The 57535-nt window shown below is 60.0% G+C and carries 50 protein-coding genes, 1 pseudogene and 1 riboswitch (1 of these 52 cut by a window edge); of the genes and pseudogenes, 28 read left to right on the top strand and 23 right to left on the bottom strand.

The window, feature by feature from the left end; translation table 11 throughout:
- Positions 1–1126: the 5' portion of a multidrug effflux MFS transporter gene (locus tag ACE3NW_RS06815; protein WP_374281732.1), read on the bottom strand. The gene continues 146 nt to the left of window position 1, outside the view; 1126 of the gene's 1272 nt are visible here — the first part of the coding sequence; the start codon lies at positions 1124–1126; its stop codon lies beyond the left edge, outside the window.
- Between the two features lie 129 nt (positions 1127–1255).
- On the opposite strand from ACE3NW_RS06815, the gene ACE3NW_RS06810 reads away from it, so the two are divergent.
- The 6 genes from ACE3NW_RS06810 to ACE3NW_RS06785 all read left to right on the top strand — a co-directional run bounded on the left by ACE3NW_RS06810 (position 1256) and on the right by ACE3NW_RS06785 (position 7760).
- Positions 1256–3619, top strand: coding sequence for a UvrD-helicase domain-containing protein (locus ACE3NW_RS06810; RefSeq protein ID WP_374281730.1), 2364 nt, complete (start codon positions 1256–1258; stop codon positions 3617–3619).
- Position 3620: 1 nt separating this feature from the next.
- Positions 3621–4685 carry a thiamine-phosphate kinase gene (thiL, locus tag ACE3NW_RS06805; protein ID WP_374281728.1) on the top strand — a complete coding sequence of 355 codons (1065 nt, stop codon included), beginning with the start codon at positions 3621–3623 and terminating at the stop codon, positions 4683–4685.
- A 1-nt stretch (position 4686) separates the two neighbouring features.
- Positions 4687–5580 carry a glycosyltransferase family 2 protein gene (locus tag ACE3NW_RS06800; RefSeq protein WP_374281726.1) on the top strand — a complete coding sequence of 298 codons (894 nt, stop codon included), beginning with the start codon at positions 4687–4689 and terminating at the stop codon, positions 5578–5580.
- A 12-nt stretch (positions 5581–5592) separates the two neighbouring features.
- Positions 5593–6225 carry a class II aldolase/adducin family protein gene (locus ACE3NW_RS06795; protein ID WP_374281724.1) on the top strand — a complete coding sequence of 211 codons (633 nt, stop codon included), beginning with the start codon at positions 5593–5595 and terminating at the stop codon, positions 6223–6225.
- Positions 6226–6355: 130 nt separating this feature from the next.
- Positions 6356–7147 (top strand): DUF4198 domain-containing protein, encoded by a 792-nt coding sequence (locus ACE3NW_RS06790; RefSeq protein WP_374281722.1) that lies wholly within the window; start codon positions 6356–6358, stop codon positions 7145–7147.
- Between the two features lie 106 nt (positions 7148–7253).
- Positions 7254–7760 (top strand): hypothetical protein, encoded by a 507-nt coding sequence (locus ACE3NW_RS06785; protein ID WP_374281719.1) that lies wholly within the window; start codon positions 7254–7256, stop codon positions 7758–7760.
- Positions 7761–7837: 77 nt separating this feature from the next.
- Here ACE3NW_RS06785 and serS read toward each other — a convergent pair whose 3' ends face one another.
- Complete coding sequence (gene serS / locus ACE3NW_RS06780; RefSeq protein WP_374281717.1) at positions 7838–9112, bottom strand: serine--tRNA ligase; 1275 nt, start codon at positions 9110–9112, stop codon at positions 7838–7840.
- Positions 9113–9386: 274 nt separating this feature from the next.
- On the opposite strand from serS, the gene ACE3NW_RS06775 reads away from it, so the two are divergent.
- From ACE3NW_RS06775 to ACE3NW_RS06760, 4 genes are all read left to right on the top strand, one after another.
- On the top strand, positions 9387–9971 hold the full coding sequence (locus ACE3NW_RS06775) for a hypothetical protein (RefSeq protein ID WP_374281715.1): 585 nt from the start codon (positions 9387–9389) through the stop codon (positions 9969–9971).
- 13 nt (positions 9972–9984) lie between these two features.
- Positions 9985–11472, top strand: coding sequence for a tetratricopeptide repeat protein (locus ACE3NW_RS06770; protein WP_374281713.1), 1488 nt, complete (start codon positions 9985–9987; stop codon positions 11470–11472).
- Entirely contained in the window at positions 11469–11813 is a 345-nt protein-coding gene (locus ACE3NW_RS06765; protein ID WP_374281711.1) for a hypothetical protein, read from the top strand. Before ACE3NW_RS06770 ends, ACE3NW_RS06765 begins: the two co-directional genes overlap by 4 nt.
- Before the next feature lie 402 nt (positions 11814–12215).
- Positions 12216–13484, top strand: coding sequence for a diguanylate cyclase (locus ACE3NW_RS06760; protein ID WP_374281709.1), 1269 nt, complete (start codon positions 12216–12218; stop codon positions 13482–13484).
- A gap of 165 nt (positions 13485–13649) precedes the next feature.
- Here the strand turns inward: ACE3NW_RS06760 and ACE3NW_RS06755 are convergent, their stop codons facing one another.
- The 5 genes from ACE3NW_RS06755 to ACE3NW_RS06735 form a co-directional block, all read right to left on the bottom strand.
- On the bottom strand, positions 13650–14141 hold the full coding sequence (locus ACE3NW_RS06755) for a hypothetical protein (protein WP_374281707.1): 492 nt from the start codon (positions 14139–14141) through the stop codon (positions 13650–13652).
- A gap of 134 nt (positions 14142–14275) precedes the next feature.
- Positions 14276–15376 carry a signal peptide peptidase SppA gene (gene sppA, locus ACE3NW_RS06750; RefSeq protein ID WP_374281705.1) on the bottom strand — a complete coding sequence of 367 codons (1101 nt, stop codon included), beginning with the start codon at positions 15374–15376 and terminating at the stop codon, positions 14276–14278.
- A 44-nt stretch (positions 15377–15420) separates the two neighbouring features.
- The gene (locus tag ACE3NW_RS06745; protein WP_374281703.1) at positions 15421–16677 is read right to left on the bottom strand and encodes a glycosyltransferase family 2 protein; all 1257 of its coding nucleotides are present in this window, start codon (positions 16675–16677) and stop codon (positions 15421–15423) included.
- 73 nt (positions 16678–16750) lie between these two features.
- Positions 16751–18430 (bottom strand): AMP-binding protein, encoded by a 1680-nt coding sequence (locus ACE3NW_RS06740; RefSeq protein WP_374281701.1) that lies wholly within the window; start codon positions 18428–18430, stop codon positions 16751–16753.
- A gap of 77 nt (positions 18431–18507) precedes the next feature.
- Positions 18508–19077, bottom strand: a complete 570-nt coding sequence (locus ACE3NW_RS06735; protein ID WP_374281699.1) for a helix-turn-helix domain-containing protein — start codon at positions 19075–19077, stop codon at positions 18508–18510.
- A gap of 175 nt (positions 19078–19252) precedes the next feature.
- Between ACE3NW_RS06735 and ACE3NW_RS06730 the strand changes: the two genes are divergently transcribed.
- Positions 19253–21769: a carbamoyltransferase HypF gene (locus ACE3NW_RS06730; RefSeq protein WP_374281697.1), complete on the top strand. Its 2517-nt coding sequence runs from the start codon at positions 19253–19255 to the stop codon at positions 21767–21769.
- Between the two features lie 60 nt (positions 21770–21829).
- Here the strand turns inward: ACE3NW_RS06730 and ACE3NW_RS06725 are convergent, their stop codons facing one another.
- Entirely contained in the window at positions 21830–23224 is a 1395-nt protein-coding gene (locus ACE3NW_RS06725) for an RsmB/NOP family class I SAM-dependent RNA methyltransferase (protein WP_374281695.1), read from the bottom strand.
- Positions 23225–23446: 222 nt separating this feature from the next.
- On the opposite strand from ACE3NW_RS06725, the gene ACE3NW_RS06720 reads away from it, so the two are divergent.
- From ACE3NW_RS06720 to ACE3NW_RS06705, 4 genes are all read left to right on the top strand, one after another.
- Positions 23447–25126 (top strand): FG-GAP repeat domain-containing protein, encoded by a 1680-nt coding sequence (locus ACE3NW_RS06720; protein WP_374281693.1) that lies wholly within the window; start codon positions 23447–23449, stop codon positions 25124–25126.
- 508 nt (positions 25127–25634) lie between these two features.
- Positions 25635–26921: a phosphoribosylamine--glycine ligase gene (purD, locus tag ACE3NW_RS06715; protein ID WP_374281691.1), complete on the top strand. Its 1287-nt coding sequence runs from the start codon at positions 25635–25637 to the stop codon at positions 26919–26921.
- A gap of 57 nt (positions 26922–26978) precedes the next feature.
- Entirely contained in the window at positions 26979–27476 is a 498-nt protein-coding gene (gene purE / locus ACE3NW_RS06710) for a 5-(carboxyamino)imidazole ribonucleotide mutase (RefSeq protein ID WP_374281689.1), read from the top strand.
- A 317-nt stretch (positions 27477–27793) separates the two neighbouring features.
- The gene (locus tag ACE3NW_RS06705; protein ID WP_374281687.1) at positions 27794–29137 is read left to right on the top strand and encodes an anaerobic C4-dicarboxylate transporter; all 1344 of its coding nucleotides are present in this window, start codon (positions 27794–27796) and stop codon (positions 29135–29137) included.
- Between the two features lie 90 nt (positions 29138–29227).
- Here ACE3NW_RS06705 and ACE3NW_RS06700 read toward each other — a convergent pair whose 3' ends face one another.
- From ACE3NW_RS06700 to ACE3NW_RS06670, 7 genes are all read right to left on the bottom strand, one after another.
- Complete coding sequence (locus tag ACE3NW_RS06700) at positions 29228–30802, bottom strand: histidine kinase N-terminal 7TM domain-containing protein (protein ID WP_374281685.1); 1575 nt, start codon at positions 30800–30802, stop codon at positions 29228–29230.
- A gap of 246 nt (positions 30803–31048) precedes the next feature.
- Entirely contained in the window at positions 31049–32257 is a 1209-nt protein-coding gene (locus ACE3NW_RS06695) for a saccharopine dehydrogenase family protein (protein WP_374281683.1), read from the bottom strand.
- Positions 32258–32318: 61 nt separating this feature from the next.
- Positions 32319–32480 carry a hypothetical protein gene (locus tag ACE3NW_RS06690; protein WP_374281681.1) on the bottom strand — a complete coding sequence of 54 codons (162 nt, stop codon included), beginning with the start codon at positions 32478–32480 and terminating at the stop codon, positions 32319–32321.
- A 1-nt stretch (position 32481) separates the two neighbouring features.
- The gene (locus tag ACE3NW_RS06685) at positions 32482–33852 is read right to left on the bottom strand and encodes a histone deacetylase (RefSeq protein WP_374281679.1); all 1371 of its coding nucleotides are present in this window, start codon (positions 33850–33852) and stop codon (positions 32482–32484) included.
- Entirely contained in the window at positions 33845–34186 is a 342-nt protein-coding gene (locus ACE3NW_RS06680) for a hypothetical protein (protein WP_374281677.1), read from the bottom strand. Before ACE3NW_RS06680 ends, ACE3NW_RS06685 begins: the two co-directional genes overlap by 8 nt.
- A gap of 131 nt (positions 34187–34317) precedes the next feature.
- Positions 34318–34971: a dTMP kinase gene (gene tmk, locus ACE3NW_RS06675; RefSeq protein WP_374281675.1), complete on the bottom strand. Its 654-nt coding sequence runs from the start codon at positions 34969–34971 to the stop codon at positions 34318–34320.
- Positions 34947–35978, bottom strand: a complete 1032-nt coding sequence (locus ACE3NW_RS06670) for a 3'-5' exoribonuclease YhaM family protein (RefSeq protein WP_374281673.1) — start codon at positions 35976–35978, stop codon at positions 34947–34949. The genes tmk and ACE3NW_RS06670 overlap by 25 nt, the downstream gene beginning before the upstream one ends.
- A 154-nt stretch (positions 35979–36132) precedes the next feature.
- On the opposite strand from ACE3NW_RS06670, the gene surE reads away from it, so the two are divergent.
- From surE to gap, 3 genes are all read left to right on the top strand, one after another.
- Entirely contained in the window at positions 36133–36894 is a 762-nt protein-coding gene (gene surE, locus ACE3NW_RS06665) for a 5'/3'-nucleotidase SurE (RefSeq protein WP_374281671.1), read from the top strand.
- A gap of 282 nt (positions 36895–37176) precedes the next feature.
- Positions 37177–38103, top strand: coding sequence for a class II fructose-1,6-bisphosphate aldolase (gene fba / locus ACE3NW_RS06660; protein WP_374281669.1), 927 nt, complete (start codon positions 37177–37179; stop codon positions 38101–38103).
- 26 nt (positions 38104–38129) lie between these two features.
- Positions 38130–39131 carry a type I glyceraldehyde-3-phosphate dehydrogenase gene (gene gap, locus ACE3NW_RS06655; RefSeq protein ID WP_374281667.1) on the top strand — a complete coding sequence of 334 codons (1002 nt, stop codon included), beginning with the start codon at positions 38130–38132 and terminating at the stop codon, positions 39129–39131.
- Positions 39132–39147: 16 nt separating this feature from the next.
- On the opposite strand, the gene ACE3NW_RS06650 is transcribed toward gap, so the two are convergent.
- Positions 39148–39342: a hypothetical protein gene (locus ACE3NW_RS06650; RefSeq protein WP_374281665.1), complete on the bottom strand. Its 195-nt coding sequence runs from the start codon at positions 39340–39342 to the stop codon at positions 39148–39150.
- A gap of 270 nt (positions 39343–39612) precedes the next feature.
- Between ACE3NW_RS06650 and ACE3NW_RS06645 the strand changes: the two genes are divergently transcribed.
- Both ACE3NW_RS06645 and ACE3NW_RS06640 read left to right on the top strand, forming a co-directional pair.
- A complete protein-coding gene (locus ACE3NW_RS06645; protein ID WP_374281663.1) occupies positions 39613–40515 on the top strand; it encodes a flagellin in 903 nt (300 codons plus the stop codon).
- A 685-nt stretch (positions 40516–41200) separates the two neighbouring features.
- Positions 41201–42118 carry a flagellin gene (locus tag ACE3NW_RS06640; RefSeq protein ID WP_374281661.1) on the top strand — a complete coding sequence of 306 codons (918 nt, stop codon included), beginning with the start codon at positions 41201–41203 and terminating at the stop codon, positions 42116–42118.
- A gap of 102 nt (positions 42119–42220) precedes the next feature.
- Here ACE3NW_RS06640 and rimO read toward each other — a convergent pair whose 3' ends face one another.
- Entirely contained in the window at positions 42221–43546 is a 1326-nt protein-coding gene (rimO, locus tag ACE3NW_RS06635) for a 30S ribosomal protein S12 methylthiotransferase RimO (RefSeq protein WP_374281657.1), read from the bottom strand.
- A 177-nt stretch (positions 43547–43723) separates the two neighbouring features.
- On the opposite strand from rimO, the gene ACE3NW_RS06630 reads away from it, so the two are divergent.
- Entirely contained in the window at positions 43724–45823 is a 2100-nt protein-coding gene (locus ACE3NW_RS06630) for a putative bifunctional diguanylate cyclase/phosphodiesterase (protein ID WP_374281655.1), read from the top strand.
- Between the two features lie 9 nt (positions 45824–45832).
- Positions 45833–45964, top strand: coding sequence for a hypothetical protein (locus tag ACE3NW_RS06625; protein ID WP_374281653.1), 132 nt, complete (start codon positions 45833–45835; stop codon positions 45962–45964).
- 159 nt (positions 45965–46123) lie between these two features.
- Here ACE3NW_RS06625 and ACE3NW_RS06620 read toward each other — a convergent pair whose 3' ends face one another.
- Positions 46124–46693 carry a hypothetical protein gene (locus ACE3NW_RS06620; protein ID WP_374281651.1) on the bottom strand — a complete coding sequence of 190 codons (570 nt, stop codon included), beginning with the start codon at positions 46691–46693 and terminating at the stop codon, positions 46124–46126.
- Positions 46694–46845: 152 nt separating this feature from the next.
- On the opposite strand from ACE3NW_RS06620, the gene panC reads away from it, so the two are divergent.
- The 6 genes from panC (at position 46846) to ACE3NW_RS06590 (ending at position 53569) form a co-directional block, all read left to right on the top strand.
- Positions 46846–47694: a pantoate--beta-alanine ligase gene (gene panC / locus ACE3NW_RS06615; protein ID WP_374281649.1), complete on the top strand. Its 849-nt coding sequence runs from the start codon at positions 46846–46848 to the stop codon at positions 47692–47694.
- 39 nt (positions 47695–47733) lie between these two features.
- Positions 47734–48906: a methionine adenosyltransferase gene (gene metK / locus ACE3NW_RS06610; RefSeq protein WP_374281647.1), complete on the top strand. Its 1173-nt coding sequence runs from the start codon at positions 47734–47736 to the stop codon at positions 48904–48906.
- 249 nt (positions 48907–49155) lie between these two features.
- On the top strand, positions 49156–50253 hold the full coding sequence (aroC, locus tag ACE3NW_RS06605; protein WP_374281645.1) for a chorismate synthase: 1098 nt from the start codon (positions 49156–49158) through the stop codon (positions 50251–50253).
- On the top strand, positions 50250–50561 hold the full coding sequence (locus tag ACE3NW_RS06600) for a helix-hairpin-helix domain-containing protein (RefSeq protein ID WP_374281643.1): 312 nt from the start codon (positions 50250–50252) through the stop codon (positions 50559–50561). Before aroC ends, ACE3NW_RS06600 begins: the two co-directional genes overlap by 4 nt.
- On the top strand, positions 50558–52798 hold the full coding sequence (locus ACE3NW_RS06595) for an ATP-dependent RecD-like DNA helicase (RefSeq protein ID WP_374281641.1): 2241 nt from the start codon (positions 50558–50560) through the stop codon (positions 52796–52798). The genes ACE3NW_RS06600 and ACE3NW_RS06595 overlap by 4 nt, the downstream gene beginning before the upstream one ends.
- Positions 52799–52936: 138 nt before the next feature.
- A complete protein-coding gene (locus ACE3NW_RS06590) occupies positions 52937–53569 on the top strand; it encodes a CatA-like O-acetyltransferase (protein ID WP_374281639.1) in 633 nt (210 codons plus the stop codon).
- Positions 53570–53825: 256 nt separating this feature from the next.
- On the opposite strand, the gene ribB is transcribed toward ACE3NW_RS06590, so the two are convergent.
- The 5 genes and pseudogenes from ribB to ACE3NW_RS06565 form a co-directional block, all read right to left on the bottom strand.
- Positions 53826–54497 (bottom strand): 3,4-dihydroxy-2-butanone-4-phosphate synthase, encoded by a 672-nt coding sequence (gene ribB / locus ACE3NW_RS06585; protein ID WP_374281637.1) that lies wholly within the window; start codon positions 54495–54497, stop codon positions 53826–53828.
- Positions 54498–54612: 115 nt separating this feature from the next.
- Positions 54613–54761, bottom strand: a riboswitch (FMN riboswitch).
- Between the two features lie 73 nt (positions 54762–54834).
- Positions 54835–55416 carry an AmmeMemoRadiSam system protein A gene (amrA, locus tag ACE3NW_RS06580; RefSeq protein ID WP_374281635.1) on the bottom strand — a complete coding sequence of 194 codons (582 nt, stop codon included), beginning with the start codon at positions 55414–55416 and terminating at the stop codon, positions 54835–54837.
- Positions 55417–55895: 479 nt separating this feature from the next.
- Entirely contained in the window at positions 55896–56132 is a 237-nt protein-coding gene (locus ACE3NW_RS06575; RefSeq protein ID WP_374281633.1) for a dissimilatory sulfite reductase D family protein, read from the bottom strand.
- 57 nt (positions 56133–56189) lie between these two features.
- Positions 56190–57335, bottom strand: a complete 1146-nt coding sequence (dsrB, locus tag ACE3NW_RS06570) for a dissimilatory-type sulfite reductase subunit beta (RefSeq protein WP_374281631.1) — start codon at positions 57333–57335, stop codon at positions 56190–56192.
- 18 nt (positions 57336–57353) lie between these two features.
- Positions 57354–57535, bottom strand: a pseudogene (locus ACE3NW_RS06565) (sulfite reductase, dissimilatory-type subunit alpha); the annotation flags it as partial.

Genomic DNA, 57535 nt, shown 5'->3' with positions numbered 1-57535 from the left:
CCACCAGTGGCGAGGTAAGCGCGCCAAAGATAAACACCGACACCCCCAGTATGCCCGATGCCGTGCCCGCACCCACATTCTGCGCACTGATGCCCAGGGTAAAGCTGGTGGGCAGGGTCATGCCCTGTAGGGCAATCATGAAAAACAGGGCCACAAGCAGGGGCAGGGGCGAGGCAGGCGTGACCACTGTTACGGCCAGTACCCCCAGACAGGCTACGGCACGCAGGGTATTGCCGATGCGCAGCAGGCGGGCCTCGCCAAGGCGGCGGGCATTGCGTGCCGTGCCAAAGGCAAAAAACATGAGGCTCAGGGCATTGCAGCCAAAAATGAGGCTGTAGTGCTTGGGCGAAAGGCCGTACATGCCCTGCAACACAAAGGGCGAGGCGGCCACGTAGCCAAAAAAACCGCCCATGGTAAAGCCCTGCACTCCCACGTAACACATAAAGGGCTTTTGCCGCAGCAGCGTCCCCATGGCAGTCCACGAGGAGCGCAGGCCGCCGTCACGGCGCATGCCCTGGGGCAGTGTTTCTGGCAGGCCAAAAACACTGAGCACAATCAGCAGCACGCCAAAACCCGTCAAAAAATAGAATATGGCGGGCCACCCGGCCAGCGAAGCCAGCCAGCCGCCCAGCATGGGCCCGGTGATGGGCGCTATGCCGTTGACGACCATGAGCAGGCTCATGAAATTGGTCAGCTCTGCCCCGCGAAACAGATCGCAGGCCATGGCGCGGGCCAGCACAATGCCACCCGCCCCGCCAAGCCCCTGGGCAAAACGCAGGGCAATAAAGCTGTTGCCCGTTTTGGCCGCAGCACAGCAAAGTGAGGCCAGTGTAAAAAATACCAGGGCCACAAACAGGGGCTTGCGCCGCCCGGTAGAGTCGGAAAGCGGCCCCACAAAAAGCTGCCCCAAAGCCATGCCCAGCAGGCAGGCAGTGATGGTCAGCTGTGTGGTTGCGGTTGAAATGGAAAGATCCGCTGCCAGTGCAGGCAGGCTTGGCAGATAGGTATCGGTACACAGGGGGCCAAAGGCTGCCATCAGGCCCAGCAACAGGGCCAGAAACAGCCTGCGGCGGCGCGGCAGCCGTGAGCCAGCCCCCAAAATATAATCATTTTCTGTAATATGCATGCGTGTCCTTTGTGATCTGCACGGGTCTGGGCTGGGCTGATATTCCTAACCAGCGGGCACAAAGTCAAGGCCGGGGAATGCCCCCGCGCGGCTCTGGTATGCGCTGCCGCCTTATGCTACCGTGTACCCATGATTGATTACGCTCAAGCCCTCAACGAAGCCCAATACGAGGCAGCCACCTGCGGTGACGGCCCGGTGCTGGTGGTAGCTGGCGCAGGCAGCGGCAAAACCCGCACCATTGTCTACCGCCTGGCATGGCTGGCAGAACACGGCGTGGAACCAGATTCCATGCTTTTGCTCACCTTTACCCGCAAGGCAGCGCAGGAAATGCTGCACCGCGCGGGGCTGCTGCTCAATCAGGGGCTGGCGGGCGTGCAGGGCGGCACATTCCACGCCTTTGGCTTTGGGGCTCTGCGCCGCTGGAAACCCGCGTGGCTTGGCGACAGGCCCTTTACGGTCATGGATTCCGCCGACATCAACGAGGCGGTCAAGCACTGCAAGGATCAGCTCAAACTGGGCAAGGGCGACAGGTCTTTTCCCAAAACGCAGAGCATTGTGGGCCTGCTGAGCAAGGCCCGCAACAAGGAACTGCCTCTGGACGAAGTGCTGCGGCGCGAGGCCTTTCATCTGCTGCCCCATGCCGACGGGCTTGCCCGTCTGGGCGAGGCCTATACTGCCTACCGGCAGGAAAAAGGCCTGCTGGACTACGACGACCTGCTCTTTGAACTTGAGAACCTGCTGCGCCACAACGAACTGGCGGCCTCCTCGCTGCGGCAACGCTTCAGCCACATTCTTGTGGACGAATATCAGGACACAAACCTGGTGCAGGCGCGCATTGTACGCCTGCTGGCAGGGCCGGAACAGGGCCCCCCCGGCAATGTCATGGCCGTGGGCGACGAAGCCCAGTCCATCTACGCCTTTCGCGGGGCCAATGTTCGCAATATTCTCGATTTTCCCACGCTGTTTCCCGGTGCGCGGGTGGTGCGGCTTGAAGAAAACTACCGCTCCACCAAACCCGTGCTTGACGTGGCCAACAATCTGCTGGCCAACGCTGCGGAATCGTTTCGCAAAAACCTGTTTACACGCAAGCAGGGCGGCGACCCGGTGCGGCTGGTTACGCCCCTCAGCGACATGAGCCAGGCCAAGCTGGTGGTGCGCAGGGTGGAAGAACTGCTGACAAGCCATCTGCCGCACGAAATCGCGGTGCTGTTCCGCGCGGGCTTCCATTCGTACAACCTTGAAATGGCGCTCAACCAGGCGGGCATTGCCTTTCGCAAGTACGGCGGGCTGCGCTATACAGAGGCAGCCCACGTCAAGGATGTGATCGCCTACGCGCGCCTGCTGCTCAATCCTCTGGATCTGCCCGCCTTTGGCCGTGTGGCAGCCCAGCACAGCGGCATTGGCCCCAAGACTGTGGAAAAACTCTATGCCGTGGCCCGCAGCGGCGACCCCAAATCCACAGAAAAAGCCTTTGCCAAGTATCCGGGTTTTCTGGAAGACATGCGCTTTGTGGATGATCTGCGCACCCGGCCCGTGCCGCCCTCGGCAACCCTTGCTGCCGTGCTTGAGCACTACCGCCCGCGCCTTGAGGCCCTTTACCCCGAAGACTGGCCCCGCCGCCAGCAGGGACTGGAAGAAATCATCCAGATGGCCTCTGGCTACACCGAGCTGGATCTTTTTGTGGCCGATCTGGCACTTGAAGCGCCGGAAGAAGACGAGGCCGACAGCAACGAGGGCAAGATCACCCTCTCCACCGTGCATTCGGCCAAGGGGCTGGAATGGAACGCGGTTCTGGTCATTGATCTGGTGGAAGACCGCTTTCCTTCGCGGCATGCACTGTCGCGGCCAGAAGATTTTGAAGAGGAACGCCGCCTCATGTACGTGGCCTGCACGCGGGCCCGCCAGTGCCTCGACCTCTACGCCCCGGCCTCGCTCTACAACAGGGCAGAGCGCGGCACGCAGCACGTGAGCCAAAGCCCCTTTGTGCGCGAGCTTGCGCCGGGTATGGTTGAGGAATGGGTGGAAGGTTTTGGCGGCACGCTTTCGCGCCGCAGCGCCGGCGGTATTGGCTTTGGCCGCAAAACGGCCATGGCCGGGGCTGGCAACACAACGCCCGCACCGGGATTTTCCGGCGGCTTGCTGCCACGCCCGTTGCGCCCGCCTGTGCCGACAGCCTACGACGACTGCCAGCTGCCGCCGGACGACGCACCCGCAAGGACCGCCCGCGCGGCTGGCCTTGCCACAGACCGGCCCGCAGACAGGCCCACAGACAGGCCCGCAGACCACCCCGCAGGCAGGCCCACAGACAGGCCTACAAATCAGGCCGCAAAGCCGCAGGCCACCGCAAACGAAGGCGAACTGTGCTATTGCCGTCACCGTATATTCGGGCGCGGCAAGATCATACGCCATCTGCCGCCAGACAAGGTGCAGGTGAACTTTCCCGGTTTCGGCCTCAAGATCATTCTGAGCGAATATCTGATTCTGGAGAGCTAACATGGCCACGCCCCACGCTTCAGCCCCCCAGGGCGCACTTTCTGAAGACAGCATACTGGCTTGTCTGGGCAGGCATTTTCCGCAGACCGGGCCATCGCTGCTGCTGGGCCGTGGTGACGACTGCGCCGTGCTCAAGGGTACGCGCCCGCTGGCGGTCAGCAGCGACATGTTTCTGGAGGACGTACACTTTCGCCGCTCGTACTTTACCCCCGCAGAAACGGGCTACAAGGCCCTGGCTGTCAATGTGAGCGACCTTGCAGCCTGCGGCGCGCGTCCTGTCGGCTTTACCCTGTGCCTGGGCCTGCCGCGCTGGGTGGACACCGCATGGCTTGATGCCTTTTTTTCCGGCATGGCAGGCCTTGCCGCCGGGCACAACATGGTGCTGGCCGGGGGCGACCTTTCCAGCTGCGAGCGGCTGCATATTTCTGTAACCGTGTGGGGCGAACCGGCAGACCCCGGCAATTTCCTGACCCGTGGCGGCAGCATGCCGGGCGACGTGCTCTTTGTGGTGGGGCGGCTTGGCCTCGCCCGTGTGGGCCTGAGCATGCTGGAAGCCCAGGGCCGCGCCGCCATTGAAGACTGGCCTGCGGCCTGCGCCGCCCATCTGCACCCCGAACCACAGGTGGATGCGGGGCTCATGCTGGCACGAGCGGGTTTTAACGCACGGCCCCCGGCGCTGATGGATGTTTCAGACGGTGTCATGCGCGATCTGCCCCGCCTGCTGGGCCTCACCGGCGAGCTGAGCGCGGGCGGAGCCTCCGGGCGCGGCACACTGGGAGCAGAGATTTTGCTGGCCCGTGGCCAGTTGCACCCGGAAGTGGTGCGCCATGCCGAAATTCAGGGCAAAAATCCTGTTCACGAGGCCCTGCTGGGCGGCGAGGACTATGCCCTGCTGGGCACGTGCGCGCCAGACATGCTGCCCCCCCTGCACGCGGCCATTCCGGGGCTTACGAGCATTGGCGTTGTCACTGCGGGCGGCGGCCTTGTGTGCAACAACGAACCTCTGGACAGGCTCGCGTCCTTGCGGGGCTTTGACCATTTTGACAGCAGCCCGCAGGGGGCCTGACGTGCGCGCGCACATTGGCGTAGTTACCTGGAACAGGCTTGAGCTTACGCAGCTCTGCCTTGCCAGCCTGCTGCAAAAAACCCCGCCGGGCTATGGCCTGAGCATTGTGGACAACGGCAGCACAGACGGCACGCAGATATATTTACAGGATCTGGCCCGCGCCCATCCGCACGTGCGGCTGCACCTTTTGCGGCGCAACATGGGCGTGGCTGTGGCCGCAAACCTCGCCTGGGACGATGCCGCCGGGGCGGATTTTTACGTCAAGCTCGACAACGACGTGGAAGTGCTCGACCCGCAGTGGCTCAACCGCCTCATGCACATGCTGACCGACAATCCCCGGCTGGGCATGGCGGGCTACAGGCTTTTCTCCAGGCATGAGGGTACGCCCATTGTGCTGGCCGACGACTCCACCGCTCTTGCTGTGCCCTGCTGCAACGGCGCCTGTGCCTGTATTCCCCGCGCCGTACACGAACAGCTTGGCTTCTGGAACGAGGGCTTTGGCCGCTATGGTTACGAAGACCTTGAATACAGCTGGCGTGCCCGCAAGGCGGGCTACACACTGGCCTACGCCCCACAGCAGGATGCCCTGCTCCACCTTGGAGCAGAGCCGGAATTTGTGGATCCGCAGCAGGAAGACCGCAAGCGGGTCAGCCACACCGCCGACCTTTCAGGAACCAAGGCCTACCTCATGTATCTGCTGCTGTATGAAAAGGGCGTCATCCCCCTCAAGGTGGGGCGCAAATATCTGCCCGCCATGGGCGCAGAAGGCCCGACCTTTACCCTCAACCCCGCTTACAAGGCGCTGCAACGTCTTATGGTGCGCCTTGTCAGCAGCGTGGATGCCAGTCAGGTGGGCGAGCTTTCGCAGCTTGACCTGAGCGGCTGGCAAAAATAAAGGAACTTTTCCATGAGTACTCCACAGCAGGCCGCCCCTTGCGGCGCAGAACAGCTTTGTGTGCCTGCCAGCATGGCCGAGAACTTTCGGGCTGTGTGCCGCGATGCCTGGAAACAGGGGCTGCTCTCTGGCTGTAACGGCAATGCCAGCCAGCGTTTGGGGGACACCACGCCCAACCTCATCTGCATAACCCGTAGCGGTGCGTCCAAGGGAAGGCTGACGGCCGCCGACTGCTGCCTAATGGATGTGAACACCGGTGCTGCCGTGCTTGGCGGGCCAGCATCCACAGAATCGGGCATGCATCTGGCCATCTACCGCGCCCGGCCAGACTGCTCTGCCATTCTGCACACCCACCCCCGCCGCCTGCTGGCTCTGAGCCTGCGCCTGGCCGGTAGGCAGGAAGACTTTTTGCGTCTGCCGCTTTTTGAGGCCGACGTGTGGCGGGCAAAGCTTGGCTTTGCCCCTGCCCTGCCCCCCGGTACGGCAGAACTTGCCGAGGCCGTGGCCCAGGCCGCCAGCGGCAAGGATGCCGTGTGGATGGCCGGGCATGGCCTGTGCTGCCTTGGCCGCACTCTGGGCGATGCCTTGTGCCTGGCCGAAGAACTGGAGCACCTGGCAGCCTTGCAGATACTGGCCACGGTTTGACAATAAATTTTAAGCGCCTCTGTTTGCCCGCCTCTGGCGGGCTTTTTCATTTTCTTATGTGTTACGACTTGCAAATTCGTATTCATAGCTATAACATGTATTAAATTTTCGTAACACAGAGGAGCCCCCGATGACACATTTCCGCACCCAGCTCTGCACCGCACTGGCCCTTGTGGGTCTTATGCTTTCCACCGGCGCGCAGGCGCACGAATTCATTCTCAAGCCCGATACCGCCACCCCCGCCGCAGGGCAGAAAACCCGCCTTCAGGCGCAGGCGGCCCACGTGTACATGGTCAGCGAAGAGGCGGAACAGCCCGCCAATGTGCGCCTGTACGTGCTGCAAAACGACAAGAAAACCGACGTTACCCTGACCGAAGACAAGGCCCTTCTCGCTCTGGTGGGCGATTTTACCCTGGCCCAAAACGGCCCTGCCCTGCTTGTGGGCCATCGCCTGCCCCAGATCTGGTGCGAAACCACCCAGGGCGAAATGGAAGGCAGCCGCGCCGCCCTTGAGGCCAAGGGCATGAAGATCAAGTCTTCTGGCAAGTACGAAAAATTCGCCAAAACCCTGCTCAACCCCAGCCATGATGACAAGCTGTATGGCAAGGCCCTGGGCCAGGATCTGGAGCTGGTGCTGCTCACCAATCCTGCTGATGTAAAGCCCGGCAGCCCCCTGAACGTACAGGTTCTGCTGCACGGCAAGCCCGTGCCCAATGCCACCGTGGGCCTGACCCACGATGCCTACAGCAAGGAACAGGACACCTACAAATTCAAGGCTCAGACCGACGCGCAGGGCAAGGCCTCCTTTACGGTAGACGCCCCCGCCCTGTGGATGCTGCGCACCACCGTGGTTGAAAAGACCCCCGGTGCGGATGCCGACGAGCACCACCGCCGCGCCGTCTATGTTTTTCCCGTAAAGTAGTCGGGCAGCCCACACGCAGAGCTGGTTAAGAAATCAGGCGGAGAGAGCTGGTGCTTTCTCCGCCTGCATGGCTTTTTGCCACAACTGTTTGAGCAAGGATTGCCTGATGCACTCTTTTTATACGCGCAACGTGGCCGCCATTGTTCTGGGCACCCTGCTGCTGGCCCTTGGGGCTTCGCAGGCACATGCCCACGCCCTGTACGCGGCCCATACATGGCAGGGCACTTTGGCCCTGGTGCAGTTTGCCTATGCGGGCGGCGAAAAGCCCACCTATGCCAAGGTGGAGGTATACAGCCCCGCCGACAGCAAGGTAGAATTTCAGAACGGACGCACCGACGCGCAGGGGCGTTTTGCCTTTATGCCCGACGCGCAGGGGCAATGGCGCATCATCATGGCCGACAACATGGGCCACAGGGTAGAACACGCGGTAGACGTCAGCGCCGACCCCACCGCACAGCAGGCCGCTGGTCAAAATGCAGACAATGCCGCATCTGGGGCAACGCCCGGCGTTGGCGGCTTTTCCATACCGCTGCGCATCTTGCTGGGCCTGAGCCTGCTGGCCAACATGGCCCTGATTGCCGCCGCACTGCGGCGCAGGCAGAAGCGCTGCTGAGCAAGCCAGATTTTTCATAAAAAAAACCGGGCGCTTTCCGCAGAAGGCGCCCGGTTTTGTACTATACGCACTGCGCCCTATTTGGGCTCAATCACTTCTACGCCGCCCATGTAGGGAACCAGGACTCTGGGCAGCACAAGGCTACCGTCCTTTTGCTGGCAGTTTTCAAGAATGGCGGCCATGGTGCGGCCCGTGGGCAGGCCAGAGCCGTTGAGCGTGTGCAGGAACATGGCCTTGCCGCCCTTGGGCTTAAAACGGATATCTGCCCTGCGGGCCTGAAAATCGGTGCAGTTGGAGCAGGACGAGATTTCACGGTGGGTCTTTTGCGTGGGCAGCCACACTTCCACGTCGTAGGTTTTGGCAGAGCTGAAGCCCATATCGCCCGTGCAGAGCGTGATGACGCGGTAGGGCAGCTCAAGCAGCTCAAGCAGCTTGCAGGCGTGGCCGCGCATGATCTCAAGCTGGTTGAAGCTGTCGTCGGGGTGGGCAAATCGCACCATTTCAATCTTGGTGAACTGGTGCATGCGGATAAGCCCGCGCGTGTCCTTGCCCGCGCTGCCCGCCTCGGAGCGAAAACAGGGCGTGGCCGCGCAGTAGGCGCGGGGCAGGTCGGTCTCGTCCAGCACTTCGCCCGCGTGCAGATTGGTCAGCGGCACTTCGGCGGTGGGAATAAGGTAGTATTCCCACTCGCGCAGTTTGAACAGGTCTTCCTCAAACTTGGGCAGCTGGCCCGTGCCGGTCATGCTGGCGCGGTTGACCATGTAGGGCGGGCAAACTTCGATATAGTCCTCTTCCACGGTATGCTGGTCGAGAAAAAAGTTTACCAGCGCGCGTTCAAGGCGGGCGCCCCACTTGAGCGTAACCACAAAACGGCTGCCGGTAAGCCGGGCGGCGCGTTCAAAATCAAGGCCGCCCAGGGCAACGCCCAGTTCTCCGTGTTCGCGAGGCTCAAAATCGAACTGGCGGGGATTGCCCCAGCGGCAGACCTCCACGTTTTCCGATTCATCCTTGCCCACCGGCACGGCGGCATCGGGCAGGTTGGGTACGCGCATGAGCCAGGTTTCCACATCGCTCTTGGCCTGGGCGGTTTCCACGTCCAGTTCCTTGATGCGGTCGGAAACGCCGCTCATTTCAGCCAGCAGGGCGGTAGCGTCCTCGCCAGCGCGTTTTTTGGCGGCCACTTCTGCCGAGGCCGCGTTGCGGCGGCTTTTGAGGGTCTCCACCTCTGTGAGCAGGGCGCGGCGGCGGGCGTCCAGCGCCAAAAATTCGTTCACGTCCAAATCCGAGTGCCGGTTGGTCAAAGCCGTGGTCAGCACTTCGGGCTGTTTTTGCACCAGTTTGAGGTCAATCATAGCCGCTCCTAAAAAAACGCGTCGCGCGCGGGATATAACAATCTTGCTCCACCAGGGGAGCGTAACAGACAGGCTGTAGCACGCGGGGCCACGGCCTGCAAGGCGAACACCGCCCGTCCACGGCTGAAGAAAAACGGCGTTTGCGGCTTTTGCACCGCAATTATCGGCAATACGGCAGACAGAACCGCCCTGTAAACCTTGCAATAAACGGATTTTGCGTATAAGCGTAGAAGAGTATTCTGGAGATTTTCTATACAAGTTACGTGAGGCCGTCATGAAACATCTACGCATTGTTCTTTGTGTTTCCCTGCTGGCATTGCTTGCAGCCTGCGGGCCGAGCAACAATGTTCGGCTTTTGCCGCCCCCCCCTCTGGACGCTTCCGTGCTTCCTTCTCCCAACGCGCCCCGTGTGACCGTTGTGACGTTTGAAGACAAGCGCATGGATCAGACCGTACTCGGCACCCGCCGTGACAACAGCGCCTTTGTGACCACCGACAATGTCGCCCAGTGGATAAGCAAGGCCTTGGCCGACGAGCTGGCCCGCAACGGCATGCAGGTTTCCTACTCCATCAGCGTGAACGAAGCGCGCAAGGGCAACCCCGATTTTCTGGTGACCGGCCAGATCGACGAAGCCAACATTCGTGAAACGTCTGCCACCGACATGTCCACTTCGCTGCGGGCCAACTATGTTCTTGCCAACAGGCAGGCACGTATCATGCGCGAATCGCTCAATGCGTCACAGTCGCGTACCGGCCTGCCCTCTGGCAGCGCCGCCGACAACCTGATGCTGGAGACCCTGCGCGATCTGGTCAAGCCCATGGCGCACAAGATCGTCCAGACCATCGAGACAAAAAAATAAGCCCATGCGGGCCATGCGTACATTGTTTCTCGGCATGCCCATAGCGGCCATGCTGGGAACTTTTGCCCTGCCGCCGGTCATAGCGACCGGCGGCGCGGCGTACGCCGCCGAAAATTCGCCAGCGCCACCCGCAGGCTCTCCCGCAGGCTCTCCCGCAGACACTGCGGCAGTCACTGCGGCAGCCACGCCCACAGCAGGCCAATCTGCCGTGCCGGAGCAGGAAGGAACCTCTCAAGGCTCCGCCACAGCCCCGGCCTCCGGGCTGGATTTGACCGCCCCCGCTGACGACACACCCACAGCTTCAAAACCCGGCCCCCTGCCCCTGGCCTCGCCCATCAGCCACAGCGCCCAATGCCCGGCAGGCCCACTGCCCCCGCACCTTCTGCGCCTTTGCGCCGAGGCCACCGCCCATATCGAAGCCCTGCACGCGGCCTCTGCCCGGTTGCCCAATCGGCGCGATATCCGTATGGGCGTTGCAGATTCTGAAGAACGCACTGCCCTGGCTGCAGAACTGTACACCCCGCTGATCGAGAGCGACCATACCGCAACGGGCACGGCCCATACATCTGGCGCACAGGTTGTTACCGTCACCCTGCTGGCACGGCCCGATGCCGCCGAAACATTGCTGCGACTGTTGCGCAACCCGGATGTACTGGTGCTGCGACGCCTGCTTTTGGCAGACATGACCCAAATCCTCTCCCAGACCCCACCGCTCGCCGGCGAATTTGCCGCCGCAGAGGCTCCTGCCACGGGTGCAGGCCGCGCAAACCTTGCTCCTGGATCGGGAGGAACATGGTATGTGGCCAAGGTCACCCCGCCCGGCCAGCTGGAACAGCACCCCCCCGCGCCTGTCATGCCCGACGCGCAGCAGGATGCCGCGCGGCAGCGTGCGCAGGCCAGGGCCGACGACCTTGCCCAACAAATTTCCGCCTGCCTCACGGCTCTGGATGCTCTGCGCCTTTCGCCCGATGGCTGGCTGACCTCGACAGAATCCCTGCCCATGCTGGAAAATGCCGCCACGGCACTGCCCCGCAGCGCCGCCTTGCAGCTCTTGCAGGCCGAGGCGCAATTGCAGGCGGGCATGCCCCAGCGCAGCATTCACTCGTGTTCTGCGGCGCTTGAGCTGGCCCCAGGCCTTGCCCGCGCCCGATACATCCGCGCCATTGGGCACTGGCGGATGCAGCAGATGGCCCTGGCCGAAGACGACCTGAGCGCAGCCCTCAGCACCACCGATGAAGCCTTTTTGCGCACGCCCGACAGGGTGCGCATGCTGCGGGCGCGCGGTGCGCTGCGCATGCTGCGCAACAACACACAGGGCATGTGCAGCGACCTTACCGCTGCCTGCGCCCTTGGCGACTGCGAGGGCCTTGCCGCCGCCCGCAACCAGATGTTCTGCACCGGGCAGCCGGGTGGAGATTCCCCCGCCGGTTCGTCCACAGATTCATCCGCATCCACGCCCAGCGCCGCCCCCGTGCAGCCCGCTGCCAAGGCCACCCCATGAGCCGACAGCCCCTGCTCAAGGTCTACGGGCACATCTACCCCGTTGACGATGCCCTGTACGCGGCGCTTGAAAATGCCTGCGCCGATGCCATGCCCGAGGAGGACGATATCCCCGTTCTGGAACGCGATGGCGATATGGCGCGCTTTTCCTTTGAAGGAACATACTTTCCCCTTGATGAGGTGCTGGCGGCACTTACGGCCCATCTGCGGCCCGAACACCAGGGCAAGCTGGATGTTCTTGATATGGAGGGCTGGCAGCTCATGCGGCACACGTTTACGCAAGGCCGCATTGATGCGCACAGCGCACCGTTGAACAATGTACTCGACTATTCTGGTCATTAGCCCACACGCGACATTCTGCCGTATATCCCCGCGCTTATGCACACCCCTTCTTCGCTGCGGGTGAACGCGCAGGCCCTGCCAATGAGAGCCTGCACTCCCCCCGCCTCTTTTTTGTGATTCAGTCACATTAATGACATGTGCCTTTTTCCCTGCCAATTTCTGGTTTCTTTTTTTTACAGTCCTTAACACTTTTTGTGTATTAATTCACAATGGTTATTGCCATTCGAAATTTTAGACTTACGATATTCTTGTAATCAGTTTTTTGCTTTGCATAAGTACTGGCGTGGAGGTTCCCACACCTGTATTATTAGCTTGAAATCGACAGAGTCTTTGCCGCAGTACGGCTCTGCACCATGAAACACGCAGCCGTTTGTGGGGTGTTGGCGGCAAAAAGGGGGAGCTATGTCGATACCGACCAGCAATGACGTTTTTCAGTGGCGTATCGGGCTCGACCTTACCTACCAGCATGTGGACCCAGGCAAGGAGCAACTGCTTGATCTGCCTGCCGGTTCACTGGTGGGGGCTCATTTTACGCGCTGCATGCATCCCGACGATGCCGCAATGCTGCGGCGCGCCCTGGTCCCCGCAAAATACCACCGGGGCCTGCGGGGCTGCACTGTGCGCTATGTCTGCCCCAAGGGTACACACGCGATCACCAGTCTGAGCATCACGCCAGAATGCGACCAGCAGGGCAATGTCGTAGCTTTCGATGGCAGCGAACGCTGTATCGGCGCGGTTGATATGCGCAACGATGAGCCACCGGTTTTTGAGACGGTTTTTTCCCGCTCATTCATGGTGTTTTGCATTATCGACCGCGATCTGCGATTGCGCGCGGTCAACGAGCTTTTTGCCAGCCTTGCTGGCAGGCCTACCACGCAACTGCTCGGCACCCATGCCGACGAAACGGGCGTCATCACCAGAGATGATGTGGCCGAGGCCTTCTGGATTCTTGACGCCGGGGGCACAATTCCAGAAAAGGAGATTCGCAGGCAGGGAAAGGACTATGTGATTTCCATCTACGGTCTGCCCAATGCCTGCGGCGACACAGCATCCATCTGCGTTTATCTGCGCGATATCAGCCTGCGCAAGGGTTTGGAGCGACGCCTCGAAGCGGCCAACAGCAAACTTGCAGAAATGAACGTCAAGGACTACCTCACCGGCGTGTTCAACCGCCGCCACTTTGACGAAAGCCTGCTGAAGGAAGTGGGACGGCTGGCGCGCGAAGGCGGTTTTATGTGCGTGGCCATGGTGGATGTGGACAATTTCAAACTCTACAACGATGCCTATGGCCACCTGGCAGGCGACAACTGCCTTGCCCGCGTTGCCGGGGCCATGGCAGCAGCGCTGCTGCGGCCAGCTGACGAAATTTTTCGCTACGGCGGCGAGGAATTTGCCATAATCATGCCGCAAACAGGCAAGGAGCAGGCACTGTGTGTGGCGGAACGGGTACGGCAGGCGGTGGCAGGCCTGAACATTCCGCACTGCAAGACCGGCTTTGGTTACGTTACCATCAGCATTGGCGTTGCCGCCCTTGATGCCTCTTGCGCTATTTTCAGGCAACAGGCCTGCGAAGAACTGATCAAGGTGGCCGACAAGGCCCTGTACCGGGCCAAAAATGCAGGGCGCAACAAGGTTGACTGTGGCCGGTGCAGTATTGAAGAACCAGACTAAGCCCGCCCCGCGCCGCCGTGCAGCCCAGCTGCGCCGTCAATGAATCCCGCAAGAACATAACGCGCCAGAACACAGCCGCCAATACACAGCTGCAAGACCAAATCAAAAAGCCCCACCGGACAAGCCAGCGGGGCAGTTTTTTTGATATTTTACCAGGCAACTGGCCTATTCACGCTCAAAAAGCGATTTCTGGATCAAGGCGTCGGCCACATCATCTGCGCCGCGCAGCGAATCATAGGCCTTCTGCAAGGCTTCGGGCCAGTCCTTGTCGCTCACATCACTGATAAACAGCATGGTCAGGTCGCCCTCGGTGGACACGTCCGCATGGGTTTTTACCCGGCCAGACATGGCCTGGAACGTCCAGCCGCCGCCGTCATCGGCCTTGGCGGGGGCAGTGCCCTTAAGCCGGGCCGACTGCTTTTCGGCAAACTGCCGGGCAGAAAGATTGCCCGTTTCTGCACGCGAAAAAATTCCTATGGAAAAAAAGGAATCCTGCCCGCACGTAACCGTTACAATGCCTTCCTTTTCCGTGGCAGTACACTTGCCGGGCAGATCAATGCTGTAATGGTTAAATTTCTTCTCTGCCGCCACCGCCACTCCGCACAGGCCCGACAACAGCACACAGGCCATCAAGGAACCCAACAGCGCATATCTCATTGACAATGACTCCTTAAAACAACCGCGCAAAGCGCGTGAATTTTTCGGGGTGTATTTTTGCACAAGCAGGGGCGGCTGTCTACAACAGCCGCCCCTGACAGATGACAACCTTCGCCCTGTGGGCGCTGCCTGCGCTAAAACTGGTAGAGAAATACCGGCTGGTTGGCGCTCAAGCTGCCCAAGGCGCTCAAATCAATGCCCAGCATGGTTTTGAGGCCACGCGGCAGCCAGTTGCCCTCCTTGGGGCGTGACAGCAACTTGCGCTCCACTGGTACGCCGCACTGGGCAGAAAGCCACGCCAGGGCCGATTCCTGCCCGCCAATTTCGTCAACCAGGCCCAGCTGCACGGCCTCGCGCCCGGTAAATATTTTGCCGGTGGCAAGCGCCGCTGCCCGCGCATGCTCCATATGGCGGCCCTGGGCCACAATATCCACAAATTGCTGGTGCATGTCGTCGAGCACTTTTTTAAAATACTCGCGCTGATCGGGGTTCAGGGGCCGCATGTACGAACCGGCGTCCTTGAAGGGCGCGGTGGTTATGGTTTCCTGCCCCACGCCGATCTTGCCCAAAAGACCCTGCAATTGCGGAATATCCATGCGCACGCCAATGGAACCCGTAACCGTGGAGGCATTGGCAAACACGCGCGAACCCGCCATGCTTACCATCAGCCCGCCAGAGGCGGCCAGCGAACCCATGCTCACGGCCATGGGCTTTTTGCTGGCCAGTGCCGCCAGAGCATTGTACAGCTCCTGCGAGGCCGCCGCGCCGCCGCCGGGCGAATCCACCCGCAGCAACACACCCGCCACAGAAGGATCGCGCTCGATCTTGCGAATCCACTCCAGCGTGGACTCCGCATCCATGATGGGGCCTGAAACAGAGACCAGGGCAATGCGCTGGCCGCCCATGAGCCCGTTGCTGCCAATGGCGGCCCCAAACAGGCCAATGCCCACGGCCAGCAGCACTATCAGACCCCAGAAAATTATGGGATGCCGCTTGCGAAAAGGACGGCGCAACAGCTCCTTCCACACCGTGGCGGGAACCTGCGCCAGCGGGCAGGCGCAGCCCGATGAACCGCCAGACCCCGCACTGGCGGCCACAGTACTGGCGGCGGCGCTGGCCGCAGCTGCGGGCTTTGATTCGGGCGCGGATTGTATATCGTCCATTTTTATTGTCTCACCCTGACCAGCCATGGAGAGGGGCGCTTCGGAACTCAGAGAAAAATCTTGATTGCTCATGAATGCTCTTTACATTGATTGCGGTTGTGTCGGGCATAGCCCGGTCAGGAAGAAAAGGGGCGGAAGTTGCCGGCGATTTCTGCGGCCATGGCGGCGTACCCCTGGGCAACGCCATCGGGAAACACACTCTGGCACGCGCCTATTCTGGCGGTTGCCGGGCTGTCGCCCGGGGCGGGCAGCGGGGCCTGCCCTGCAAGAACATGCCCGCAGCTGGCACTTATGTATTCCCTCACGGCGGGGCTGCCCTGCCGCAAAAGGGGCATCAGCAGTGCGCGCGCTTCTTCCGCAGAAGAATACGCCAGGCATTCTGCCATTTTAACCATGATACGCTGACGGCTTTCTGCATCGTCGCACACATCAAGCGCGTCGTTGAACCTGCACAGGGCAATATCATACTCGCGCATAAAGAAATAGTACACAGCCCTGCCCAGGGCCTGCTCCAGAGGCTGCGCGGCAAAGGCCGCGTCGTCGTAGGCATCGTACCAACGTACAAGTCTTTTAAAATCATAGGGCAGCGCAGCGCAGAGCAGCGCCTTGCCCAGGTTGGCGCTGTAAAGCTGCACAAGCTCGGCATGGCGGGTATTGTACTGCGAAACATTCGCCCCCACCTGCTTTAAAAAATTGTCGTGCCAGTCGGTGCGGCTTGTGCCGTCGTCGTTGCGAAAAACAAGCTTTTTCAGGCGGGCAAAGGTATTTTCGGGCTTTCGGTGAGGAAAGTGGTGGATATGCAGGGCCCCCTGCACCACGGGCAGCACCTCGCCATGAGTCACCACATCGTGCGCGCCGCCGATGGACCACAGGTGGGGATGCCCCCTGTCATAGCGCAGCAGGGGCAACTTGCTGCCCCCGGCCCCTGCGCACAGGGGCATGAAATCTGCCGGATGCCGCCCTGCGGCCAAATAGGGCTGGTGCGTGGGCAGATGGTCGTACAAATGCCCCTGCACACCGCGCACGGCCTGATCCAGCTGATCCAGAAAATCCACAAGGCGCAGGCCGCAGTTCAGGGCCGGAAATTCGTCGGCATCGGCAAAAAGCCACCAGACCTGTTCGGGATCGTGCTGCGCGTTCCAGCGCCGTACCACCTCGTTGAGGTAGGTAACCTTGAGGTCTTCGTTAAAATACTTGCTGTCAAACGAGGCCGCAAGCACGGCCCCGGCTTCCACTGCGGCGGCAACCGTGTTGTCCGAGCTGGCGTTGTCCACAATAAATACATTGGAACAGCCCTGGGCCAGGGCATGCCTGACCGTGGCGGCAATAACATCCCCCTCGTTCCACACGCACAAAACGGCGTTGAGCAGCATGTACACCCCCTGGGGCCCTGCCCCAAAATGGTTGCGGCCACACCCCGCGCTCAGCAGGGCATGGCCGCCAGAATCAGCGCTGCATGGGCTCTGGCCAGAGCTCGGCTGCCATTTCGCGCAGCTTGAACTTCTGGATCTTGCCGCTGGCTGTAAGCGGAAAACCCGTTACTGTCGTAATGTATTTGGGAATCTTGAACCACGAAACCTTGCCGCGACAATAGTCGCGCACGTCTTCGGGCAGCACTTCCACACCGGGGCGGGGAATGATGAACGCGCCCACTTCCTCGCCGTACTTGCGGCTGGGAACGGCCACCACCTGCACATCCAGGATGCCGGGCATGCCCAGAAGGAATTCTTCCACTTCACGGGGATAAACGTTTTCACCGCCGCGAATGATCATGTCCTTGATGCGTCCTGTCACCCGCAGATAGCCGTTTTCATCCATGACGCCAAGGTCGCCGGAGTGCAGCCAGCCATCGGGGCTGATGGCCTTGGCCGTGTGGTCGGGCATATTGTAATAGCCCTTCATCACGTTGTAGCCACGACACAGAATTTCGCCCACCTCGCCGCGCGGCAGTTCCTCGCAGGTTTCGGGGTCGCCCACGCGCACTTCAATACCGGGCATGGCGCAGCCCACGGTTTCGCACCGCAGCGGCAGCGGATCGTGGATATCCGACTGGGTCATCACCGGCGAGGCCTCGGTAAGGCCGTAGCAGATGGTAATTTCCTTCATGTTCATGTCTTCGACCACGCGACGCATGAGCGGCTCTGGGCAAACCGAGCCCGCCATGATGCCCGTGCGCATGTTCGAAAGGTCAAAGCGCTTGAACAACGGGTGCTCCAGCTCGGCCAAAAACATGGTGGGCACGCCGTACACGGCGGTGCAGCGCTCGCTGTCGAGCGCGGCCAGCACCTTGAGGGCATTGAACGATTCAAGAATGACCATGGTGGCACCGTGGTTTACGGCAGCCGAAACGCCAAGCACGCAGCCAAAACAGTGGAACAGCGGCACGGGCAGGCACACCCGGTCGTTGGGGCCAAAATTCTGGTGGCGGCCAATCCAGTAGCCGTTGAGGCCCACGCCCACATGGGTAAGCATGACACCGCGCGGAAAACCCGTGGTTCCCGAGGTGTACTGCATGTTGATGACATCCCACGGCTGCAACTGGGCCTGACGGGCCGCGTATTCCGTGTCGTCCACCATGACGGAGAGCGAGAGGATCTCAGGCACGGAGTACATGCCCCGGTGCTTTTCGGCCCCCAGAAAACACACGCGCTTGAGGTGCGGCAGGCTTTTGCACACAAGCCGGTCACGCGACTGCAAACGCAGCTCTGGCGCAATACGGTACAGCGTGTCCAGATAGTCGTGGTCGCGCACGCTGTCGATAAGAAAAATATTTTCACATTCGGAATGCGTGAGCAGATAGCGCAGCTCGTGCTCCCGGTAATTGGTGTTTACCGTAATGAGCACCGCGCCGATTTTTGCCGTGGCAAACTGCAAGGCCACCCAGTACGGTACGTTGGTGGCCCACACCGCCACTTTTTCGCCCTTCTGCACGCCAAGCGCCATCAGCCCCTTGGCGAAGTCGTCTACCAGAGCGCCAAATTCGCTCCAGGTCTGGCGGTAGTTGCGGTCAGGGTACACCAGTGCCTCATTGTCGGGAAAACGCGCAACCGTGTGGTCGAGCACCTGCCCCAATGTCCATTCGCGCAGTTCAAACTGCGCCTGACGCTCGCGAACTTTTTCTTCCATGCATCCTCCCAAAGACGTGCGGCGGCGGTTGCGCCGCTGGTAGCCTGTTTTGCGGCCTGAAGGGCTTTACGCGCGCCTTAAGGATTGTACGTCACGGCCAGAAATTCCACGGGCTCATCGCCCGCCGCACCCACATAGTGCGGCACAATGGAATTGTAATAGATGGTTTCGCCGGGCTTGAGCACGCGGGTTTCACGCCCGTAGACCACAAGCAGCTCGCCCTTGAGCACGCAGATAAACTCCTCGCCCTGATGCGAGGTGGTCTTGCGTTCGCCGCTGTCGGGATAAATGCAGATGTGGAAGGGCTCCATGTTGCGGTCGTTCTTGCCCTTGGCCAGCGCATGGTAGGTGTAGCTGGGGCGGGGCACACGGCCCGTGTGCAGGGCTTCGTCTGCTTCGGCCTCGGAATTGATGCTGCTCACCACAGGATCGCGCGAAAACTGGTCGTCCAGAAACGTGCCAAGACGCACGCCCAGGGCGCGGGCCACCTTTTGCAGGGGTCCGATACAGGGGTAGATCGCGTCAGATTCCAGCTTTTCAAGATAGTCTTCTGAAAGGCCCGTATTCTGGGAAAGAGTTTGCAGATCCACTTCACGCTCTTCGCGGAATCCACGGATGCGGGAACCAATGGTACGCACGGGGGGCATAGACACTCCTGATTGCCGGATTTGCCGGGTTGGATGCCGCACTGGCAAGATCACCTTGACGGCAGGCAACCCACTAAATACCGAAAACCCCGTACCCTCGCAAGCAATCATGCACTGTTGAGCGCCCGCACAGTCGCCATGCTGACACATTTGCCTCTTTGCGCTATGCTTGGGCATGAGCAAGCAACTATTGGTCAGAAGGGCCTTTGTGGCCTCCGGGCAGGTGCAGGGCGTGGGTTTTCGCCCCTTTGTCTACCGTCTTGCCGCCGAGGGAGCACTCTCCGGCACTGTGGGCAATACCTCTGAGGGTGTGCGCATGGAGCTGCAAGGCCCGGCAGAAGAAGTGCAACGCTTTGGCTGCCGCCTGCGGGCAGAACTGCCCCCGCTGGCCCGTCTCACAGGCGTGGTGGAACACGACATGCCCACGGTGGAAGACGAATCGGGCTTTCGCATTGTTCCCAGCTCTGGCGAGGCCGGGCACAGTGTGCTTGTTAGCCCCGACATGGGCGTGTGCGCCGACTGCCTGGCCGACATGCACGATCCGGCCAACCCCCGCTACCGCTACGCCTTTACCAACTGCACCAACTGCGGCCCGCGTTACACCATCACGCGTTCCATTCCCTACGACCGCGCTGTTACTTCCATGAGCTGCTTTCCGCTCTGCCCTCAGTGCGCCGCAGAGTATGCCAATCCCGCCGACAGGCGCTTTCATGCCCAGCCTGTTGCCTGCCCCGCCTGCGGCCCGCGCCTGTGGTTTGTGGATGGGGCGGCCCGCGCGGCGCATACCGGCCCCACCGATGACACCATGCGCCATGCCCTTGAACGGGCAGTGCAAACCCTGGCTGACGGCAAAATTCTCGCACTCAAGGGTCTGGGGGGTTTTCAGCTGGCCTGCGACGCGCGCAACGCACAAAGCCTGCAAGAACTGCGGCGGCGCAAAAACCGCCCCCACAAACCCCTGGCCCTCATGGTGGGCGACCTTGCCACGGCCCGCGCCCTGTGCGCCCTGGCCCCGGAGCACGAGGCCCTGCTGCAAAGCCCGGAAAAACCCGTTGTCCTCTGCCCGCGCCATATGCCAGAGCCTGCCCCGTGCAGCCCTGGGTGGCTGCCGCCAGAGGTGGCCCCCGATACGGGCAAGGTGGGCATCATGCTGCCCTACACGCCCCTGCACGCCGTGCTTTTTGACAGACTGGCCGAATGCAGCGCCCTGCCGCCGGTGCTGGTCATGACCTCGGCCAACGCGGGGGGGGAACCCATCTGCCTGGGCAACCGCGAAGCCCTGAACCGGCTGGAACATCTGGCCGATGCCTGGCTTTTGCACGACCGCGACATTCTGGTGCGCGTGGACGACAGTGTGGTCACCCTGCAACCGCGCCTGCCTGCCGTTGGGCCAGCCACGGCAGATACTGCGGCAATCCCCCCACCGGCTGATGCAAATCTGCTTTCTGAACCGCTGTTCTACCGGCGTGCGCGTGGGTATGTGCCCCGCCCGGTTTTTTTGCCGCAGTCGGAACAGGACGCCCCCTGCGTGCTGGGAACCGGGGCAGAGCTCAAAACAACCATATGCCTGACGCGCGGACGCGAGGCCTTTGTGGGCCAGCACATCGGCGATCTGGAAAACCCCGCCACCCTGGCTTTTTATGAAGAAGTTGCCGCCCACCTCGAAAGCCTGCTTGAGGTGCGGCCAAGGGCGCTGGTGTGTGACGCGCATCCTGATTTTCTTTCCACCCGCTACGCAGAAGCCCGCTCCCAGCGCGAGGGCATACCCCTGTGGCGCTTGCAGCACCACGCCGCCCATGCCGCCGCCGTGCTGGCAGAAAACAGCCACTACGGCCCGGCGCTGGCGCTCTGCCTTGACGGCACAGGCCTTGGCGACGACGGCACTGTTTGGGGCGGCGAACTGTTGTTCATGGAACTTGAACAACCGCGCTGGCAAAGGCTGGGCCGCCTTGCCCCCTTTGCCCTGCCGGGCGGCGACGCCGCCACTCGCCAACCCTGGCGCATAGCGCAGGCCCTGCACGCGCTTTGTGAGCAGGAGGGTCAACCCCTTCCGCCGCAACATCCCTGGCTGCATCCGTCACAGCCCGACAATGCCCAGGCCTCTGCCGCTGTGGCGGAAATGCTGCGGCGCAATATCAACTGCCCCACCACATCCAGCTGTGGCAGGCTCTTTGACGCTGTGGCCGCCCAACTGGGCCTGTGCCTGAACACCACATACGAAGGGCAGGCGGCCATACGGCTGGAGGACGCCGCAAACAGGGCGGCTGATTCTGTAAGAGAGGCCCTTGAGGGTAAAGCCAGCGGCAAACGTGTGCCCCAGCTGGTCTGGCCTGTGGGCATTGCCAGCAGGCAGGACTTGCTTGAAATGGACAGCGCGGGACTGTTTGCCCATGTGGTACAGGCGCAGGCGCAGGGCATGGATACAGGCGAAATGGCGGCACGTTTTCATCTGAGCCTTGCGCGGGCGCTGGCAGCCATGGCTGGCCGGGCCGCCCGCAAACTGGGCGTGAGCGCTGTAGGCCTGAGCGGCGGCGTCATGCAAAACGCCACGCTGGCGCGGCTGCTGCCGCTGGCCCTTGCCGAACAGGGGCTCGCCGCCCTGACCCACCACGAGCTGCCCCCCGGTGACGGCGGGCTTTCGCTGGGGCAGGCGGTTTGGGGCCGCCGCATGCTGGCCACTGGCAAAAACTGAAAAGACGGACAGGCTATAAAAACAGGTAGGGCGGTGAGTTGATCCACCGCCCTGCCATATTTATTTGAAGCTGGCCACAACCCTGCCCTGCTTGAGCACCACCCGCCCCAGGGGCAGGCTGCGCCACCACAGGGCGGTATCGCGCCCGGCAAGCCCGGTCTGGCGGCTCTGGCCGCTCAACAGGGCCGTAATGTCGGCCACATCTTCCAGCACAAGGCTGGCGGCTGCGGCATCATCAGCCTTGTGGGGCATAAGCACACGCAGACGCGGTGCGGCATCAAGCAGCCCGCCGCCAAGCTTGCCGAGCAGGGCTCCCTGCCACACACAACTGGCTGGAATCAGGGCAGATGCGTGGGGAGGCACAAAGCGCACGTGTTCGCCGTACAGCACGGCCTGCCCCGGCGGTAACAGGGCGGGATCACAGGTTGTGCCTGCAAGGCTTTCCATCGGCAGAGGGCTGCCCATGGGGCGCTCGCCCTGACGTGCAGGATTGCCGCCCCGGCTGCGCCCGCCCGATTTGCCCCCGCGCGGGCCTGCCCACAGGTCGTTGCGCCCGCTGCTGTAGGGATCGGCTGCGGCTTGCGCGCCTTCGTTCAAAAGCGCGGCATCCGCAAAAATATCCGCTGTCTGCGGCTGACCCGGTTTGCGCAGCAGGGCCACATAAAAACCCTGGGCCTGCGAGCGCTCGCCGTCCACACGCAGTGTGCCCTCGCCCCCTGGCAGTTCTTCCCACACAAAACCGTCAAAGGGTTCAAGGTGTACTCTTTCCAACCCCAGTTCCTGCTCGGCAAAACGCACCTGTGCCTCGTTCTCATCCACATTGGTCGTGCAGGTGGAATAGACCAGCCTGCCGCCGGGGCGCAGCAGCGAGGCCGCGTGGCGCAACAGCCGTCTTTGCAGGCCGGTGAGGCTATCGAGCTTGTCACCCTGCCAGAGCTTGAGCACCTGGGGATGCTTTTCTGCCGTGCCCCAGCCAGAGCACGGGGGATCAAGCAGGATATTGTCCCATGAGCCGGGCCGTAAGGGCAGGGCATCACCGCTGTACGAACATGTGGCGGCCTGTATGAGATTGAGCTGGTGCAGATTGGCCCGCAGCGTGCCGAGGCGCGTTGGCGAAGGCTCGTTGCCAAGCACAAAACCAGTAGGGCCTACCAGCTGCGCAAGAAATCCCGTTTTACTTCCGGGGCTTGCACACATGTCGAGCGCCGCGCTGCCCGGTGCGGGGGCCAGGGCGAGCGGGGGCAGCATGGATGAGCGGTCCTGAATATAGATGTAGCCAAAAAATGCCGCCAGCGAACCGCCAAGGGGCCGGGGTTCGGCAACAAGGCGGCGGCAATAGGGCGAAAAAGGCTCTGCCTCAAAGTCATAGCCCTGAGCGCGCAAAAGGGCTTCCACGCCGGAAACCTGCTCTGGCGTACACACAAGGCGAAAAGAACGCGAAAGAATCTTGGGCATGGGCGCATAATATGGAGAGTGCGCCGATCCCGCAAGGAATTTATGCCCAATGCCGCCCCCGGCAACGCTCTTGTGTATTGCGCGGCGCAACAAGTGTGCGTATAGTGCGCGGGTGCGGGCGTGCCGGACAACGGTTTTTGTCTGCGTGTATCGGCTGGTCGCCACAACGGCCCAAGGGCCGTACTTTACCGGGTATTTGCGTGAATACTCAAGGAGAATGGAATGAAATTCGCCATGCGACTGACTTTCTCGGTCTGCCTGCTGCTCGTGGCCGTTGCCGCAAGCGCCGTCAGTGCCGCCGCAAAAAGCGCTGTGGTATTGCCGTTTACGGTCAATGCCCCCCAGAGCTATGCCTATCTTTCCAAGGCCGTGCCGGCCACCATTCAGGGCCGTCTTGACCGCCCCGGCATGCTTGAAGCCCGCGCCGGACAGGGCAAGGCCTCCAGCCAGGCAGAAGCCCAGCAGGCGCTGCGCTCTTCTGGCGCAGACAATGCCATCTGGGGCTCTGTGAGCGTCATGGGCAATGACTGCACCGTGACCATCAACAGCGTTGACAAGGCTGGCAAGACCTGGAGCAAAACCGCCCAGAGCCCGGTAAGCGAACTGACCACCAACGTGCAGAACCTTACCTCGGCCATGAGCACGGAAGTTTTTGGCATTTCCGGCGCAATGCGCACCCCCGGCTCCACTGCTTCCGGTGCGCCCCGTGGTGCCACCGCCAATGGCGACATCGTCACCAACGAGACCGGTCAGCAGCAGGTGTACCTGAACCCGCAGTTCCGCTATCAGGGTGCTGGTGCCGAAGACGGTTCGCGCCTGCGCACCCAGCGCCTGCCGTACAACATGGTTGACATGGCCGTGGGCGACTTTAACGGCGATGGCAAGAACGAGATCGCCATCTTGAGCGACCACGATCTGCGCATCTACACCTGGCCCGCCAACGGCCAGCTCAAGCTGCTTGCCGAAACCGTGGTGTCGCGCTCCAACAACAACTTCTCCATGCGCGCCATCGACCTCAACCGCGACCGCTGCATGGCGATTGTGGTTGCCACCACCGAAGAATCAAGCAACCGCCCCTATTCCTTTATCTACAGCTTCAAGGGCAACAAGCTCACCACCGTGGCTGAACGCGTGCCCTACTTCCTGAGCGTCATGCGCGTGCCCCCCACCTATGCCCCCACCCTTGTGGGTCAGGCGTGGGATTCGCTCAAGCTCTTTGCCCCCGGCGTGCGCATCATGAACAAGCAGGATGGCAAGTACACCCTGGGCACGCGTATTGATCTGCCCACGGGCGCGACCGTGTTCAACTGCGTGTGGCTGCCCGCTGGCAGAAACGGCAAGGGTGAACAGCTTGTCATGCTGACCGAAGACGAACGCATCAAGCTCTTCCAGGGCCATGGCAACACGCTGGTACACACCACCATGGAACGCTACTCTGGTTCTGCCACCGGCATGGACCACTACAAGGGCATGCCCGGCCTCGGCATCGACAAGAACTACCAGCTGCCCGGCAAGTACTACGCCCCCATGCGCCTTATCGCCGCCGACATCGGCAACACCGGCGAATACACCCTGCTGGTCAACAAGCCCATTTCTACGGCTGCCCAGTTCTTTGACCGCTACCGCTTCTTCCCGCAGGGCGAAGTTCACGCCCTGTTCTGGGACGGCGTGGGCCTTGGCCTCAAGTGGAAGACCCGCCGCATTCGCGGTTCTGTGGCAGAAGTTGACCTTGGCGATGTGAACAACGACGGCATCCTCGACCTGGTCGTGGGCCTCAACACCTCGCCCGACCTTGGCATTGGCAGCCGCCAGTGCATGGTCACCGCCTATCCGCTGGACGTTTCGGCCACCAACCCCAACGTACCCGCTGACCTGAGCGACTTTGAAGTAAGCCCCAACTAAGGGGATAACGGCCCCTCGCCAGTGCGGGGGGCCGTTTTTATCTGCGGCACACGCTGCCGCAACACTCTCAAGCGGCAAAACCCTTTGGGTTTTGCTCTCACATACTGATGACAAACCCTGCTTCGCGGGGTTTGCGCCGCCAGCGTCGGCATTGCCGACGGGCGGAAAGGCACGGAAATCATACGCCCACGGCGCGGCACAGCCGCAGCCTGCTCCTGATTTCCGGTCGTGTTGACAGTAGCAACACTCTCAAGCGGCAAAACCCTTTGGGTTTTGCTCTTACATACTGATGACAAACCCTGCTTCGCGGGGTTTGCGCCGCCAGCGTCGGCATTGCCGACGGGCGGAAAGGCCCGGAAATCATACGCCCACGGCGCGGCACAGCCGCAGCCTGCTCCTGATTTCCGGGCGTGTTGACAGTAGCAACACTTTCAAGCGGCAAAACCCGTTGGGTTTTGCCGCTTTATAACCCCAGATTACTGAAACGGAAAAGTTTTTGGAGTAAAGCATGCGTATCCTTGTGATCGGCTCTGGCGGCCGCGAACACGCCCTGGTCTGGAAGATTCTGCAAAGCCCCGAAGTCAGCGCTGTTTTTGTAGCGCCCGGCAACGGCGGCACAAGCAGCGAAGGGGCCGTAAACGTACCCATCGCTGTGGACGATCTGGATGGCCTGCTGGCTTTTGCCCGCAAGGAACACATTGATCTGGTGATTCCCGGGCCGGAGCTGCCCCTGACTCTGGGCGTGGTTGACCGCATGCGCGAGGCCGGTATTCCCAGCTTTGGCCCGGATGGCTACGGTGCCCGGCTTGAAGGCAGCAAGGCCTTTGCCAAGGAAATAATGAACCGCGCCAACGTGCCCACTGCCCACTGCGCCGTTTTCAGCGAGGCCCAGGCCGCCCGCGACCACATCAACAAAGTGGGCGCGCCCCTGGTTATCAAGGCCGATGGCCTTGCGGCTGGCAAGGGCGTCATCATCGCCCAGACCGTGCAGGAAGCGCTTGATGCCATCGACGAAATCATGACCGAGCGCGCCTTTGGCGATGCTGGCAATCTGGTTGTGGTCGAAGAATGCCTGGTTGGCGAAGAAGCCTCCTTCCTGTGCGTGTGCGACGGCACGCGCGCCGTGCCCCTGCCCTCGGCCCAGGACCACAAGCGGGTTTTTGACAACGATGAGGGCCCCAACACCGGCGGCATGGGCGCATACAGCCCCGCCCCGGTATTGCCCGACAACATGCTGGAAGAAATGGCTGATCTTACGGTGCGTCCCATCCTGCGAGAGCTGGCCAAGGACGGCCACCCCTTTGTGGGTGTGCTGTACGCGGGCCTGATGATGACCGCCGACGGCCCCAAGGTGCTTGAATACAACGTGCGCTTTGGCGATCCAGAATGCCAGCCCCTGCTCATGCGGCTTGACGGCGATCTGCCCGCCATCATGATGGACGCCGTACGCGGCAAGCTTGACCCCGCAAGCCTTGGACAGACCAGCCAGACCGCTCTGGGTGTGGTTATCACGGCCAGTGGCTACCCTGGCTCGTATGCCAAGGGCCTGCCCATTGAGGGCATTGAAGATGCTGACAGCCTGCCCGGCGTTAAGGTTTTTCACAGCGGCACGGCCCTCAAGGACGGAGCGCTGGTTTCCAACGGCGGTCGCGTTCTGTGTGTGACAGCACTGGGTGACAGCCTGGCCGCAGCGCAAAAGGCTGCCTACGCCGGAGTTGCCAAGGTTCGCATGCAGGGCGGCTTTCACCGTACTGACATTGGCGAAAAGGGCATCCGCCGCCTGGCCGGAAAGTAACCCCTCATATTGCAAGCATATCTGGCGCATTGCGCCACACGACAGGAAGGTGACACCATGCCGCAAGTGGTCATTTTGATGGGTTCCAAATCTGATGAGGAAAAGGTCAGCCCCTGCGTTGAGGTTCTTAAAAGCCTGGGCGTGAGCTGTTTTATTACCGTAAGCTCTGCGCACCGCACCCCCGAACGCACCGAAGAACTGGTGCGCCGCTACGAGGCCGAAGGCACGAGCGTATTTATCTGCGCTGCGGGCATGGCTGCCCACCTGGCTGGCGCGGTTGCCGCCCGCACTACGCGCCCGGTCATTGGCATTCCCGTTTCCAGCGCTGCCCTGTGCGGCATGGACGCGCTTTTTGCAACGGTGCAGATGCCTCCCGGCTTCCCTGTTGCCACCGTTGCCACCGACAAGGCAGGAGCCCGCAACGCTGCATGGTTGGCCGCCCAGATACTGGCCGTGTCCGACCCCGCGCTCAACGAGCGCATCGTGCAGGCACGCGCCAAAATGCGTGATGAAGTGGAAAAGGCCGGGGACGAAATCAGCAGCAAATACGCATAGCTTTGCGCGCTGACATGCAAAGAACCCAATTTGATGCGCATGCAATTACGGTTTGAATGCACAATGAGTAACTGATCTTTTACACACCAAACGACTATTAAACGCGAAAGGCGACCGCAAATATTCTTGCGGTCGCCTTTTTATTTACTTTTTTGCAGCAAAAATTGCGCTTTTTCATAAAATTACTATTGGAACTGACGGAAAAATCTGTTTTCATTACGCAAAAGAATGCATCAGAGGCAACTGGCCCCTTGCGTAGCGCCCTCCAGCAGGATTGCGACCGGTAGCCTCAGCAACCCAAACAGCAAGGAAAACATATGCTGACCCTGCAATTGTGCGTTATCCTGGGATGCCTTCTGCTCGGCACGCGATTTGGCGGCATGGGGCTTGGCCTTATCAGCGGCATAGGCCTGTTTATCCTGTGCTTTGTCTTTCATGTGCAACCGGGCAAACCGCCCATCGATGTCATGCTGACCATTCTGGCGGTTATTGGCTGCGCCTCTACGCTGCAAACAGCAGGCGGGCTTGACGTGCTCATGCGCGCCGCCGAACGCCTGCTGCGCAAACACCCAGAGCACATTACCCTGCTGGCCCCCATCACAACCTGGGGCCTCACAGTTATGTGCGGCACGGGGCATGTGGCCTACACCATGTTTCCCATCATCTACGACATAGCCATCAACAAGGGCATCCGCCCCGAACGCCCCATGGCTGTGGCCTCTGTTTCTGCCCAGATCGGCATCTGCGCCTCGCCAGTTTCGGTGGCTGTGGTTTCCATGGTTTCCATGCTGGCACAGGGCCAGGGGGCTGGCCCGGCCATCAGCATCATCACCCTGCTGGCTATTTCCATTCCGGCAACCTTTGTGGGCGTGCTGTGCGCGGGTCTGTGGTCCATGCACCGTGGCAAAGACCTGGACAAAGACGAGGAATTTCAGGCCAAACTGGCAGATCCCGAAACAAAAGCCTACATATACGGCGGCAGCAGCACCCTGATGGACAAGGTGTTTCCGCCGGAGTCGTACCGGGCTGTGATCTTCTTCTTTATCGCCATTGCCGCAGTGGTCATACTCGGCGCGTTCTCCGAGCTGCGGCCCAGTTTTGGTGCAGCGGGCAAGGCACAGCCGCTCTCCATGAACATTGTCATCCAGATGGTCATGCTTATTGCTGGCGCGATGATACTCATGTTCTGCAAGGTCAAGCAGCAGGCCATTCCCAACAGCGCCGTGTTCAAGGCTGGCATGGTGGCCATATTCTCTGTCTTTGGCGTTGCCTGGATGACAGACAGCTTCTTTCACGCCCACCTTCAGCTCATCAAGACCGACCTTGCGGCGGTGGTGACCGACTACCCCTGGACATACGCCATCGTGCTGGTCATCGTGTCCAAGCTGGTAAACAGCCAGGCTGCGGCACTTGCCGCCGTTGTTCCGCTGGGGCTCAGCCTTGGCCTGCCGCCCAAGGTGCTGCTGGCCTTTATGCCCATGTGCTATGGCTACTTTATTCTGCCCACCTACCCCAGCGATCTGGCCTGCATCAACTTTGACCGTTCGGGCACAACGCGCATCGGCAGGTTCATCATCAACCACAGCTTTATCATTCCTGGGGCCATCGGCATTACCTGTGGCACGCTCATGAGCTACATGCTTGTGACCATCTTTTTGTAAACCAAAAAAATCCCGGCAGTGCCGGGTGCAAACAGCGCCATTTAAAATGCCCCGTACAAGCGGGGCATTTTATTGCAGGGAGCGACTCTCTTATTCATACCTCAGTTCCGCAGAGCACACACGGTTTCGGCCGCCCTGCTTGGCGCTGTACAAGGCGGTATCTGCCGCCAGAATGAGGGCATCGCAAATCTTGGCATTTTCCTGTTCTCCGGCAGCACCTGGCGAAAAAACCGCCGCTGCCACCCCCAGGCTGATAGTCACCCGCACCGATATCTCACCATAGGCAGTTTGTGCCCCGGCTGCCGCCCTGCGCAGGCTCTCGGCAATGGCAACGGCCTCGCCCTGCTGCACGCCTGACAGCAAAATGGAAAACTCCTCGCCGCCGTAGCGCCCCAGCATGGCCTCCGTACCCAGCGTTTGCCGCAAAATACGCGTCACCGTGCGCAACACACTGTCGCCGGTGAGGTGGCCGTACCTGTCGTTAACCTGCTTGAAATGGTCGATATCAAGCAGTATCAGGCTCAGGCTACCGCCAGCCACCTTGCAGCGCTCAATCTCGCGTTGAAAGGCCTCCATGAAAAACCAGCGGCTGTACACTTGGGTCAAGGCATCCAGCGAGGCAAGGCGGTGCATTTTTTCAAGCATCTCCTTGCTCTCGGTAATGTCATGGAGAGAAATAATCAGGCCAGAATCAAGGCCGGAATCACCAACCCTGGCGCACGAAACACTGTAAAAACGCATGCCGCCCGCCACAGGCAGGCTTATCTCGGCCTCTTCGTTCTGCATCAGGGCTGCCATATCAAGCGAGCTTTGCTCTGGAAACAGCAAACCAACATCCTTGCCCACGGCATCATCCGACAATGCAGGCAGAATGGAAACAGCACTGTCGTTGAAATCCACTACCCTTTGCCGCTCATCCAGTACAATAACACTGGCGCCCATGGTTTTAAAAACCTTGTCGCGCGCTATGGGCACAAGATCGAACATGCGCAGCCGGGCCATGGCAAAACTGCACATGGGCAATGCTGCCGAGAGAATAAAGGGCTCAATGTCTATTCCGTAGGGGGCAAGGCCCAAAGTCTGCAACAAATTGCCAACCCAGAGACTCAGCGCACCAATAAAGATGGTTTTTGCCTGCCGTTTGCGGTAGCCAGTGGCCTTGCCGTAAGAAACGGCAAACAGCGCCAATCCTGCAAAGGCAACAAACATCTTGTAAACAAAATCGACATAATACCACCAACCCTTCTGCGTTACAGCCACAGGGAATGGACCGTTGGTATCCACAATAAATGTCTTGTAATGAAAGTGGTGGTATTCGTTGGTATAAAGCATCACCGCAGTAATGACCGGAACAACAAATAACAGCGCCAGCACTGTCTTGCTTTTTATGGAATAATTATTGTAGTGCAGGGCAAATATAAACCAGAACACCGCCACCAGCGGTGCTCCGAGATACTCGATTTTCAAGGAAAGAAAAATCGTTTCAGCGGTATTTGAAGAAAGTTCAAAGATGTACCCGATGGTGTACATGAATATGGACATGAACAAAAACAGAAAGGCCGCATAGCCTTTTGACCGCGCTATTCTGGGCGAATAGCAAACGGCATAGAGCATGCCTGCGCACGATATGCTTAAAAAAAGGATGCAGAGAGTTCTTATAACCACTGAAGTTACCTTGCCATACGCACATTACAGGTACGCCCGCTGCAAAAGCCGCTGCCCGACATGCCTGCGCGCTCAAAAACGCTCTGCCAAACGCAGAAAAGACTGTTACTCCTGCCCATATTAACCCTGCAATTATTGTTACCCACAAGCCCATTGCCTGACAAGCCGCCCGACTGACCATAAAAAAACTCCGGGCCTGCCCAGGCAGACACCGGAGTTGTTGCAACAATCAAACCAGCGTACTGGCTAAATTTTGCCGGTCACGTCCAGGCACTGCCAGGGCAGGCCATAGACATTCAGATCCTTCATGAAGGGATCGGGGTCAAACTGTTCCATGTTCCACACGCCGGGCTTGCGCCACACGCCCTGGGCCACCATCTTGGTGCCGATCATGGCGGGCACGCCCGTGGTGTACGAAATGGCCTGCGAACCCACCTCTGCGTAGCATTCTTCGTGATCGCAGATATTGTACACGTAGACCGTCTTTTCCTTGCCGTCCTTGAGGCCGCGCATGAGGTCGCCGATGCAGGTCTTGCCCTTGGTCAGGGGGCCAAGCGAGGCCGGGTCGGGCAGCAGCTTGGCGAGAAACTGGATGGGCACGATGTCCTGCCCCTGAAAGTTCACGGGGTCGATGCGGGTCATGCCCACATTGCCGAGCACCTTGAGGTGGTTGAGGTAGTTTTCCGAAAAAGTCATCCAGAAGCGTGCGCGGCGCAGGCCCTTGAGGTTCTGCACCAGCGATTCGAGCTCTTCATGATACATGAGGAAGCACTTCTTGGCGCCGATACCGTCGGGGAAGTCAAAATTCATGGACCAGGAAAGAGGATCGGTTTCCACCCACTCGCCCCGTTCCCAGTAGCGACCGCGCGCGGTGACTTCGCGAATGTTGATTTCGGGATTGAAATTGGTGGCAAAGGGCTGACCGTGGTCGCCCGCGTTGCAGTCGATGATGTCGAGCACATGCACTTCGTCCAGCTGATGCTTGAGCGCCCAGGCCGCGTACACGTTGGTGACGCCGGGGTCAAAGCCGGAACCCAGCAGGGCCGTGAGCCCAGCCTCGCGAAAACGGTCCTGATAGGCCCACTGCCACTTGTATTCGAATTTGGCGGTGTCGAGCGGCTCGTAGTTGGCCGTATCCACATAATGAACCCCGCATTCAAGGCAAGCATCCATAATGTGCAGATCCTGATACGGCAGGGCCACGTTGCACACCACATCGGGCTTTATCTGCCGGATAAGGGAACACAGTTCAGGCACGTTGTCCGCGTCCACCTGTGCGGTGGCAACTTCTACGCCAAGACGGGCCTTTACGCTCTGCGCGATGGCATCGCAGCGCGAAAGGGTGCGGCTTGCCAGCGTTACCTTTGAAAATCCGCCTTCCTTGAGCACCTGTGCGCACTTGTGAACAACAACGCTGCCTACGCCGCCCGCGCCAATAATCAGAATATGAGACATGTTCCTTCTCCGTGATGGAAGAGGTCCTATACCACTGCGCGGCAAGGCCGCGCCGCCATTTTCATACAATGCCCAGAGGGCCCCGTGCTGCCTGTAGCCGCATGGCCGCACCGGCAGCAATAATGCCCGCGTGGCGTGACAGAGCCGTTACGCCGCGCGCAGAATCGGCCTTATGGCCCGTAAATGTTCCGGCGTCAACAGGCAGGCGCATAAAAACTGTCACCTCAACACCTGGGCGCTGTTTTTTCAGCTGTTCCCGCACGGGTGTCGTCGCCGTCAAGCACCAGCACATGGGCGTAGCGCCCGCTCTTGCGCGCCAGTTCGGCCAGTGCGCTTCCCTCTGCCCGGCACTGCGGGCAGGCATGACGCGGAACCAGCACACACAGCGAACGCGCCACCCGCTCGGAAGCGGTTTCTATGCGCCCAAGGCCAGAGCACTGGCCGCACAGCCGCCAGGCCTCGGTCTGCCCTTCGCGCAGCATGTCGGTATCATAAAAAACATGCTTGCGGCGCACCCACCAGCCGTTGGATTCCTCGCCCTCGGTGGGCCGCGCCGGAGGATGAAAATACACATCCCTGACCTGCCCGCACAGCTTGGCAATGTATTCGCCGATCTGCGGCTGCTGACGCGTGGCTTCCGGCGTCCAGCCCGGTTCGCAGATTTCAGAGGCGTCCATGCCCGCCAGCGCAAGGCAGATGCCCAGATTAACGTAGGGCAGGGCTCCCCGTATGGAATAGCCGCCTTCAAGCACCGCAATGTGCGGCTGCAAGGCCGCATTGAGCGCCGCATAGCCCTGGGCCGAAAGCTTCATGTTGGCCAGGGGGTCGGTAAAGTGGTTGTCCTGCCCGGCGGAATTGATGATCAGGTCGGGCCTGAAATCTTCCAGAATGGGCAGCACGGCATGCTCGATGGCGTACAGATAGCCTTCGTCCGAGGTTCCGGGCGGCAGGGGAATGTTGATGGTGCGTCCCAACGCGCCAGGCCCGCCGCATTCGGGCATGAAACCGGATCCTGGGTACAGGGTGTGGCCGTCCTGATGCAGCGAAATAAACAGCGTGTGCGGGTCGTTCCAGAAAATATCCTGGCTGCCGTCGCCGTGGTGTACGTCCGTATCCACAATGGCGATGCGCAGGGGGCGGCCATCCGGGTGCGGGTAGTGGTCGCGGATGTATTCGACCATCACGGCTTCGTTATTGATATTGCAGAAGCCCCGGTTGCCGTGAACCACGCGCATGGCGTGGTGCCCTGGGGGCCGCACCAGGGCAAAGGCCCGCTGTTCGCGCCCTTCAAGCACCAGTTGCGCGGCGCGGATGGCCCCGCCCGCCGAGGCCAGATGCGAGTCGGTGCTCACCGCCGCAGCCGAGGGCAGGCAAAAGTGCGCGCGCTCAAGCTGGGCATGGGTGGCAAAGGCAGGGCGGTATTCGGTGATGCCGGGGATGTCGAACAGGCCTTCTTCAAGCAGCTGGTCGCGGGTGTAGAGCAGGCGTTCTTCCCGCTCAGGATGCGAGGCCGAGATGGCCCAGTCAAAGGCGGGGAAAAACACCACCCCAAGACTGCGGGCCGCCACCAGCGACGGCAGCGGGGTCTCAGTCATCACCGTCGCCAAGTTCTTCAAAAATGTCTGCGCCATAGCGCGCATATGTCACCATGCGGCCCATGTGCGCAAGGCCCATGCCGTAGGCAAGGTTGCTTTCGGCCACGGCCAGGAACAGCACACCCTCGGTATCGTGCAGGGCAAAAAAGCCGCCCGCCCCGCCGTCCTTGCGAAACACGGCGCAGTGCAGAAAACCGGGGTCGCCGATGAGGTTCACCAGAGTATAGCCCTTGGGCGGCTGCCCCGGCAGATAGGCCAGATCCTTGCCACTGTCCTTGCGGGGGCCAAAACGCAGGCCAGCGCCTTCCACTTCAATGGTGTAGCATTCGTACATAAACTCTCCTGGGGCGCGCATGCCGCGCCAAAAGCCTGCATGGCAGGCTGTGGGTAAAACGGGACGTTGGGCAAAACCAGCACGGCCAGTATTTCGAAAGCTGGTTGCGGGTCTTGCCCCTGAACAAAAAACTATTCCAGCCCTCTGCCCCGCTGCCGCAAATGCGACTCTATGGCAGAGCGGCACTGCAAAACAACATCTTCCGGCGGCTGCGAAGCGTCCACAATGGCAAAGCGCTCCGGCTCTTCCTCGGCCAGCGCCCGGTAGCCCTGACGCACCCGTGTATGAAAATCGAGGCTTTCGGCGTCAAAGCGCCCTTCGGAAACAACCAGACCTTCCTGCCGGTTGCGTTCGCCCGCCCGCATAAGCCCGCAGCGCACAGGCAGGTCGAGCAGCAGGGTCAGATCGGGCTGCAAGCCACCCGTGGCCGCCTGATTGAGCCTGCGCAGATATTCCGTATCCAGCCCGCGCCCGTGCCCCTGATAGGCAAGGGTAGAATCGGTGTAACGGTCGCACAGCACGGGCTGCCCCGCTTCCAGCGCGGGCCGTATGATCTCTGCCACGTGCTGCGCCCGGTCTGCGAGAAACAGAAAAAGCTCTGCCCGGCTTGAAAGCTCGCGCGTGCGGGCATCGAGCAATATGGAGCGCAGGCTGCGCCCAAGCGCACAGCCCCCCGGCTCACGTGTACACAGGGGGTCGTGGCCGTTCTCCTGTAAAAAACCCGCAAGATAGTTGATGGCCGTGGACTTGCCCGCGCCTTCTATACCTTCAAAAGTGATAAACATTCTTCTTTCACCGCTTTTTTGCGCGTTGCGGGGGCGGCTTTGTCTGGCGTACGCGCGGCCCGGTGTACGGGGCGGCCCAGAGTAGCCTGCCACGGTGTCCAGGCTTCGCCCTCGCCCTCTATCTGGGCAAACAGGCCACGGCACTGGGCCATCTTGGCGTCCAGGTTATCGGCATAGTGCAGGGCCATGGCTTCGGGAGTATGCGGCACGCGCACCGCGCCGAACTCCAGCTCGCCATGGTGGCTCAGTATCAGGTGCTTGAGATGCCGCTGCAACGGCTCCTCCAGCCCGGACTTGGCCAAAAACGGCTCCAGCATTTCAATGCCCAGCATAAGGTGCCCCAGCAGGCGGCCCTCATCGGTATAGTCGTTGGCGATACCGCCCGAAAATTCGCGAATCTTGCCAATATCGTGGAACAACGCTCCCGCAAGAAAGGTCTGCCGGTCAAGTTGCGGATACTGGTCGGCAATGCGGCGGCAAAGCGTAAACACACTCAGCGTATGCTCAAGCAGCCCGCCCACGTAGGCGTGGTGTACGCCCTTGGCCGCCGGGCACACGCGAAAGGCCGCGCGCATCTCGTCGTTGTTAAAAAAGCCCTGCACAAACTTGCGCCACGGCGCGTGTACAAATTCCTTTTTGATGAGCTCTTGCAGCTCGTCGAGCATGTCATCCAGCGGATACGGACTGGCAGGCATGAGAGCCGCGTGGTCCACGCTGGCGCTTTCTTCTTCATCCAGAAACCGCATCTGCTCTACCGTCAGCTGCACCTGATCGCGGTACAGACCGGCGCGCCCCTCGGCCCACACCAGCGAACCCGCCGCAATCTCGCTGAATTCGGCACTCAGCGGATGCCATATCTTTGATTCCACACTGCCGCTGGCATCAGCCAGGGTAAGCCGCCAGTACGGCCCGTTGCGCGACTGGCCCTGCGCCGCCTGGGTAACCACGAAGATGCCGCGCGCCTCCGAAGCGGGGGCAATATCTTTGACGTAACAGCCTTTTTCCATATATTGTTCCAGCGGCGCGCCTGTGCGCCGGGCGTATGCTGTTTTCCGCACGGGCATGCCCGGACGCGGAACATTCTGAATTGCCAGGCCGCGCCAAACACTGAAATCACGCGGGCCTTAGGGCGAATTTCCCTTCTTTCCGAGGTATTGTCAAATGGACGTTCTGTTGACCAACGACGACGGCATCCGGGCGCGCGGGCTGCGCGCACTCTACGCGGCGCTGCTTGAAGCGGGCCACACGGTGCATGTTGTTGCGCCCATGAGCCAGCAATCGGGCGTGGGCCACTCGCTGACCGTATTCGAGCCGGTACGGGCCATGGAATTTGAAGAGCCCGATTTCAAGGGCCTTGGTATTTACGGCACACCCACTGACTGCGTCAAACTGGCCCTGGGCCAGCTGCTGCCCCGCAAACCCGACATGATTATTTCCGGCATCAATGCCGGCCCCAATGTTGGACCGGACATTCTCTATTCAGGCACTGTGGGTGCTGCCACCGAGGCAGCGCACGAAGATCTGCCAAGCATTGCCGTTTCGCACGACTGCTACAAGGTAAAAAATGGCGATCTGATGCCCCAGGCCCGGCATCTGGTGGCCCTGGCAGAGCGCATAGACTGGTCGCAGCTGGGCCGCCGCCGCGTGCTCAACGTCAACTATCCGGCCTGCCCGCTGGAGGAGGCCAAAGGCCTGCGCGTCTGCCCCCAGACCAGCGCCGTGTGGGTAAATACCTACAGCGAGCGCCTCGACCCGCGCGGTGCGCCCTACTGGTGGCTTGAGGGCGAAATTCCGCCCGAAACCATCGAGCCAGATTCGGACAAAGACCTGCTCAACCGGGGCTATATTACCCTTACCCCGCTGCGCTTTGACTTTACCGACGCGGCGGGGCTCAGCGCGCTGGCGGGCATGCGCCTGGGGTAAGAGCAGGCAAGATATACATCTGCCGCCAGCGCAACCCGCCGAAAAAATAAAGGAACGGCAACGCCCCCTTGACGCTGCCGCCGCTTGTGCGCTACAGGCGCGCAGGGCAAATGCATTTGCAGTGCCTGCCCGCCACCGCACGCCAGCAACAGAGGAAAGTCTGCCCCCAATCGGGCGGCAGGCATTCCCCTTTGTGGCAATTTGGTGTATGTGCAAACGAGTCTTTTCGGGCGACACGGCTTTTTTAACCGCCCTCACTGCCAGACCCCTCTGGAGGAAACCATGCCTCTTATCAATCCCAAAGAAATGTTCGCTGCCGCCTATACCGGCGGGTATGCCATTGGCGCTTTCAACGTCAACAACATGGAGATCATCCAGGGCATCATGAGTGCGGCCTCCGAGGAAAAATCTCCTGTTATTCTTCAGGTTTCTTCGGGCGCACGAAAGTATGCCGGCCAGGTGTACATTATGAAACTGGTGGAAGCCGCCTTGGCGCTCGACCCTTCCATCCCCGTGGTGGTGCATCTCGACCACGGCCCCAGCTTTGAAATGTGCCGCGACTGCATCGACGGCGGCTTTACCTCGGTGATGATCGACGGCTCGCATCTGTCGTTTGAAGAAAACATTGCCCTGACCAAGCAGGTTGTGGACTATGCCCACCCCAGAGGTGTGTGGGTTGAAGCCGAACTGGGCAAACTGGCGGGCATTGAAGAACACGTGCAGTCTGCCGAGCACGTGTACACCGACCCCGACGAAGCTGTGGAATTTGTGAACCGCACGGGCTGCGACTCTCTGGCCGTTGCCATTGGCACAAGCCACGGAGCCTACAAGTTCAAGGGCGAAGCAAAGCTTGATTTTGACCGTCTGGCCCGCATTGGCGACAAGCTGCCGGGCTATCCCCTGGTGCTGCACGGCGCTTCCAGCGTTCCGCAGGAATTTGTGAGCCAGTGCAACCAGTTTGGCGGTCAAGTGGGCGGCGCCAAGGGCGTGCCCGAAGACATGCTGCGCCAGGCCGCAGGCATGGGCGTGTGCAAGATCAACGTGGATACGGACATTCGTCTGGCCGTTACCGCTTCCATCCGTCAGAATCTGGCCGAACACCCAGAGCAGTTTGACCCGCGCGCCTACCTCACCCCCGCACGCGATGCCGTCAAAAACATGGTGGCCCACAAGATCCGCAATGTCATGGGATCTTCAAATAAAGCCTAATCCCTACGCCCCAAGGAGCGCGAATCATGCCCGTGAAAGTTGGAATGAACGGCTTTGGCCGTATCGGCCGCTATCTGCTGCGTCTTATGGCCGACAATCAAGACATCCAGATCGCCGCCATCAACGCACGTGCGGACAATGCCGCACTGGCTTACCTTTTCAAGTATGATTCCACTTACGGAACCTTTCAGGGCACGGTTGATCACGATGAGAACGGCATCATCGTCAATGGCCGCCACATCGCCGTTACCCGCTGCAAGGCGGGCGAATGGGAATGGGCACGCCTGGGCGTAACGCTTGCCGTGGAAACCACCGGCACCATCAAGGACGCGGAAGGGCTTGCCCAGCACCTGGCCTGTGGAGCCAAGAAGGTTGTTATCTCTGCACCCGGCAAGGATGTGGACGCCATGATTGTTATGGGCGTAAACGACCACATCTATGACGGTGCCAAGCACAACATCATTTCTGCCGCATCGTGTACCACCAACTGTCTGGCCCCTGCCGTCAAGGTGCTGCACGAAACCTTTGGTTTCCGCCACGGGCTCATGACCACCATCCACTCCTACACCATGAGCCAGCGCATTCTGGACGGAACCCACAAGGACTGGCGTCGCGGCCGTGCGGCTGCCGTTTCCATGGTTCCCTCCAGCACCGGCGCGGCCAAGGCCGTGGGCCAGGTGATGCCCGAACTGGCAGGCAAGCTCAACGGCATGTCGGTGCGTGTACCCACCTTTGACTGCTCGCTGGTAGACCTGACCTGCGAAGTGGAAAAATCCTGTGATGCCGCCGCTGTCAACGCGGCCCTTCAGGCCGCCAGCAAGGGCGCGCTGGCCGCCAACATGGGCTTTTCTGAAGAACCGCTGGTGTCCATCGACTACAAGGGCAGCACCCACGGCGGCGTGGTAGACGCGCTTTCCACCCAGGTGCTTGACGGCACCATGGTCAAGCTGCTCATCTGGTACGACAACGAATCCGGCTTTACCAACCAGTTGCTGCGCCTGCTGCACATGGTGGGCAAGGACTGCTAAAAATATCTGTTCCGAATCAGGCCTGCCACGGCAGAGACTGATTGCCGCAATGGCGGCGGGCGTTGCCTACGCCCGCCGCCTTCTTTTTTGCCGCAAACCAGTGATCCAGACCTGTGCCCCAGGCCAGTGCCCCAGGCCAGTGCCACAGCACATCTGCTCCACTTGGCCATTCTCCCACCTTGGCCAGAGTCGATGCAAAACCTATGGGCATACGGCTGTTCCGCATGCGCCCGGCAAATTTTGCTGCCGCCCCGGCAAGGAGGCGGAAAAAAATTCCCCTTTATTTCAGATCTTCAAAACCGTATTCCCAAAAAAATTTTTATATTCAGCATATTACGAGAATATTCTCAAGCCAGCATTTTTGCGCCGACCCCTAATACTTTTGGCGCACGCGCCGATTAAATAGACAAAAGGTGGTAGCACGCAAGGACGCGTCGGCATTTCGCGCCACCCGTGACATACAGCATTCATGGAGGAATGTATGTATATCAATAATAATTCGATGGCCTCTGAAGTGGCCAACAATCTGACCACGCATTACAACGATCTGAAAACCTCTACCTCGCGACTTTCTTCGGGTCTGCGCATCAATTCCGCTGCGGACGATGCCGCCGGTCTGGCCATTCGCGAACTCATGCGTACCGATATCGCCGCCCTGCAACAGGGCGTGCGTAACGCCAACGACGCTATTTCCCTCATTCAGACTGCCGACGGCGCCCTGGGCATCATCGACGAAAAGCTGACCCGTATGAAGGAACTGGCAGAACAGGCCGCCACCGGCACGTACGATTCCACCCAGCGTCTGATGATCGAGTCGGAGTACCAGGCCATGGCCTCGGAAATTACCCGAATCGCCAACGCCACAGACTACAACGGCATCCATCTGCTGGACGGCAATCTGTCCAGTGACACCCACACGGGTACTGGTGAAGGTACGCCTGAGGGTCTTTCCTCTACCGGCAAGCTCATGGTACACTTTGGCACCGCCAACGACTCTGCCGAAGACTACTACTACATCAAGATCGGCACGAGCACAGCTTCGGCCCTTGGTGTGGGCAACCAGGCTGTGGGAACCGACGGGCTCACCGTTTCTACCCAGGATGCGGCGCAAAAGGCCTTGGTGGCCATTAACAATGCCGTTATTTCCAAGGACAAGATTCGAGCACATCTGGGCGCGTTGCAGAACCGGCTGGAAAACACCATCTCTAACCTGAGCACGCAGACAGAGAACCTTCAGGCGGCAGAATCGCGCATTTCCGATGTGGACGTTGCCACTGAAATGACCAAGTTTGTTCGCAACCAGATTCTCACGCAGTCTTCGGTGGCCATGCTTTCGCAGGCCAACAGCATGTCCAGAATGGCCATGTCGCTGATTTCTGGCTAGCGGTAAAACCAGGTGGTGGAGGGCAACAGCCCCTAACTGGCCGCGAGGCTGGGGAGAGCCTTAAGGCCATAACAACAAGCTTTTATGAAAAGCCGAGCCGTTCGCGGTTCGGCTTTTTTTATGCCCTGGCGCAAATGCCTTGTGGGCAAATGCTGCCCCATCAAACCACTCCGCCTTCATTCTTCCCCAGGCACACTCCCCAGTCTGCCCCAAAATCAGGGCATCTTCACTACGCGCGCTTTGACCTGCATCGGCGGGCAGATCCGCACAGCTCGTTATTTTTGGGGGCATGCGGATTTTTTTTGCCGTGCGCTCACGGCAACGACCCCGTATCATATAGATATCTGTATATTTTTTTTCAGACTCACCGCCACGCCTTTTGACTGTCCGCCCTTGACCCTGCTGTTGCCAGTATCTTGACACAACAGACCTCAATTTCTGGCATGAATCCTGCTGTAAACGCAGTGCAGGTTTTCAGGCAAATATTGCCCCTCTGAAGCCACGAATCAGATGAGCAAAAGCGCCTGTTGTTTAGGGCTACAGCCAGACTCGGCCCTGCCGGAGATGGCCGGTTTCGGAAAACTTTTTCCCCGCAATTTATTGCGGGATGAACGGTGGCAGCCCGCATGGAAGCGGGCGCGCATAGTGCGCCACCGGGCAGACAGAACATTCATGGAGGAATGTCATGTATATTAATAACAACTCAATGGCTACCAACGTTGCCAACAACCTGACCTCGCATTACGGCGATCTGAAGACCTCTACCGAGCGTCTGTCCACAGGTCTGCGCGTCAATTCTGCGGCTGACGACGCCGCAGGTCTCGCCATCCGCGAATTGATGCGTACCGACATCACTGCCTTGCAGCAGGGTGTGCGTAATGCCAACGACGCCATTTCCCTTCTTCAGACTGCCGACGGCGCCCTGGGCATCATCGACGAAAAGCTGACCCGCATGAAGGAACTGGCCGAACAGGCTGCCACCGGCACGTACGATTCCACCCAGCGTCTGATGATCGAGTCGGAGTACCAGGCCATGGCTTCGGAAATTACCCGAATCGCCAATGCCACGGACTTCAACGGAATCCATCTGCTGGACGGCAATCTGTCCAGCAACACCCACACGGGTACTGGTGAAGGCACGCCTGATGGACTTACCTCCACAGGCAAGATGAAGATCCACTTTGGCACCGCCAACGACTCGGCAGAAGATTACTACTACATCCAGATCGGCACGAGCACCGCTTCGGCCCTGGGTGTGGGTAACCAGTCTGTCGGTGCCGACGGCCAAATGCGCGACGGATCGACCATCTCCACACAGGATGCCGCTCAGAAGGCACTTGTGGCTGTGACCAACGCCGTGGTTTCCAAGGACAAGATCCGCGCACATCTGGGTGCTCTGCAAAACAGGCTGGAAAACACCGTTTCCAACCTGACTACCCAGGCCGAGAACTTGCAGGCGGCTGAATCTCGTATTTCCGACGTGGACGTGGCCACGGAAATGACGAAGTTTGTCCGCAACCAGATCCTCACCCAGTCGTCTGTGGCCATGCTCTCGCAGGCCAACAGCATGCCCAAGATGGCCATGCAGCTTATCGGCGGCTAACGCTGGTTGAGGGCGTGCCTAGCACGTTTCCCAAAATATCCCCGAAGGGTTCGCCCTTCGGGGATATTTTGCATGGGGATTGAACCCGCAGATATGACAGGATCAGGCCAGCGCTGTAAGGTCGTAATCCGTATTTTCCACAATATCGCATTCCACCAGGGCTCCGGGCACAATGCCCGGCCCGCTCACATAGGTGATGCCGTCCACCTCTGGCGTCTGAAACCATACCCTGCCGCTGTACAGACCCGGCCAGTCGGGGTGCGGAGCGTCCACCAGCACCTGCATGCGGCTGCCCACATGGGACGCAAGATATTCGTTGCTGATATCGGCCTGAATCTCCATGAGCGAATCGCGCCGCCACTGTTTGACCTCATCGGGAACCTGGTCGGGCAGGGTGGCCGCCACGGTGCCTTCTTCGGCCTGATAGGCAAACACGCCCACATGATGAAAGCGGCTTTCTTCCACAAACCGGCACAGGGCTTCAAAGTGCTCCTCGGTTTCGCCGGGGTAGCCCACAATAAAGGTCGTGCGCAAGGCGGCATGGGGCAACACCGCCCGTACCGTGTCGAGCACACGCCGGGGGTCGCCCGCAAAGGGCCGCCCCATGCGCGAAAGCACATCGGTATGCGCATGCTGCAGGGGAATATCCAGATACGGCAGCAGGGGCGCGCCGCAATCGCGTATAAAACGCAGCAACTCTGGCGTCACCCCACTGGGGTACAGATAGAGCAAACGCAGCCAAGCCAGCCCTTCAAGGCCAACCAGCTTTTCCAGCAGGCTGGGCAGGCCGTGCTTGAGGCCCAGATCAACGCCCCACGAGGTAAGGTCTTGTGCAACAAGATCGAGTTCGCGCACGCCCTGTGCCAGCAAGGCCCTGGCCTCGTCGGCAATGTCCTCGGCGGTAAGCGATTTGAGCCCGCCCCTGATGGAAGGAATGGTGCAGAACGCACACTTGTGCCTGCACCCCTCGCCCACCTTGAGCCATGCATACGAAGGGCCGGTTGAGAGCAGCCTGCCGCCGCCCGGAATACGCACAGGCGGCTCTGGCAGGCCAAGGGCTGCGGCCACCGTGGCAGGCCAGCGCGCCATGTCTGCCGTGGGCAGCCAAACATCCACCTCTGGCAGCTCTGCCGCCAGCTCCGCAGCGCCATAACGCCCCACCATACAGCCGCCAACGGCAAGCAGGGGCTTTGTTTTGCACTTGCCAAGCCTTTGTATGGCATCTACCACCGCGCGCACCGATTCACGCACCGCAGGATCAATAAAGCCGCAGGTGTTTATAAAAACCAGGCGGGCCTTGCCCATGTGTTCCACATGTTGCACGGCAATACCCAGCGACCCAAGCAGACGCTCACTGTCCACACGGTTTTTGGGGCAGCCAAGGCTCAGCGACCAGACCTTGAGAGAAGAAATTTTTGCTGTTGTCATACGGGTACAATACAGGCGGTCGGGGTGATTGTCATCAGCGTACCGGCAGAGTCAAAACCGCCATACCCGCGCTGGGCACAGGAATCTACAAATTTGCAAAACGATAGTTGAGGTGCTACCGTTAGCCTGTTGTTGAACAACCCTACTACCCTGTCAGCTGCCGAAAGGCGAAAATGAATGAAAATGCAAACCCCGGCAAAACCCAACAATTCAGCCAGCCTACCCTCTGGAGGACAGGCTACGGTCGCTGCCGGGGCGGCCAGTTCTTCAGCCGATTTGCAAGGCCGATATTTTGATATCTGTCTCATAGATTTTGAGGCCGATGTTTTCAGCAGCGTTTACCACAACCCCGCCAAGTTTGCTCCCACGGCCCCGCAACTTTCGCTGTCAGAAAAAATCAGTGCAGAACTGGACATGGTACACCCAGACGATGCCCAACGGTTCGCCTGTTTTTTGACACCCCATATTTTGCAGCAGCGCCTTGCAGCCTCCCCCGCCCTGACTGCCGAAAGCATACGCATAAAGGCCCTCGACGGCGCATACCATCAGGTACGTATCACGGTTTTTCCGACCTTGAAACAAGGCAGCGGCCACATGTACCTTGTGTGCGCCGAAGACCTGGAGCAGCCGCAAGCCGTAGACGAGATCAGCCATGAAAACGAGGTTCTGCAAAGGCAGAAGCTCGACGCCCTGCCCTACAAGGCCGTGGTGGACCACACGCGCACCCTTGTTTTTGAATGGAGCGGCAACGACCTCACCTACCTCAGCCAGCGTATCCCCGACCTGCTGGCTGGCAACTACGATGGCCGCAATCCTTTTGACGTGTGGCGTGAGGACGACGTGCTCTACACGGGCGACATGGAGCCCTTTGACACCTGCCTGGCACGGCTGGCCCTTGGCATCAGATCGGGCGAAATGACAGTTCGCCTGCGACGCCGCGACGGGCAGTATATCTGGTGCAAGGTCACCTACACCAAGCTTGACGACGGTGAATCGGACGACCGTTACATCGGCACGCTCAACGATGTGGACGCCGCCACCCGCAGCGAGCAGGCCCTGCGCCTGCGCGCCGAGCATGACCCCCTCACCGGTGCGTACAACACGCAAACGTTTTTTGAAAAAATCGACAAGCTCATCAAAAACCGGCCCAATGAGCAGTATTGCATACTGCGTTTTGACGTGGCCGGATTCAAGGCCATCAATGAATCTTTTGGGCTGGAGGAAGGCAACCGCCTGCTGCGCGGCATAGCCCGCCTCATACGCCAGCGCCTCACGGCCGAAAAAGAAATTTTTGCCCGGCTTACCGCCGATGTTTTCGCAGTATGTCTTACGGGCGGTTCCGAGCGGTCTCTGCAATTTGTTCAGGCGCTCTCACTCCGGCTCGAACACTATTCGGACACCTTCCGCGTCAAACTGTTTTTTGGCATCTGCCCGGTGGAGAACCCGCGCACCCCGGCACATATCCTGTGCGACTGGGCCTATCTGGCACAAAAAACCGTAAAGGGCAGTGACATAACCAACTTTGCCTTTTACGACGATGCCCTGCGCAAACGCCTGCACGACGAAAGCTACATCACAGACCAGATGTACGAAGCGCTGGAAAAACACCAGTTCAGACTTTTTTTGCAACCCAAGGTGCAGATTTCCAGTGGCCGCATTGTGGGAGCCGAGGCTCTGGTGCGCTGGCAGCACCCCACGGACGGCCTCATCCTGCCCGGCCGTTTTATTCCGCTTTTTGAGCGCAACGGCTTTATCATGCGACTTGACGCCTATATCTGGGAACAGACCTGCAAGACCCTGCGCATCTGGCTGGACAAAAAATACGATCCCACGCCCATTTCGGTGAACATGTCGCGCCTGCACTTTAACGACGATGATCTGCCTGCCAAACTTGTAAGCCTGATGAACAAATACAATCTGCCCCGGCACATGCTGGAGCTGGAACTGACCGAAAGCGCCTTTTTTGCCAACGAACCGCGTCTGGTGCGGCTGATGAACGAACTGCGCGCGGCGGGATTTGTGTTCTCCATGGACGATTTTGGCACAGGGTATTCGTCCCTGAGCACCCTGCGCGATCTGCCTTTCAGCGTGGTAAAGCTCGACAGGGCCTTTATCAGCGACGGAACAACCAACCGTCGCGGTCAGATCGTGGCCCGCAACACCATTGCCCTTGCCCATGATCTGGACATGACCATTGTGGCTGAAGGCGTGGAAACCAAGGAACACGCACGTTTTCTGCTCAACAGCGGCTGTAACTGCGCGCAGGGTTTTTATTAGTCCCGCCCGGTGGATACCGCAGAATTTGAGGTTCTCTGCTTTGTGCAGGAAAAGGCCTTCTGGGTACACCCAAAGCTGAAGGAAGACGCCATCCGCCTGGGCCTGCCCATCAGCACCGAGGCCCCCTTCAGGGAATACTGACCGCATCCGGGCCTTCCCCATTGCCATTCTGTTCTGCCCGTGCAGCTTCAGCACCGCCCCGCAAGGGGCTTTGTTTATTGGGGCGCAACGCACAAATGCCCCGGTCCAAAAAACCGAAGCGAGAATGGCCCGTGACGGACAGACTTTTGGAATGGCCCGCTAAAAAGGCAGGCGCAGCAGGCGCATGGTATACGGCTGGATATGCAACAGCTTTCCCTCGCAGATATCGTTTGCGCGGGTCACAAAACTGTCTTTGCGCACGTTCAGGATGGCCTCGGCCTCGTGGCTGCAATCAAAAAGATGCAGCACGTCGTTGGCAAGAGAATCAGCCGTGGTCCAGTGCCTGTTCACTGGCGGGCCGTCAGGGGTGAGGTGGCGCATAAAACGGAATATGACGGCGCGCCCGCTACCGGGGGCAAGCCATGTACGGCAGCATTCCCACACCTGTTCTACCGAGGGATCGTCCTCGTCCGTAAACGGCTGACGCACCTCAAGCGGAAAAGAGCGGCTCTGAACGCGCAGCATGCCGTCCACAAGGCCGCAATAGTCTGTTTCCTGTTCCAGCACCGCACGAAAGGCATCGGGCGATGCCGCCAGGCCCATCAGCGTTTCATTGAGAATATCACGCGCCTTGAGCACACGAATATTGTGGGTCAGCCGCAAGCCGTTGAGCACTGCGTAAATGGCGCAGAATGTATCCAGTTTGCCCTGATAAAACGGTTTCAGCATGTATACCCCCATCGCCTGTTATGCCCACAGCAACAGGCAGGGTCAAGCACTCCGCCCGGCACGGGCAGATGTTCCCCACGGGGCCCTTCTTTACAAGCGGGGCGCACCCGTGTATATATGTTCCTTCACAAACAATATCACAATACCTTGATATGCAGATATTAACAAACCCCACAGAACTGGCGGCCCAATGCAAGGCCTGGCACAGAGCCGGAGACGATATCGCTCTGGTTCCTACCATGGGCTATTACCATCAGGGACATGAAGACCTTATGGCCTTTGCCCGCACCCAGGCCAAACGCCTGGTGGTAAGCCTTTTTGTCAACCCCACCCAGTTTGGCCCCGGCGAAGACCTGGAGGCCTATCCCAGAAACCCGGAACGCGACGCTGAGGTGGCCCGCAGCCAGGGTGCTGACGCGCTCTTCATGCCAGAGCCGGGTGCAATGTACGCGCCCGACCACGGCACATGGGTGGAAGTTCCCGATCTCTCCCGTGGGCTGTGCGGCCTTTCGCGCCCGGTGCATTTCAGGGGTGTGTGTACGGTGGTGCTCAAGCTCTTTATGCTCACCCAGGCAGATGTGGCCGTGTTTGGCCAGAAGGACTGGCAGCAGCAGGCCATTTTGCGCCGCATGGTGCGCGACCTTGATGTGCCCGTGCGCATTGAAACCCGCGAAACCGTGCGAGAAGCTGACGGCCTGGCCCTTTCCTCGCGCAATGTGTACCTGAGCACAGACGAACGCGCCCGCGCCCCGGAAATCCGCAAGGCTCTGCTCTACGCCCAAAAACTGGCGCAGAGCGGTGAAACCAGCGTCAAACTGCTGCGCGAGGCCGTGTTGCGCCGCTGGGCAGAATTTTTGCCCCTTGGTCGGCTCGACTACCTCAGCATTGTCCACCCCGAATCCATGGTTCCGCTTACCGAGGTAACCGGCCCTGCGCTTATGGCCTGCGCCGTGCGCCTGGGCAAGGCCCGGCTTATCGACAATATTCTGCTCCGTTCATAAACCCGCGCCGCATTGACGCGAGCGCCCAAGGAGATTCATATGCAAACCAAGGGCAAGTATTTTTTTACGTCTGAGTCTGTCACCGAAGGCCATCCCGACAAGGTTGCCGACCAGATTTCTGACGCCATTCTCGACACCCTGCTGGCCCAGGACGCCAACGCCCACGTGGCGTGCGAAACACTGGTCACCACCGGCATGGCCGTTATCGCTGGCGAAATCACCACCAGCGGCTACGCCGATCTGCCCCAGGTTGTGCGTGAAACCATCAAGGGCATTGGCTACAACAGCTCGGAAATGGGCTTTGACTGGCAGACCTGCGCCGTCATCAACGCCATTGGCCGTCAGTCGCCCGACATCGCCCAGGGCGTTGTGCGCGAAAAGCCCGAAGATCAGGGCGCAGGCGACCAGGGCATGATGTTCGGCTTTGCCTGCAACGAAACCTCCACCCTTATGCCCGCCCCCATTTACTGGGCCCACCAGCTCTCGCAGCAGCTGGCCAAGGTGCGCAAGGACGGCACGGTGGACATTTTCCGCCCCGACGGCAAGACCCAGGTTTCTTTTGAATATCAGGACGGCAAGCCCGTGCGCATCAACAACGTGGTGGTCTCTACCCAGCACGCCGCCAGCGCCAGCCAGGCCGATGTGGCCGATGCCGTGAAAGAACACGTCATCCGTCCCATTCTGGGCCCCTCCGGCTATTTTGATGAAAAGGCCTGCGAAATTTTCATCAACACCACGGGCCGTTTTGTGGTGGGTGGCCCCATGGGCGACTGCGGTCTCACTGGCCGCAAGATCATTCAGGACACCTACGGCGGCAGCGGCCACCACGGCGGCGGCGCGTTTTCTGGCAAAGACCCCTCCAAGGTTGACCGTTCCGGCGCATACATGGGCCGCTACATCGCCAAGAACGTGGTCGCGGCAGGACTTGCCCCGGTGTGCGAAGTGCAGATTGCCTATTGCATCGGCGTGGCCCAGCCCGTGAGCGTGCTTGTCTCCTCGCAGGGAACCAGCGAGCTTTCTGACGAACAGCTCACCAAGGCCGTGCGCGAAGTTTTTGATCTGCGCCCCTACTTCATCAGCAAGCGCCTCGACCTCAAGCGCCCCATCTACCAGAAGTCTTCGTGCTACGGCCACTTTGGCCGCGAACTGCCCGAATTCTCGTGGGAAAAAACCGACGCTGTGGACGATCTGCGCACTGCCGCCAAGATTTAGCGCACTGCGCATACTTGCCCTTTTAAGGGGCAGAAAACTCCTTGTGGGGTTTTCTGCCCCTTGTTTTTTCCCGCGCCGTCTGTCCCTGGCTTTCGTCTGCCCATGCATGCCGCAAGCATCTGCCTGCCCCTGTTACTGTCTGCCCATACGGCTGCCTGCCCATACAAGTTGCAAGCAGCCCCGCCCTTGCCTATACTGTGCCACCTGACCGCTCCGCTCCGGCGCGGCTGCAACGAAGGCGAGGTACACATGGCTGGCAATACATTCGGACAGGCCCTGCGGCTCACAACATTCGGCGAATCCCACGGCGTGGGCCTTGGCGGCGTCATAGACGGCTGCCCTGCGGGCCTGCACCTCACAGAGGCCGACATCCAGGCCGAGCTTGACCGCCGCAAGCCCGGCCAGGGGCCCACCGCCACAAAGCGCAAGGAATCAGACACCGTGCGTCTGCTCTCCGGCGTGTACGAGGGGCTGACCACGGGCACATCCATTGCCTTTTACATCGCCAACGAAGACCAGCGCTCGCACGACTACGGCAACCTGGCCGAAGTGTTTCGCCCCGGGCACGCAGACTGGGGATATTTTCAGAAGTACAACGGCATACGCGACCACCGTGGCGGCGGCCGCTCATCTGGACGAGAAACCGCAGCCCGCGTGGCTGGCGGCGTTATTGCCCGCAAGATACTCGAACGCCGTGGCGTAAAAATCATGGCTGCCTGTGTGGAGCTGGGCGGCACAGCCGTGCAGGACTGGGCTGCCCTTGATCTGGAAAACGCCCGTAACCGCCCCTACTGCGCCGCCACCGAGGCCATGCCCCAGCTGTGGGATCAGGTGGTGCTGGCAGCCCGCAAGGCTGGCGACACTCTGGGCGGCATTGTGCGCATCGAGGCCCGCAATGTGCCCGCTGGCCTTGGCGAACCCGTGTTTGACAAGCTTGAAGCCGTGCTGGCCCACGCCATAATGAGCATTGGCGCGGTAAAGGGCTTCTCTGTGGGCGAGGGCTTTGGCGCGGCCAAGCTGCACGGTTCGCAGAACAACGACCCCCTGCTCCCCACCGACCCGCCCCAACCCGGCAAGGCCACCTTTGCCTCCAACCACGCGGGCGGCATTCTGGGCGGTATTTCCAGCGGCCAGACCATTATCATGCACGCCGCCGTCAAACCCATCGCCTCCATCGCGGTTACCCAGCAAACCGTGGACAAAGAGGGCAATGCCGCATCCGTTCTTATTGGCGGACGGCACGACCTTGCTGCCATACCGCGCGTTGTGCCGGTGCTGGAAGCCATGACGGCCCTGGCGCTGGCCGATGCCCTGCTGTTGCAGCAACGCATGGGTCTTGGCCTGTGAGCACCAAGCTGGATGCCCGCCCCCTGAGCGCCCTGCGTTCCGTAGGCCCGGCAACCCGCGAAGATCTGCGCCAGCTAGGGGTTGCTGACATGCAGGAACTTGCCCGCCGCAACCCGCAGACCCTGTACAATGACCTGTGCCGCATCAAGGGGCAGACCGTGGACATATGCTGCCTTGACGTATTCTGTTGCGCTGTGGCCCAGGCTCAAAACCCGCAGCTGCCAGCCGAACAGTGCGACTGGTTCTGGTGGTCGCGCCAGCGCAAGGCGGCCGCAAACCCCGCCAACAAGGGCAAACCGCATCCATGAACAATCTGCCCCTTCTGCAAGACCCTGAAGCTGTTGAGCTTACCGGCACGGTCGAACGCGTGGTCTTCCACAATGAAGAAAACGGCTACACCGTACTGCGCCTGTTGCCCGCCAGCGTAAACAGCGGCAACGGCAGCGCGGGCCTTACCCGCCCGCGAGATCCGGTCTCGTGCATCGGGCACATGGTCAATCCGCAGGCGGGGGTGCAGCTCAAAGTTTCCGGGCGGTGGGTCAACAACCCCAAATTTGGCCGTCAGATCGAGTTTCAGAATGCCGAAGAGAAGCTGCCCGCCACCAGCGAGGGCATTCGCCTGTACCTCGCCTCTGGCCTTATCAAGGGCGTTGGCGAAGAAATGGCCGGGCGCATTGTTGAGGCCTTTGGCACAGACACCATACGCATTCTCGATGAAGAGCCCGAACGTCTGCTCAAGGTGCGCGGCGTGGGCAGCAAAAGCCTCGACCGCATCCGCACCTCGTGGGCAGAGCACCGTGGCATGCGCGACCTGCTGCTTTTTCTGCAACCCCACGGCATTACTCCGGCCTATGCCGTGCGCATCTACAGGGCCTATGGGACCGAGGCCCTCGCCATTGTGCGCGAGAACCCCTACCGCCTTGCCATGGACATCCACGGCATAGGTTTTGTCACCGCAGATGCCGCCGCCTCCAAACTGGGCTTTGAGCACGACAACCCGCTGCGCGTTCAGGCAGGCACGCTCTACGTACTGCAAAAGGCCACAGATGACGGCAACGTGTATCTGCCGCAGGCAGAACTGACCGATGCCGTCTGCGCGCAGCTGGGCGTTGACGAAGGCCTGGTGGACGACGCCCTCACCGCGCTTGAAACAGACGAGCGCATCGTGCGCGAAGAACTGGACATGCCCGACGCCGCAGGCGAAGTGGGCGTGTACATGCGCCGCTACCACCACTGCGAATCCAAAACCGCCTTCTACATCCAGCGCCTGTTGCGCTCGCCCAAGTCTGTGCGCTTTGAAAAACCCGACGCCCTTGTGGACAAGGTGGTGGGCGAACTCAACATTTCTCTTGCGGCAGAGCAGCTTGAGGCCGTGCGCACAGCCGCCCGCAGCAAGGTCATGGTACTTACCGGCGGCCCCGGCACGGGCAAAACCACCATCATCAACGCCATCATCAAGCTCTTTGGCGAGGTTCGCGCCCGCATTCTGCTGGCCGCGCCCACAGGACGCGCCGCCAAGCGCATGTCTGAAACTTCGGGCCGCGAATCGCGCACCATCCACCGGCTGCTTGAATACAGCCCCAAGGAAGACGGCTTTGCCCGCAACGAGGACAACCCCCTCGCCTGCGGCCTGCTGGTGGTTGACGAAGCTTCCATGATGGACACCCTGCTCTTCTGCCATCTGCTCAAGGCCGTGCCCCTGGGTGCAACCCTTGTGCTGGTGGGCGACGTACACCAGCTGCCCTCTGTGGGCCCCGGCAACGTGCTTTCAGACATCATCACCTCTGGCGTTGTGCCGGTGGTGGAACTGACCGAAATTTTCCGCCAGTCTGCCGAGAGCGAGATCATCTGCAACGCCCACCTTATCAACAAGGGCGAAATTCCTTCTCTGGAATCGAGCAAGGAGCGGCTCTCGGATTTTTATTTCATCCACCAGAACGATGCCGAAAAGGCCGCCGAACTTATCGTTGACCTTGTGCGCAACCACATTCCCCGGCGTTTCAATCTCGACCCGGTGGACGATATCCAGGTGCTCACGCCCATGCACAAGGGCGCGGTGGGCGCTGGCCGCATGAACGCAAGCCTACAGGAAGCCCTCAACCCGCACGGTATCGAAGTGCGCCGGGGCGACCGCTGTTTTCGTTTGCACGACAAGGTCATGCAGATACGCAACAACTACGACAAGGACGTCTTTAACGGCGACATGGGCCGCATCAGCTTTATGGACGTGCGCGAGCGCACCCTCAGCATCACCTTTGACGAGCGCGTTGTGCCCTACGATTTTGACGAACTCGACGAAATCGCACCCGCCTACGCCATATCCATCCACAAATCTCAGGGCTCGGAATACCCCGCAGTGGTCATTCCCGTGATGATGCAGCACTATGTGCTCTTGCAGCGCAACCTTATTTACACGGGCGTAACGCGGGGCAAAAAACTGGTGATTCTTGTTGGTGAATCGCGCGCGCTGCACACGGCCATAAAAAACAACAAGACCCGCAAGCGCTTTACCCGGCTGGCCCAGCGCCTTGCGCCTGTGGAATAGGTTTTCAACGCTTCGGAACAAGCTGCTGGCTGTGCAGTTTTGTGCGCACACCAGCGTGCGTCTGTCACAAAGCGTCTGAACTGCCTGATCTCTCTTGATTTTCGCTTTTAAAGAAACAATGCCGCAACAGGATTGGTTATGAAATTTCTTGACGCCTCATGGGAAAGAAATGAGCACTTCAGTTTTTTTCAATCCCGCAAAAATCCATGTTTCAGTGTTTCTTTTTCCGTAAATCTCGCCAATGTTTACGCGTTCAAAATGCAACACGGGTACAGGCTTACGGACTGCCTCTATTTTGCTGCCATGCTGGCCGCCAATCGCGTCAACAGCTTCAGGCAACGCATAGTTGATCTGCGGCCCGTGGAATTTGAAAGTATTGATGCGGCCTTTACCTATATCCCCAAGGGCAGGACATTGCATTGCAACTGTGTCGCCAAATTTGATGCAAAATTTTCTGTATTCAGCAGCAACATCAGTGCGGCGCGGGCCCTTGCCGACCAGAATCCAACCCTCTGCCCGGAGGGCGGCGCTGCCCAGAGCCTGATCTACTTCAGCTGCGTGCCGGATATTCCCATACTGTCGGCAACCAACCCCTGGGGTGATCCCTGGGTTGACAGCGTTCCCAGGTTCCTTTTTGGCAAAATGGATGATTCAGGAAATACCACCATGGCCATAGAAGCTCTGCACAGCTTTATTGATGGTGTTCATTTAACTGAATTTTACAAGCTGCTTACGCAAATTACAGAATCTCCCCAGCAATACTTCTGTTAATCACAGCAGCGCCTTTAAAAACCATCGCCTGGCTCATTCATGAACCGGGCGATATTTTTTGCAAGCAGACCAGGTCTTGCCGCGTGGTACATAGGGGGGAGATTCATTTAATTTGGGGCCTTACCGCGTGATGGATTTGGGCGCTGACAAGAAAAACAGGGCTTTTTGCTCAGGGAGTGTACGAATGGTACTCGACCAGAGCAAAAAGCCCTGCCTGACGCTGTCAGCGGGCAAAAGGCGCGCGCGGCGCCATCAATTATGCACTGGCGGCGAGGTAAAGATCACCCATGGCCAACCTCCACGCGGCAATATCCTCAACACTGCATAAGGGCATGTTGTGGGCGCGCGCAAAGTTGGCAACTTCGGGCAGACGGGCCATGTCGCCGTCATCCATGGTCAGTTCGCACAGCACGCCGCAGGGTTCCAGGCCCGCCATGCGCATGAGGTCAACGGTGGCCTCGGTGTGGCCCCGCCGTTCCAGTACGCCGCCGGGCCGCGCCCGCAGGGGAAACACGTGACCAGGACGGCGCAGATCGTTTGGCTGGGCATTGGGCGCGGCAGCAGCCTTGATGGTGGCCACGCGGTCGGCAGCAGAAACGCCGGTGGTGACGCCCGTTGCGGCCTCAATGGTCACCGTAAAGGCGGTTCCCTGTGTGTTGGTGTTGTGCTCTGTCATCATGGGCAGCTCAAGGCGCTGCACATGGTCGTCTGTAAGACACAGGCAGACAATGCCGCTGCAATGCCGAATGAGCATGGCCATCTGCGGCACGGTAAGGTGCTGCGCGCTGAAAATCAGGTCGCCTTCGTTTTCCCTGTTTTCGTCATCCACAACACAAACGCCGCCGCCCTTGCTCAACGAAGCAAGAGCCGCGCGAACGCGTTCTTCGGCAGTGCCAAACGACGAAAGGGACAATGAGGACTGATGCATTCCGTTCTCCTGTTTCCAGCATGAGTGCCGGGAGATGGTGCATCAGGGCGTGGACGGGCCGCAACACAAAGTGCGCCTTTAAATAAAGGACGCACCGCTGCTGTGAGCGGCAAAAAACCGTTCTCTTCCATCCGGACTATAACCGTCGGCTTCGGATTCACACCGAATCTGCTGACCCCAAACATTGGGCGCTCGCGGGCTGACGGGGCCTGTTGGCACCGTATCACCGCCGGTGGGGACTTTCACCCCGCCCTGAGAAATCGTTGGCACTATACACCCCGCATTTGGCATGTGCAAGCACAGTTAAGGCCTGTCGCACGCTGCGGGGGGGGGGCGTTTACTCTGTGGCCTTGAACACAACCGCTTCATACCAATAGAGCTGCGCGCTGGGTTCTCTCCAGCTACCCATGGGCAGCCCGGCCTTGAGGCAAAGGTTGTCCAGATAGGCCAGCCTGTCCCAGCCCTGTTCTACTGGAACCTGCGGTAAAAATACGCCGCCGCGCCCCGCATATTGCAGCACAAGCCCGTGTCGGCCCACTTCCACAGCCTGTGGATCCGGGCACACAGCCAGCTCGTCCAGCACAGATATATCAATATTGACGCGGGGCCACTCAGAAAGGCTTAGCGCGGGAAAACGCGGGTCAGCGAAGGCCGCCGCCTGCGCCATGTGCCACACGGTTGCATACAGCGGCTCGCGGCCTATGATATTGCCGATGCAACCGCGCAGATTGCCGCTGACATGCAGGGTCACAAAGGCACCAAGTGTGCGGAACAGCGGGCTGCCGTCGGCAAATTCCTCTGCTGGCGGCTGCGGAATGTTTGCCACGGTTTTTCCCGCCAGCCCGGCCTCAATGGACATGCGCACCTGGCGGGAAAGGAACTTCTTTTCGGCTTCCGGCAAAACAAATGAGGTGCTCATGCTGCCTCCCCAAGCAGTGTGTGGGCAAACATCCTGAACCATGCGCTTGTGCTGTGGGTGTGGCTAGCGCGGCGAGGGTCAGCAATGGTCGGCAAGGCTGCCAGACCGTGCTGGTGGCGATAAAAAATCTTCGGTCAGCCACGCCACCAGAATACCTGCGCCCAAAGCACTCCGCCGCCGCATACAAGAAATGCCACAACTTGCGTTGCGGCATAACTTGCTAAAGCTACCACGCAAAGGCTGACGCGCCTTGCGGATGCTCACGCCCTTACGGGCATGGCCGGGGCTTGCGCGCCGGCAAAAGAACCATGCGAACCTGGCAATATTTGTCAGGCTACATCGACAGCGGCCTAAAAACTACTGGCAAACAAAGACGCGCTTTTTATGCAGGGAGTGTACACAAGGTACTTGACCGTAATAAAAAGCGCGTTTTGGCGCAGCCAAAAGCAAAGCCTCTAGGCCAATGCCTTGTACAGCTACTATTCTTCGCCTTCAGCAGCAGACTGCTTGCCAGCGCCTTTCATGCCGTACATGGTGGTGGAACCGGAAGACCAGAATTCCAGCACTTCTTCGTTCACCAGCTTGGTGAGAATCTTTTTCACGTCGCGGGGTCCCTTGTCGGGGAACAGATCAAGGAAGTCCTTGAAATAGAACTTGGACTTGGAACCGGACTTGCTATTCAGAAATTCAACAACAACGTCTTTGTCGTCAGCCATGGTGGTTCTCCTGTCCCGGCGGCGCAGATGCGCCGCCGGGGTTTAAACGAGCTATATCTAGAACTTGAACTGCGTGCTCTGGCGCCAGGTGTAGTAGGCGGGATCACGGAAGTCGTCGATCAGGTGGTGGGTGAATTCAAGGCCGGTCAGCTTGAAGAAGGATTCCCAGCCGATGCGTTCGGCCCAGTCGCCCAGACGTTCGTACTTGTTGGCGTTGGCCGCGTACACTTCAACGATGTGCTTCACGGTCTTGGTCAACGAAGGCCAACGGGGGGGTTCGTTGGGGATGTAACCCACAACGACCTTGGAGAACTTGGGCATGCTGATGCGGTTGGAAACCTTGCCGCCAACCATGATGGCAACGCCGTCGCCTTCGCCGTCCGAGATGGGCAGCGCGGGGCACATGGTGTAGCAGTTACCGCAGTACATGCAGCGGTCTTCCTTAATGGCAATGGAGTTCACCTTGTTGCCGTTGTATTCCACCTTGGTGGGACGCACAGCGGCGGTGGGGCAAGCAGACACGGCCAGAGGAATTTCGCACAGCTGGTCAGCCCATTCGTGGTCGACCATCGGGGGCTTGCGGTGGATACCCACAAGGCCGATGTCCGAGCAGTGAACGGCGCCGCACATGTTGATGCAGCAAGCAAGCGCGATACGCACGGGGGCGGGCAGACGCATGCTCTTGAAGTCTTCAAACACGGCGTCCATCACGGCCTTAACCGGGCCGGAGGCGTCGGTTGCGGGGGTGTGGCAGTGTACCCAACCCTGGGTGTGCACCATGTTGCTGATACCAGCGCCGGTGCCGCCCACGGGGAACTTGAACGAACCACCGTCAAACTTGCGGCTGTTCAGGTCGTCACGAAGGGCCTTCATGCCGGCTTCGCTGTCCACCATGAACTCGATGTTGTTACGGGTGGTCCAGCGCAGGTAGCCGCCACAGTGCTTGTCGGCGATGTCGCACAGCTCACGGATGTGAGTGATGGACATGGTACGGGTACCGCCCACGCGGACGGTGAAGCACTTGTCGCCGCTTTCGGCCACGTGCACGAGCACGCCGGGCTCCAGAATTTCGTGGTAGAGCCACTTGCCGAAGTTGTTCTTGATCACCGGCGGGAAGTATTCATTATACTTATGGGGTCCGATGTCAGTAATGCGGCCTTCCATCGGTTTTGCGGGATTGTACCCGGAAGAAATAAAAGCCATGTTCTTCTCCCCCTTTGACTAGCGTTGATGGCGTTTGCGGTAAGCAGCGAGGTCGCGGGTCCAGCCGCCGGGCACTTCTTCTTCCTTGAAGAAGATGTACGGGTTGGAACGCGGTTCCTTCACATGGTAGGCAGCGGCGGGAGTGTCGGTGACTTCCAGCAGCTTCTGGAACGACAGGCGCTTCATGGTTTCACCCACGC

It is taken from the genome of Desulfovibrio sp., from assembly GCF_041907885.1.
In the GTDB taxonomy this organism is placed as follows: domain Bacteria; phylum Desulfobacterota; class Desulfovibrionia; order Desulfovibrionales; family Desulfovibrionaceae; genus Desulfovibrio.
The sequence above is the reverse complement of the archived record's forward strand: the minus strand, read 5'-3'. Positions and strand labels throughout refer to the sequence as shown.

Excerpts from the sequence above, each read along its gene's own strand:
- ACE3NW_RS06720 (WP_374281693.1), top strand. The coding sequence starts at position 23,447 with ATGAAATTCGCCATGCGACTGACTTTCTCGGTCTGCCTGCTGCTCGTG.
- ACE3NW_RS06765 (WP_374281711.1), top strand. The coding sequence starts at position 11,469 with ATGAGCCGACAGCCCCTGCTCAAGGTCTACGGGCACATCTACCCCGTT.
- ACE3NW_RS06575 (WP_374281633.1), bottom strand. The coding sequence starts at position 56,132 with ATGGCTGACGACAAAGACGTTGTTGTTGAATTTCTGAATAGCAAGTCC.
- ribB (WP_374281637.1), bottom strand. The coding sequence starts at position 54,497 with ATGCATCAGTCCTCATTGTCCCTTTCGTCGTTTGGCACTGCCGAAGAA.
- ACE3NW_RS06775 (WP_374281715.1), top strand. The coding sequence starts at position 9,387 with ATGAAACATCTACGCATTGTTCTTTGTGTTTCCCTGCTGGCATTGCTT.
- tmk (WP_374281675.1), bottom strand. The coding sequence starts at position 34,971 with ATGTTTATCACTTTTGAAGGTATAGAAGGCGCGGGCAAGTCCACGGCC.
- surE (WP_374281671.1), top strand. The coding sequence starts at position 36,133 with ATGGACGTTCTGTTGACCAACGACGACGGCATCCGGGCGCGCGGGCTG.
- purE (WP_374281689.1), top strand. The coding sequence starts at position 26,979 with ATGCCGCAAGTGGTCATTTTGATGGGTTCCAAATCTGATGAGGAAAAG.
- ACE3NW_RS06685 (WP_374281679.1), bottom strand. The coding sequence starts at position 33,852 with ATGACTGAGACCCCGCTGCCGTCGCTGGTGGCGGCCCGCAGTCTTGGG.
- ACE3NW_RS06620 (WP_374281651.1), bottom strand. The coding sequence starts at position 46,693 with ATGCTGAAACCGTTTTATCAGGGCAAACTGGATACATTCTGCGCCATT.
- gap (WP_374281667.1), top strand. The coding sequence starts at position 38,130 with ATGCCCGTGAAAGTTGGAATGAACGGCTTTGGCCGTATCGGCCGCTAT.
- aroC (WP_374281645.1), top strand. The coding sequence starts at position 49,156 with ATGGCTGGCAATACATTCGGACAGGCCCTGCGGCTCACAACATTCGGC.
- dsrB (WP_374281631.1), bottom strand. The coding sequence starts at position 57,335 with ATGGCTTTTATTTCTTCCGGGTACAATCCCGCAAAACCGATGGAAGGC.
- sppA (WP_374281705.1), bottom strand. The coding sequence starts at position 15,376 with ATGAGCAATCAAGATTTTTCTCTGAGTTCCGAAGCGCCCCTCTCCATG.
- rimO (WP_374281657.1), bottom strand. The coding sequence starts at position 43,546 with ATGACAACAGCAAAAATTTCTTCTCTCAAGGTCTGGTCGCTGAGCCTT.
- purD (WP_374281691.1), top strand. The coding sequence starts at position 25,635 with ATGCGTATCCTTGTGATCGGCTCTGGCGGCCGCGAACACGCCCTGGTC.
- ACE3NW_RS06730 (WP_374281697.1), top strand. The coding sequence starts at position 19,253 with ATGAGCAAGCAACTATTGGTCAGAAGGGCCTTTGTGGCCTCCGGGCAG.
- fba (WP_374281669.1), top strand. The coding sequence starts at position 37,177 with ATGCCTCTTATCAATCCCAAAGAAATGTTCGCTGCCGCCTATACCGGC.
- ACE3NW_RS06795 (WP_374281724.1), top strand. The coding sequence starts at position 5,593 with ATGAGTACTCCACAGCAGGCCGCCCCTTGCGGCGCAGAACAGCTTTGT.
- ACE3NW_RS06755 (WP_374281707.1), bottom strand. The coding sequence starts at position 14,141 with ATGAGATATGCGCTGTTGGGTTCCTTGATGGCCTGTGTGCTGTTGTCG.
- ACE3NW_RS06810 (WP_374281730.1), top strand. The coding sequence starts at position 1,256 with ATGATTGATTACGCTCAAGCCCTCAACGAAGCCCAATACGAGGCAGCC.
- amrA (WP_374281635.1), bottom strand. The coding sequence starts at position 55,416 with ATGAGCACCTCATTTGTTTTGCCGGAAGCCGAAAAGAAGTTCCTTTCC.
- serS (WP_374281717.1), bottom strand. The coding sequence starts at position 9,112 with ATGATTGACCTCAAACTGGTGCAAAAACAGCCCGAAGTGCTGACCACG.
- ACE3NW_RS06740 (WP_374281701.1), bottom strand. The coding sequence starts at position 18,430 with ATGGAAGAAAAAGTTCGCGAGCGTCAGGCGCAGTTTGAACTGCGCGAA.
- ACE3NW_RS06645 (WP_374281663.1), top strand. The coding sequence starts at position 39,613 with ATGTATATCAATAATAATTCGATGGCCTCTGAAGTGGCCAACAATCTG.
- ACE3NW_RS06680 (WP_374281677.1), bottom strand. The coding sequence starts at position 34,186 with ATGTACGAATGCTACACCATTGAAGTGGAAGGCGCTGGCCTGCGTTTT.
- metK (WP_374281647.1), top strand. The coding sequence starts at position 47,734 with ATGCAAACCAAGGGCAAGTATTTTTTTACGTCTGAGTCTGTCACCGAA.
- ACE3NW_RS06705 (WP_374281687.1), top strand. The coding sequence starts at position 27,794 with ATGCTGACCCTGCAATTGTGCGTTATCCTGGGATGCCTTCTGCTCGGC.
- ACE3NW_RS06695 (WP_374281683.1), bottom strand. The coding sequence starts at position 32,257 with ATGTCTCATATTCTGATTATTGGCGCGGGCGGCGTAGGCAGCGTTGTT.
- ACE3NW_RS06725 (WP_374281695.1), bottom strand. The coding sequence starts at position 23,224 with ATGCCCAAGATTCTTTCGCGTTCTTTTCGCCTTGTGTGTACGCCAGAG.
- ACE3NW_RS06630 (WP_374281655.1), top strand. The coding sequence starts at position 43,724 with ATGAAAATGCAAACCCCGGCAAAACCCAACAATTCAGCCAGCCTACCC.
- thiL (WP_374281728.1), top strand. The coding sequence starts at position 3,621 with ATGGCCACGCCCCACGCTTCAGCCCCCCAGGGCGCACTTTCTGAAGAC.
- ACE3NW_RS06590 (WP_374281639.1), top strand. The coding sequence starts at position 52,937 with ATGAAATTTCTTGACGCCTCATGGGAAAGAAATGAGCACTTCAGTTTT.
- ACE3NW_RS06735 (WP_374281699.1), bottom strand. The coding sequence starts at position 19,077 with ATGCCCCCCGTGCGTACCATTGGTTCCCGCATCCGTGGATTCCGCGAA.
- ACE3NW_RS06595 (WP_374281641.1), top strand. The coding sequence starts at position 50,558 with ATGAACAATCTGCCCCTTCTGCAAGACCCTGAAGCTGTTGAGCTTACC.
- ACE3NW_RS06790 (WP_374281722.1), top strand. The coding sequence starts at position 6,356 with ATGACACATTTCCGCACCCAGCTCTGCACCGCACTGGCCCTTGTGGGT.
- ACE3NW_RS06745 (WP_374281703.1), bottom strand. The coding sequence starts at position 16,677 with ATGCTGCTCAACGCCGTTTTGTGCGTGTGGAACGAGGGGGATGTTATT.
- ACE3NW_RS06760 (WP_374281709.1), top strand. The coding sequence starts at position 12,216 with ATGTCGATACCGACCAGCAATGACGTTTTTCAGTGGCGTATCGGGCTC.
- ACE3NW_RS06650 (WP_374281665.1), bottom strand. The coding sequence starts at position 39,342 with ATGCCCATAGGTTTTGCATCGACTCTGGCCAAGGTGGGAGAATGGCCA.
- ACE3NW_RS06770 (WP_374281713.1), top strand. The coding sequence starts at position 9,985 with ATGCGTACATTGTTTCTCGGCATGCCCATAGCGGCCATGCTGGGAACT.
- panC (WP_374281649.1), top strand. The coding sequence starts at position 46,846 with ATGCAGATATTAACAAACCCCACAGAACTGGCGGCCCAATGCAAGGCC.
- ACE3NW_RS06785 (WP_374281719.1), top strand. The coding sequence starts at position 7,254 with ATGCACTCTTTTTATACGCGCAACGTGGCCGCCATTGTTCTGGGCACC.
- ACE3NW_RS06640 (WP_374281661.1), top strand. The coding sequence starts at position 41,201 with ATGTATATTAATAACAACTCAATGGCTACCAACGTTGCCAACAACCTG.
- ACE3NW_RS06670 (WP_374281673.1), bottom strand. The coding sequence starts at position 35,978 with ATGGAAAAAGGCTGTTACGTCAAAGATATTGCCCCCGCTTCGGAGGCG.